The 57,671-nt window shown below is 42.3% G+C and carries 55 protein-coding genes and 3 pseudogenes (1 of these 58 running past the window's edge); 40 read left to right on the forward strand and 18 right to left on the reverse strand.

Annotated features, from left to right (window positions below; all coding sequences use genetic code 11):
- From CLHUN_RS02205 to CLHUN_RS02225, 5 genes are all read left to right on the forward strand, one after another.
- Positions 1-519: the 3' portion of a carbohydrate ABC transporter permease gene (locus tag CLHUN_RS02205; RefSeq protein ID WP_080062929.1), read on the forward strand. It extends 372 nt beyond the left edge of the window; 519 of the gene's 891 nt are visible here — the last part of the coding sequence; its start codon lies off the left edge, out of view; it ends in the stop codon at positions 517-519.
- On the forward strand, positions 509-1,345 hold the full coding sequence (locus tag CLHUN_RS02210) for a carbohydrate ABC transporter permease (protein ID WP_080062930.1): 837 nt from the start codon (positions 509-511) through the stop codon (positions 1,343-1,345). Before CLHUN_RS02205 ends, CLHUN_RS02210 begins: the two co-directional genes overlap by 11 nt.
- 109 nt (positions 1,346-1,454) lie before the next feature.
- Complete coding sequence (locus tag CLHUN_RS02215) at positions 1,455-3,626, forward strand: hypothetical protein (RefSeq protein ID WP_080062931.1); 2,172 nt, start codon at positions 1,455-1,457, stop codon at positions 3,624-3,626.
- Positions 3,627-3,663: 37 nt separating this feature from the next.
- Entirely contained in the window at positions 3,664-4,206 is a 543-nt protein-coding gene (locus CLHUN_RS02220; protein ID WP_080062932.1) for a D-lyxose/D-mannose family sugar isomerase, read from the forward strand.
- Between the two features lie 316 nt (positions 4,207-4,522).
- On the forward strand, positions 4,523-4,885 hold the full coding sequence (locus tag CLHUN_RS02225) for a VOC family protein (protein ID WP_080062933.1): 363 nt from the start codon (positions 4,523-4,525) through the stop codon (positions 4,883-4,885).
- Positions 4,886-5,110: 225 nt separating this feature from the next.
- Here the strand turns inward: CLHUN_RS02225 and CLHUN_RS02230 are convergent, their stop codons facing one another.
- Complete coding sequence (locus CLHUN_RS02230) at positions 5,111-8,005, reverse strand: hybrid sensor histidine kinase/response regulator (RefSeq protein ID WP_080062934.1); 2,895 nt, start codon at positions 8,003-8,005, stop codon at positions 5,111-5,113.
- A 123-nt stretch (positions 8,006-8,128) separates the two neighbouring features.
- Between CLHUN_RS02230 and CLHUN_RS02235 the strand changes: the two genes are divergently transcribed.
- Complete coding sequence (locus CLHUN_RS02235) at positions 8,129-9,226, forward strand: sensor histidine kinase (RefSeq protein ID WP_080062935.1); 1,098 nt, start codon at positions 8,129-8,131, stop codon at positions 9,224-9,226.
- Here CLHUN_RS02235 and CLHUN_RS02240 read toward each other — a convergent pair.
- Complete coding sequence (locus CLHUN_RS02240) at positions 9,223-10,305, reverse strand: response regulator transcription factor (RefSeq protein ID WP_080062936.1); 1,083 nt, start codon at positions 10,303-10,305, stop codon at positions 9,223-9,225. The two genes, CLHUN_RS02235 and CLHUN_RS02240, sit on opposite strands and share 4 nt — an antisense overlap.
- A gap of 276 nt (positions 10,306-10,581) precedes the next feature.
- Here CLHUN_RS02240 and CLHUN_RS02245 point away from each other — a divergent pair, with 276 nt between their 5' ends.
- A complete protein-coding gene (locus CLHUN_RS02245; protein WP_080062937.1) occupies positions 10,582-12,012 on the forward strand; it encodes an NCS2 family permease in 1,431 nt (476 codons plus the stop codon).
- Positions 12,013-12,076: 64 nt separating this feature from the next.
- On the opposite strand, the gene CLHUN_RS02250 is transcribed toward CLHUN_RS02245, so the two are convergent.
- Positions 12,077-13,162 carry a hypothetical protein gene (locus CLHUN_RS02250; RefSeq protein WP_080062938.1) on the reverse strand — a complete coding sequence of 362 codons (1,086 nt, stop codon included), beginning with the start codon at positions 13,160-13,162 and terminating at the stop codon, positions 12,077-12,079.
- 593 nt (positions 13,163-13,755) lie between these two features.
- Between CLHUN_RS02250 and CLHUN_RS02255 the strand changes: the two genes are divergently transcribed.
- The 5 genes from CLHUN_RS02255 (at position 13,756) to CLHUN_RS02270 (ending at position 19,561) form a co-directional block, all read left to right on the forward strand.
- Entirely contained in the window at positions 13,756-15,546 is a 1,791-nt protein-coding gene (locus CLHUN_RS02255) for a phosphoenolpyruvate carboxykinase (GTP) (protein WP_080062939.1), read from the forward strand.
- Positions 15,547-16,055: 509 nt separating this feature from the next.
- Positions 16,056-16,217 (forward strand): symporter small accessory protein, encoded by a 162-nt coding sequence (locus tag CLHUN_RS21995; protein WP_165755630.1) that lies wholly within the window; start codon positions 16,056-16,058, stop codon positions 16,215-16,217.
- A gap of 179 nt (positions 16,218-16,396) precedes the next feature.
- Positions 16,397-18,025 (forward strand): sodium:solute symporter family protein, encoded by a 1,629-nt coding sequence (locus tag CLHUN_RS02260; RefSeq protein ID WP_080062940.1) that lies wholly within the window; start codon positions 16,397-16,399, stop codon positions 18,023-18,025.
- A gap of 197 nt (positions 18,026-18,222) precedes the next feature.
- Entirely contained in the window at positions 18,223-18,891 is a 669-nt protein-coding gene (locus CLHUN_RS02265) for a cytochrome c biogenesis CcdA family protein (protein ID WP_080062941.1), read from the forward strand.
- Between the two features lie 25 nt (positions 18,892-18,916).
- Complete coding sequence (locus tag CLHUN_RS02270; protein ID WP_080062942.1) at positions 18,917-19,561, forward strand: TlpA family protein disulfide reductase; 645 nt, start codon at positions 18,917-18,919, stop codon at positions 19,559-19,561.
- Between the two features lie 1,565 nt (positions 19,562-21,126).
- On the opposite strand, the pseudogene CLHUN_RS22840 reads toward CLHUN_RS02270, so the two are convergent.
- Positions 21,127-21,633: pseudogene (locus CLHUN_RS22840) on the reverse strand (thioredoxin domain-containing protein); the annotation flags it as partial.
- 566 nt (positions 21,634-22,199) lie between these two features.
- On the opposite strand from CLHUN_RS22840, the gene CLHUN_RS02280 reads away from it, so the two are divergent.
- Positions 22,200-22,661 carry a tryptophan-rich sensory protein gene (locus CLHUN_RS02280; protein WP_080062943.1) on the forward strand — a complete coding sequence of 154 codons (462 nt, stop codon included), beginning with the start codon at positions 22,200-22,202 and terminating at the stop codon, positions 22,659-22,661.
- A gap of 418 nt (positions 22,662-23,079) precedes the next feature.
- Here the strand turns inward: CLHUN_RS02280 and CLHUN_RS02285 are convergent.
- A pseudogene (locus CLHUN_RS02285) lies at positions 23,080-23,238 on the reverse strand (DUF255 domain-containing protein); the annotation flags it as partial.
- A 225-nt stretch (positions 23,239-23,463) separates the two neighbouring features.
- On the reverse strand, positions 23,464-23,961 hold the full coding sequence (locus tag CLHUN_RS02290; protein WP_080062945.1) for a hypothetical protein: 498 nt from the start codon (positions 23,959-23,961) through the stop codon (positions 23,464-23,466).
- A gap of 304 nt (positions 23,962-24,265) precedes the next feature.
- On the opposite strand from CLHUN_RS02290, the gene pyrE reads away from it, so the two are divergent.
- The 3 genes from pyrE (at position 24,266) to CLHUN_RS02305 (ending at position 25,990) form a co-directional block, all read left to right on the forward strand.
- A complete protein-coding gene (gene pyrE / locus CLHUN_RS02295; RefSeq protein ID WP_080062946.1) occupies positions 24,266-24,793 on the forward strand; it encodes an orotate phosphoribosyltransferase in 528 nt (175 codons plus the stop codon).
- 54 nt (positions 24,794-24,847) lie between these two features.
- Entirely contained in the window at positions 24,848-25,213 is a 366-nt protein-coding gene (locus CLHUN_RS02300) for an NUDIX domain-containing protein (protein WP_080062947.1), read from the forward strand.
- A 414-nt stretch (positions 25,214-25,627) separates the two neighbouring features.
- Positions 25,628-25,990 carry a hypothetical protein gene (locus tag CLHUN_RS02305; protein ID WP_080062948.1) on the forward strand — a complete coding sequence of 121 codons (363 nt, stop codon included), beginning with the start codon at positions 25,628-25,630 and terminating at the stop codon, positions 25,988-25,990.
- Positions 25,991-26,082: 92 nt separating this feature from the next.
- Here the strand turns inward: CLHUN_RS02305 and CLHUN_RS02310 are convergent.
- Both CLHUN_RS02310 and CLHUN_RS02315 read right to left on the reverse strand, forming a co-directional pair.
- Positions 26,083-26,211: pseudogene (locus tag CLHUN_RS02310) on the reverse strand (DUF255 domain-containing protein); the annotation flags it as partial.
- A gap of 222 nt (positions 26,212-26,433) precedes the next feature.
- Positions 26,434-27,027, reverse strand: a complete 594-nt coding sequence (locus CLHUN_RS02315) for a hypothetical protein (RefSeq protein WP_080062949.1) — start codon at positions 27,025-27,027, stop codon at positions 26,434-26,436.
- Between the two features lie 251 nt (positions 27,028-27,278).
- Here CLHUN_RS02315 and CLHUN_RS22350 point away from each other — a divergent pair, with 251 nt between their 5' ends.
- The 4 genes from CLHUN_RS22350 (at position 27,279) to CLHUN_RS02325 (ending at position 29,317) form a co-directional block, all read left to right on the forward strand.
- Positions 27,279-27,620 carry a helix-turn-helix transcriptional regulator gene (locus CLHUN_RS22350; RefSeq protein ID WP_242656412.1) on the forward strand — a complete coding sequence of 114 codons (342 nt, stop codon included), beginning with the start codon at positions 27,279-27,281 and terminating at the stop codon, positions 27,618-27,620.
- Between the two features lie 109 nt (positions 27,621-27,729).
- The gene (locus tag CLHUN_RS22465) at positions 27,730-27,939 is read left to right on the forward strand and encodes a hypothetical protein (RefSeq protein ID WP_242656413.1); all 210 of its coding nucleotides are present in this window, start codon (positions 27,730-27,732) and stop codon (positions 27,937-27,939) included.
- A gap of 137 nt (positions 27,940-28,076) precedes the next feature.
- Positions 28,077-28,226, forward strand: a complete 150-nt coding sequence (locus CLHUN_RS22000; RefSeq protein WP_165755631.1) for a hypothetical protein — start codon at positions 28,077-28,079, stop codon at positions 28,224-28,226.
- A gap of 158 nt (positions 28,227-28,384) precedes the next feature.
- Positions 28,385-29,317: a M55 family metallopeptidase gene (locus CLHUN_RS02325; protein WP_080062950.1), complete on the forward strand. Its 933-nt coding sequence runs from the start codon at positions 28,385-28,387 to the stop codon at positions 29,315-29,317.
- Positions 29,318-29,608: 291 nt separating this feature from the next.
- Here the strand turns inward: CLHUN_RS02325 and CLHUN_RS02330 are convergent, their stop codons facing one another.
- The 4 genes from CLHUN_RS02330 to CLHUN_RS22005 all read right to left on the reverse strand — a co-directional run bounded on the left by CLHUN_RS02330 (position 29,609) and on the right by CLHUN_RS22005 (position 31,893).
- Complete coding sequence (locus tag CLHUN_RS02330) at positions 29,609-30,679, reverse strand: hypothetical protein (protein ID WP_080062951.1); 1,071 nt, start codon at positions 30,677-30,679, stop codon at positions 29,609-29,611.
- Between the two features lie 184 nt (positions 30,680-30,863).
- The gene (locus CLHUN_RS02335) at positions 30,864-31,196 is read right to left on the reverse strand and encodes a GNAT family N-acetyltransferase (protein ID WP_165755632.1); all 333 of its coding nucleotides are present in this window, start codon (positions 31,194-31,196) and stop codon (positions 30,864-30,866) included.
- Positions 31,197-31,246: 50 nt separating this feature from the next.
- Positions 31,247-31,732, reverse strand: a complete 486-nt coding sequence (locus CLHUN_RS02340) for a putative immunity protein (RefSeq protein ID WP_207559127.1) — start codon at positions 31,730-31,732, stop codon at positions 31,247-31,249.
- Entirely contained in the window at positions 31,729-31,893 is a 165-nt protein-coding gene (locus tag CLHUN_RS22005; protein ID WP_165755633.1) for a hypothetical protein, read from the reverse strand. The genes CLHUN_RS02340 and CLHUN_RS22005 overlap by 4 nt, the downstream gene beginning before the upstream one ends.
- Positions 31,894-32,208: 315 nt before the next feature.
- Here CLHUN_RS22005 and CLHUN_RS02345 point away from each other — a divergent pair, with 315 nt between their 5' ends.
- On the forward strand, positions 32,209-33,021 hold the full coding sequence (locus CLHUN_RS02345) for a class I SAM-dependent methyltransferase (protein WP_165755634.1): 813 nt from the start codon (positions 32,209-32,211) through the stop codon (positions 33,019-33,021).
- 106 nt (positions 33,022-33,127) lie between these two features.
- Here CLHUN_RS02345 and CLHUN_RS02350 read toward each other — a convergent pair whose 3' ends face one another.
- Complete coding sequence (locus CLHUN_RS02350; protein WP_080062954.1) at positions 33,128-33,415, reverse strand: putative quinol monooxygenase; 288 nt, start codon at positions 33,413-33,415, stop codon at positions 33,128-33,130.
- An 11-nt stretch (positions 33,416-33,426) separates the two neighbouring features.
- On the reverse strand, positions 33,427-34,041 hold the full coding sequence (locus CLHUN_RS02355; RefSeq protein ID WP_080062955.1) for a flavodoxin family protein: 615 nt from the start codon (positions 34,039-34,041) through the stop codon (positions 33,427-33,429).
- A 159-nt stretch (positions 34,042-34,200) separates the two neighbouring features.
- On the opposite strand from CLHUN_RS02355, the gene CLHUN_RS02360 reads away from it, so the two are divergent.
- The gene (locus CLHUN_RS02360; RefSeq protein WP_080062956.1) at positions 34,201-34,566 is read left to right on the forward strand and encodes a winged helix-turn-helix transcriptional regulator; all 366 of its coding nucleotides are present in this window, start codon (positions 34,201-34,203) and stop codon (positions 34,564-34,566) included.
- A gap of 67 nt (positions 34,567-34,633) precedes the next feature.
- Here CLHUN_RS02360 and CLHUN_RS02365 read toward each other — a convergent pair whose 3' ends face one another.
- Positions 34,634-35,482 carry a hypothetical protein gene (locus CLHUN_RS02365; protein WP_080062957.1) on the reverse strand — a complete coding sequence of 283 codons (849 nt, stop codon included), beginning with the start codon at positions 35,480-35,482 and terminating at the stop codon, positions 34,634-34,636.
- Between the two features lie 221 nt (positions 35,483-35,703).
- On the opposite strand from CLHUN_RS02365, the gene CLHUN_RS02370 reads away from it, so the two are divergent.
- The 5 genes from CLHUN_RS02370 to panD all read left to right on the forward strand — a co-directional run bounded on the left by CLHUN_RS02370 (position 35,704) and on the right by panD (position 39,911).
- Positions 35,704-36,606, forward strand: a complete 903-nt coding sequence (locus CLHUN_RS02370) for an alpha-hydroxy acid oxidase (protein WP_080062958.1) — start codon at positions 35,704-35,706, stop codon at positions 36,604-36,606.
- Between the two features lie 250 nt (positions 36,607-36,856).
- Complete coding sequence (locus CLHUN_RS02375) at positions 36,857-37,726, forward strand: Rossmann-like and DUF2520 domain-containing protein (protein ID WP_080062959.1); 870 nt, start codon at positions 36,857-36,859, stop codon at positions 37,724-37,726.
- Positions 37,701-38,528 (forward strand): 3-methyl-2-oxobutanoate hydroxymethyltransferase, encoded by an 828-nt coding sequence (panB, locus tag CLHUN_RS02380; protein WP_080062960.1) that lies wholly within the window; start codon positions 37,701-37,703, stop codon positions 38,526-38,528. The genes CLHUN_RS02375 and panB overlap by 26 nt, the downstream gene beginning before the upstream one ends.
- Before the next feature lie 84 nt (positions 38,529-38,612).
- On the forward strand, positions 38,613-39,482 hold the full coding sequence (panC, locus tag CLHUN_RS02385; RefSeq protein WP_080062961.1) for a pantoate--beta-alanine ligase: 870 nt from the start codon (positions 38,613-38,615) through the stop codon (positions 39,480-39,482).
- Between the two features lie 45 nt (positions 39,483-39,527).
- Positions 39,528-39,911, forward strand: coding sequence for an aspartate 1-decarboxylase (gene panD / locus CLHUN_RS02390; RefSeq protein WP_080062962.1), 384 nt, complete (start codon positions 39,528-39,530; stop codon positions 39,909-39,911).
- A 74-nt stretch (positions 39,912-39,985) separates the two neighbouring features.
- Here panD and CLHUN_RS02395 read toward each other — a convergent pair whose 3' ends face one another.
- Positions 39,986-41,464, reverse strand: a complete 1,479-nt coding sequence (locus CLHUN_RS02395) for an Lsa family ABC-F type ribosomal protection protein (RefSeq protein ID WP_080062963.1) — start codon at positions 41,462-41,464, stop codon at positions 39,986-39,988.
- A gap of 494 nt (positions 41,465-41,958) precedes the next feature.
- Here CLHUN_RS02395 and CLHUN_RS02405 point away from each other — a divergent pair, with 494 nt between their 5' ends.
- The 8 genes from CLHUN_RS02405 to CLHUN_RS02440 all read left to right on the forward strand — a co-directional run bounded on the left by CLHUN_RS02405 (position 41,959) and on the right by CLHUN_RS02440 (position 50,778).
- A complete protein-coding gene (locus tag CLHUN_RS02405; RefSeq protein WP_080062965.1) occupies positions 41,959-42,504 on the forward strand; it encodes a glutathione peroxidase in 546 nt (181 codons plus the stop codon).
- Between the two features lie 107 nt (positions 42,505-42,611).
- The gene (locus CLHUN_RS02410; protein ID WP_080062966.1) at positions 42,612-43,385 is read left to right on the forward strand and encodes an EFR1 family ferrodoxin; all 774 of its coding nucleotides are present in this window, start codon (positions 42,612-42,614) and stop codon (positions 43,383-43,385) included.
- Between the two features lie 359 nt (positions 43,386-43,744).
- Positions 43,745-45,517: an ABC transporter ATP-binding protein gene (locus tag CLHUN_RS02415; protein WP_242656415.1), complete on the forward strand. Its 1,773-nt coding sequence runs from the start codon at positions 43,745-43,747 to the stop codon at positions 45,515-45,517.
- Positions 45,517-47,298 (forward strand): ABC transporter ATP-binding protein, encoded by a 1,782-nt coding sequence (locus CLHUN_RS02420; RefSeq protein ID WP_080062967.1) that lies wholly within the window; start codon positions 45,517-45,519, stop codon positions 47,296-47,298. The genes CLHUN_RS02415 and CLHUN_RS02420 overlap by 1 nt, the downstream gene beginning before the upstream one ends.
- A gap of 139 nt (positions 47,299-47,437) precedes the next feature.
- The gene (locus CLHUN_RS02425; RefSeq protein ID WP_165755635.1) at positions 47,438-47,866 is read left to right on the forward strand and encodes a CoA-binding protein; all 429 of its coding nucleotides are present in this window, start codon (positions 47,438-47,440) and stop codon (positions 47,864-47,866) included.
- Positions 47,866-49,641: an RnfABCDGE type electron transport complex subunit D gene (locus tag CLHUN_RS02430; RefSeq protein WP_165755636.1), complete on the forward strand. Its 1,776-nt coding sequence runs from the start codon at positions 47,866-47,868 to the stop codon at positions 49,639-49,641. The genes CLHUN_RS02425 and CLHUN_RS02430 overlap by 1 nt, the downstream gene beginning before the upstream one ends.
- Positions 49,642-49,837: 196 nt before the next feature.
- Positions 49,838-50,185, forward strand: a complete 348-nt coding sequence (locus tag CLHUN_RS02435; protein ID WP_080062970.1) for a PadR family transcriptional regulator — start codon at positions 49,838-49,840, stop codon at positions 50,183-50,185.
- Positions 50,161-50,778 (forward strand): permease prefix domain 1-containing protein, encoded by a 618-nt coding sequence (locus CLHUN_RS02440; protein ID WP_080062971.1) that lies wholly within the window; start codon positions 50,161-50,163, stop codon positions 50,776-50,778. The genes CLHUN_RS02435 and CLHUN_RS02440 overlap by 25 nt, the downstream gene beginning before the upstream one ends.
- A 42-nt stretch (positions 50,779-50,820) precedes the next feature.
- On the opposite strand, the gene CLHUN_RS02445 is transcribed toward CLHUN_RS02440, so the two are convergent.
- Both CLHUN_RS02445 and CLHUN_RS02450 read right to left on the reverse strand, forming a co-directional pair.
- Positions 50,821-51,819, reverse strand: a complete 999-nt coding sequence (locus CLHUN_RS02445; RefSeq protein WP_080062972.1) for an alpha/beta hydrolase — start codon at positions 51,817-51,819, stop codon at positions 50,821-50,823.
- Between the two features lie 140 nt (positions 51,820-51,959).
- Positions 51,960-52,853, reverse strand: coding sequence for a LysR family transcriptional regulator (locus CLHUN_RS02450; protein ID WP_080062973.1), 894 nt, complete (start codon positions 52,851-52,853; stop codon positions 51,960-51,962).
- A 132-nt stretch (positions 52,854-52,985) separates the two neighbouring features.
- Between CLHUN_RS02450 and gap the strand changes: the two genes are divergently transcribed.
- From gap to CLHUN_RS02475, 5 genes are all read left to right on the forward strand, one after another.
- Positions 52,986-54,005, forward strand: a complete 1,020-nt coding sequence (gene gap / locus CLHUN_RS02455; RefSeq protein WP_080062974.1) for a type I glyceraldehyde-3-phosphate dehydrogenase — start codon at positions 52,986-52,988, stop codon at positions 54,003-54,005.
- 195 nt (positions 54,006-54,200) lie between these two features.
- Entirely contained in the window at positions 54,201-54,995 is a 795-nt protein-coding gene (locus tag CLHUN_RS02460; RefSeq protein ID WP_080062975.1) for a polysaccharide deacetylase family protein, read from the forward strand.
- Between the two features lie 288 nt (positions 54,996-55,283).
- Positions 55,284-56,534, forward strand: a complete 1,251-nt coding sequence (locus tag CLHUN_RS02465) for an endo-1,4-beta-xylanase (RefSeq protein WP_207559128.1) — start codon at positions 55,284-55,286, stop codon at positions 56,532-56,534.
- Between the two features lie 167 nt (positions 56,535-56,701).
- On the forward strand, positions 56,702-57,346 hold the full coding sequence (locus tag CLHUN_RS02470; protein ID WP_080062976.1) for a TetR/AcrR family transcriptional regulator: 645 nt from the start codon (positions 56,702-56,704) through the stop codon (positions 57,344-57,346).
- Positions 57,347-57,431: 85 nt separating this feature from the next.
- Positions 57,432-57,665, forward strand: a complete 234-nt coding sequence (locus CLHUN_RS02475) for a zinc ribbon domain-containing protein (protein ID WP_080062977.1) — start codon at positions 57,432-57,434, stop codon at positions 57,663-57,665.
- Positions 57,666-57,671 lie beyond the last annotated feature (6 nt).

Here is a 57,671-nt window from a genome sequence, read left to right on the forward strand (position 1 = left end):
TGGACAATGATATACAATAAGGACTTCGGACTGCTGAATTTTTTAATGAAGGCGTTGGGGATGGAATCTCTGATTATTCCATGGCTGGACAATCCCAAGTATGTCATTATTTCTGTAAGCATGCCTATTATATGGCAGTATATAGGCTTTTATCTTGTAATATTCCTGGCAGCCATACAGAGTATACCCGGTGAAATATATGAAAGCGCGGATATTGACGGTGCAGTGGGGATAAAAAGGTCCCTGTATATTACAATTCCGCTGATGTCCGATACTCTGAAGGTTGCCGTCATGTTGTGCATTGCCGGAAACATGAAAATTTTCGACCATATATATGTCATGACCGGCGGAGGTCCGGGAACCAGCTCAATGGTCATGGCGCAATATGCCTATATAAACTCTTTCGTAATGTTCAAGCTGGGATATGGAAGTGCTATTTCCATTGGAATTCTTGTCCTCAGCCTTTCGCTGATTCTTTTGAGCAGAAAACTATGGGGAGGGAAAAAAGATGAAGCATAAAATATTAAAATTAGTTACTCAAGCAATAATAAATTTATTCATGATATTATTCTCAATCACCTGCATTTTCCCTTTGATATGGATGCTTTACTCTTCCTTGAAGACCCAGCAGGAATTCAGTCTGGATATAATTTCCCTGCCCAAAGTATTGCATTTTGACAATTTCATTGCGGCAATAAAAATCGGCAAGATGCATATGTTTTTTGGAAACAGCCTGTTTAACAGCGTTGTCTCGGTTATACTCATAATAATCATAGGCTTTGTAGTTGCTTATTTCCTTTCAAGGTATAACTTTAAATTGAGGAACTTCATATATATAGTATTCCTTTTCGGTATGCTGGTTCCGGTACATAGCCTGCTGATACCGCTGTTTATACAATTCAAGGTCCTGTGGCTGCTGGACAAGCGTTTTACTCTGATACTGCCCTATGTTGCATTCGGACTGCCTATGGCAATATTTTTGTTTGAAAGCTTTATAAAATCTACGCCTGTAGAAATAGAAGAAGCAGCGTATCTGGACGGCGGCAGTACAAGCACCATTATTTTCAAGATTGTCTTTCCTGTGTGCAGGCCGGTAATTTCCACAATACTTATTCTATCCTTTTTAAATGCGTGGAATGAGTTCCCGTTCGCACTTATTCTGCTTAGAAAGCAAAGCCTTAAAACCCTGCCTATTGGGTTGTCCAACTTTAACGGGGCATATACCGTAAATTACCCTCAATTGATGGCAGCTATGGTTATAGCCGTACTCCCTGTCATAATAATATATTTACTGTCCTCAAAAAGAATTATTGAAGGTATGACGGCCGGATCTGTTAAAGGCTAGAGTATACCCGCTTTAATCAAGAAGCAGCATTTCGTGATCTCTGTCTTTGAATATAAATAGACGAAAAAAACCAATTTGATAATAAATACATAATAAGGAAGGTGCCTAAATGGAAAGAGGAATATATTTTGACGGCTGGTACAAGAACAATCACTGCTATCATCCCAGCCTGCCCTTAAGAAGCATGCAGATGATCGAAGACCTTGAAAGGTACCATGGTACTATGCTGATCTGGTCTGCACTGGGGGGAGGGGTCATATCGCTGCCGTATCTCGAACATGAGGCTTTTGGAGATGTGGACCCCAGACTGCGCTTTTATGGATATATGAACGACTCGGAATTTATCGCAGAGTGCAACAAGCGCGGCATAAAGGTATTCGGAATAGTTTTTGAAGTTCAGGGCTGGGAATTTCCGGCCATCTACAGTGATGATAAAAAATCCTTTAAAGAGCTGAATGTTATTAAGGATAATAAGGAACATGAATGGTATGGCTTGCGTGAGTTTACAAAGGACCAGAACTATGGGGTTTTCGGAAAGAAGTTTTCCGACTATTTCCCGGGTGGGCTTTATAACAGCGATGGTGAAGAAGTGACAAATATCTGGGAGGAATGCTGCACCAGGGATTTTAACGGAGTCCCCTGCCATGCCGAATGGGTGGAGGTCAAGAACCACAAGCACATAGCCTATTCCATGTGCAGAAATAATCCTGTCTGGAGAGAATATCTGAAGCAAATAATAAAGATTCAGATAAAGGCAGGTGTTGCAGGAATACAATTGGATGAGTGTGAGCTCCCAATGACCTCCATAAGGTATGGCGGCTGCTTCTGCAAGGATTGTATGAAGCAGTTTAATGACTATCTTAAGGGATTGGCTGCAAAAGGACAAATGCCGGAAGAGCTGAAGGAAGTCGATTTGGATACCTTCAATTACGGTGAATACCTGAAGGGCAGAAACGTAGTATATCCGGGAAATATTGAAGAACTGCCCCTGTTCAGATACTATTGGGAATTCCAGCTCCGTGCCATTAAGAAATACTTCAGGGAACTGGCCGATTTTGCAAAGGAATACGGAAGGCAGCAGGGAAGGGAAGTGCTCGTTTCGGGTAATTTCTTTGATATAATGCCCTCCTACTATCCTATGGAGCCAAGTGCCGACGTTATAATCACCGAAATGAAGCAGAGTATTTTGAAACAGGCGCACTGGTACAGGTATGTGGCAGGTTTTGCAGGTGAAAAGCCTGTTGTTGTAGCGGAAAATCCGTACGGAAGCGCGGTTTATGAGCTGGTGGACCTGCTGAACGAAGGCAAGGGCTATGATTTGTACAGGCTTCTGCTTATAGAGGCCTCGGCATATGGCTGCAACATGTCGGTGCCTTATGGAGCATGGATGGGGAATACCGTCAAGGATGCTTTCTGGCCTCCTCGTAATGTAACTGGTGAAGTACAGGATTTCTTGCTTAATAATGAAAGGCTGTATTCAAAAAAATCCGGTTCAAACGTACTTTTATTATACAGCTTCCCAAGCAACTACTGGAATGAGGCAATAGCAGGTTATTCCAGCAGTGTGCTGGACGGAGAAGAGGAAGGGACCCTGTCCTACAGCGTGATTGATCCCGATGATCCAAACGGTGTGAGAATGCCGTTCTGGGAGGTTGCAAGATATCTGTCCAGAGAACAGGTGAACTATGACGTGAAATTTATGGCGGATGGGGATTTAAGAGAGGATACCTTCAGCATGCAGGATATGGAAAAGTATGACCTGGTTATTTTACCTGCCTGCAATACTCTTACTGAAAATCAGGCTGCAGCCGTTGAAAGCTATGCCGGTAACGGTGGAAAGGTGCTTTTATTCGGAGATGCTGCCGAGAATCTTGACGGATGGCTTGAAAAAATAAAGGAGACGGAAAATGTCATATATTGCTTGAATGACAGCTACAAGCCAAAAGCACTTCAAGAGTTTGATAATGCCTTCCAAACCGTATATGCCAGCCTGTGGAAGGTCAAAGCGGACAATGCCTCCATAGGAATCCAGACCCATGCCCTTGAAGACGGAATGGCCGTACATCTGGTAAACTACAGGTATTCAAAGGAAAATGACAAAGTTGAAACAATAGCTGAAGTCAATATAAAAGTTAGTACCAAAGACAAAAAATATACTGATGTGAAGATCCATACACTTGATGGAAAAGCTTTGAAGTTCTCCTGCAATTCAAAAGGCGATTTTACGAATATTAATATTAATGAATTACCCCTTTATGCAGTAGTAGAATTAAACGGTTGATGAAGAGGAAACCATAATAAAAAGGAGATGATGTTTCTTGCTGAACAGACAGGAGTATCAGAAGGCTGTAAAAGATGCTTTGTCTTATTTTGAGAAGGCAGCAATAGTCCTCACTGAGGAGGAAAAGAGCAAGATAGAGGTTGCTGATTTTGGCCTGAACGATATAAAGCAGACCGGGCTTCAACTGGTTACCTATATAAATACGGACAGAGTGTGTTCAAAGGAAATGGTTCTTTTTCCAAAACAGACATGTCCTGAGCACAGGCATCCCCAAAGAGGCGGAACTCCCGGCAAGGAAGAAACCTTCCGCTGCCGGAGGGGAAAGGTATATCTGTATGTTGAGGGTGACAGGACTGAGAACCCCCATTGCAGGCCGCCGGTTGGCAGTGAGAAATACTATACCGCTTGGAAGGAAATTGAACTGAACCCGGGAGAGCAGTACACGCTGTATCCAAATACTCTGCACTGGTTCCAGGCGGGAGAAGAGGGCGCCGTCATATCGGAGTTCTCTACAAATTCAGAGGATTCTTCCGATATTTTTACAGATGACAGGATAAAAAGGGCTCCTGAAGTTCTATAGTATACGTATATTCCATTGCAAAATATCAGAATCTAATGTTAAATTAACCTGTAGTGCTAGTTAATAAAGTCTTTAAGAGACAAGTTTGCTCACGCGAGGACGACTTTAAAGAAACGTGCAGTATGATTAAAAGCTTTTTGCTGAAATTGTATTTCCAAGTGTAAGCTTACACTTGGAAGTACAATTTCGCCAAAAGCGTTATATACAAGCATTTATTTGAAGCTCGTCCGGGAGTGAGTGGCATTTTCTGACTGCTACCACATTTTAATTAGCACAACGAGTTAAGTTAAATTACATTAATAAGAGGGAAATGACTATGAAATTTTGTTGGACTACCATCAGGGTAAAAAATATGGAGGAGTCTCTTAAATTCTATCAGGAGATTTGCGGCTTGTCTGTTACAAGCCATATTACCTTAAATCCTGATACACAAATAGCCTTTTTGGGAGACGGGGAAACAAAGCTTGAAATTATAAGCAATGCCGGCTCAGAGCAGGTGGACCTTGGAAAAGATATATCAATAGGATTTGAAGTCAAAGTTTTGGACGAGCATATGGCCCTTGTCAAGGAAAAGGGAATAGCCGTTCATAGCGGGCCTTTCCAGCCCAATCCTTATGTCAGGTTCTTTTATGTTATTGATCCCAACGGATTAAAAGTACAATTTGTTGAAAACCTGTAACAAAATCTCCGGGTATTCTTTTTCTTTAATAAGCTAAAAATAGTTACACAATGAAAAATGGAGGTAACAAAGATGGCGAGAAAAGAGCAGCCCGATCAGAGGAAGGCAAGAGTTAAATCCGGTGAAGGTCAGGTTCCAAATCCGGGACAGAAGGTTAATGACAAGACTGACCATTCACATAAAAAATCCTGAATAGCAGGTGAAGCACATGAAAAGCAGCAAGGCTCAGCGGGCCTTGCTGCCTTTCATGGCCTCAGCCAGAGAAACGGCATGTTTCCAGTCCATTTTAGCTATGGCCTCACCCAGAATTTTAACCTGCTCAGGCTCATAAAAAGCCATTAGAGAGACTCTTGCATTTTTAAATCTTTCAAAGGCTTCAAAATCATTTCTTTCAGCAAGGGAAATCAAATCCTCCAGTTCATCTCTGCCGGGTGTGCTCACGGAGTTAACTGCCGGCCCGGTGGCTTCAGCCAGCGAGGCTGCGGTTTCATATACTTTTCCGAATTCTTCCGACAAAGAGGCAAGTATTCTGTCAGAGAGACCTGAACCGGCAGCAGCCCGGAGTTCATTTACTGCGGCGCCGGCTGCCTGGTATAGGGAGTTTGCGCCTATATTGCCCGCCAGTCCTTTCATGGTGTGGCAAATCAGCGCCGCCTCGGTGTAAGCTTTTTTTTCAAGTGCGGACTGTAAATTTTCCATGAAACTGCCGTTATTTTCCACGAACATTTCCAGGAGGTCCAGATAGGTATCATAGTTGCCGGTGAGTCTTTTGAGCACGGCAGGTATATCCAGGTGATGAACCTTTCTTATTGAACCCCACTTGTGGATTATTGCAGAAAGCCTTTCGGGCTCGAAGGGTTTTGTCAGATAGTCATCAAACCAGGTATTCAGAGCCTTGTTTTTTATGCTTTCATCAATATCCGCAGTAAGCGCAATTATGACCGGTCTTGCTGAAAGCTGAAGCTCCCTGATTTTACCGGAGGTTTCAAGTCCGTCCATAACAGGCATGTGAAGGTCCATAAAAATAATGTCATAGGCCTGATGCTTCAGCTTGTCCAGGGCTTCCTGACCGCTGAAGGCCCTGTCCGTCCGGTGGCCTGCATTTTTAATACACTCTTCTGCCACCATAAGGTTTATTTCATTGTCATCAACCACCAGGATATTTTGTGAAGCTTCTGAGCCGGTGGTATGAGCCATTGGTTCAGGGCCTGTCATTATACTGTACAACTGGGTAAGGCCAAAGGGATAAATCAATTGCAGCAAATCCTGGTGGTGGGTTTCAAAAGTACCTACGGCTATTGCCTTTGCAGGTGAGCAGGACATTTGCAGCAATGGCGAATCATATTCAGTGCCCGATTGGTAGAATAAAAAATCAGGTGTGCAGGTTTCATCAACAGCAGCCATAGTTTCAACCGTATCATGTATGCCAAGCATGGACAAAAGCCTTTTAACATGCATTTGCATACCCCGGTCTTTTAAAAGCAGGACGGCTGTGGCTCCTGACAGGGAGGCCCCGGTATTTGTATCCTGCAAATTATCCGCCTGCCTGAGCCTGATTGTAAAGGTAAAGCTGCTGCCCTCTCCCGGACGGCTTTCAAGGCCTATGCTTCCACCCATTTTTTCAACAAGATTCTTGCTTATGACAAGCCCCAACCCTGTTCCGCCGAAGGTTCTTGCTATGCCGGGATCTCCCTGTGAAAAGGGCTGGAAAAGCCGGGACATTTGCTCCGGAGATATTCCGATTCCAGTGTCTTCTATTACAAACTGAAGTAAGGCATCCTGTTCTGAGCTTTCAATAAGGGCTGCACTTAAGCAGATGGAGCCCTTCTCGGTAAACTTGACAGCATTTCCAAGAAGATTCATAAGTACTTGTGTTATCCGGCCGGGATCACCGGAATAAAAGAGCGGCAGCTCAGTACTCAGGTTAATATCAAAGCGCAGACCTTTGGATTTGATGCTGTTGAAAAGTATTCCGGAGGTTTTATTAATCAGCTCATATAGATCGAACCGGGCTTCCTGGAGTACGAGCCTGTTAGCATCAGAGCTGGAGAAGTCAAGGATGTCATTAACGATATTCAGCAGGTTTTCCGCCGAATATTGAATCTTCTGGAGATAATCGTACTGCTTTGAATTGACGCCCGAATGGAGCAAAATCCCGCCCAGTCCCAGGATGGCATTTAAAGGTGTGCGTATTTCATGGCTCATATTTGCAATGAATTCGCTTTTAGCCTGACTTGATGCTTCAGCGGATATTTTTGCACGCATAAGCGTTTCCTGGGATTTTTTCTCATTTGTAAAATTCCTCAGATAGCCCGCAACCTTCAGCACCTTTCCTTCCTTATCCTTCTCCACTGCCAGTCCGATTATCATCATCCACTGCCACCCGATTTTTTTCGTGTCAATCCTGCACAATATATCGAATACATTTCTTTTACCTTCAAAGTATTCCTTGAAAGCTGCCTGCACAATTCTTAAATCTTCGGGGTGCACCAGCTTTTGAAAATCTCCGGCAGACAGGTGGTTTGGATATTCTATTCCATTATAATTGTAGACAACGGATGCCTCGCCTGTGACTGAGTCATAATCCCACAGGCCGATTTGCCCAGCCATGGCGGCAAATCTGAACCTTTCCTCACTTTTTTTTAAAGCCAGCTCGGCTTCTTTTCTGGCCGTAATGTCTCTCACAAGTACGATGAAGCAGGTATTTCCCAGGTGTTGAGAGGCTTTCACGGACATGGATATTTCAAACCAGCGGATTTTCCCTGCCGGATAAGTTATAGGAAAGGACTCACCCGTTTTGGTTCCGTATTTTAAAGTATCCTCCATCATGCTTTTGGCCAGTTGCAATACTTCGGAAGATAACACTTCACTTATATTCCTTCCTGTAAAGGAGCTGGAATGGATGCAAATATCAGCATTGGAGGGAGCTTTGTAATCAATGCAGTTTCCCAGTGCATCAATTTCAAACAGCATATCCGGAAGGGCATTTAAAGTGGCGTTGAGATGGGCGGTTTTTTCGGCCAGCACTTTTTTAATATGCAGATTTACAATAAGTGAAGCTACCAGCAATATACTGAGGATAATAATTACATGAAAAAAAACCATACCGGCTAAACTCATACTTTCCTCCAATCTCCATTTATTCTGATTTGATTTAACAAAATGCAATAACCCTGTTTGTGGGTTATAATAGTATTATACTAGAAAATATTTACATTATATAGTTGTCGGGAGGCGGATTGCTTGAATCATATAAACAAGAGTCCTGAAATACTGATTATTGATGATACCCCTGAGCACATTCATTTTGTTGCCTCCATCATCAGGAGAAGGAAATACAGGGTCAGGGCAGTCACGGGAGCTTTGCAGGCCTTTGCTGCATTGGAAAAGGGAATCCCGGACCTTATCCTGCTGGATGTGCTTATGCCCGGTATGAACGGCTTTGAGCTATGCACATTAATAAAGGCGGACCGGCTGTACAGCTCAATTCCCATAATTTTTCTCACATCCGTCAACGACAGCGAAAATATTGTAAGAGGTTTTGAGGCCGGGGCCCAGGATTATGTGTCCAAGCCGGTAAATGCCAGGGAACTGCTGGCCAGGATAGAAACCCACTTAAACCTTAAAAAACGGACGGACAGGCTTCTTGAGGCATACAGGGACATAGACAATTTCAATCATGTGATATCCCATGATCTCAAAACGCCTGTTTGTTCCATATATAAACTGGCAGGCTTCCTTAGAGCGGCAGTAGAAAGCGGTGATACAAAAGAGATTTGTGAAATATCGGACATTCTCATGGAAAAAGCCGCAGGAACGGTAGAACTTGTGGATAAGTATACAAGACTGGTAAAGCTTTCCTCTGCTGCAGTTAATACATGTGAAGTGAATATGGACTGTCTTGCCTTGAAGGTTATGGAGGAAATTAAAAAAACACATCCCGGACAGAGGATAGTATTTGAAAAAAAACCTTTGCCTGTTGTGCATGGGGACAGCCTGCTCCTGGAACAGGTGCTGGTCAATATTTTTTCCAACGCCGCAAAATATTCCAGAAAGAGGGCGGAAACTGTGATACATATGAGCTGCAGCAGGAAGGATTGTGAGTATACTTTTTCTGTTAAAGATAACGGTGTGGGTTTTGAAATGAAGTATGCGGAAAACATTTTTAATCTGTTTGTGAGGCTTCATGAGCAAAATGAATATGAGGGCACAGGAATCGGATTGTCCACAGTAAAGAAAATAATATGCCTCCACGGAGGGAAGGTATGGATTACTGCTGAGGCTGACAAGGGGGCGGAGGTGTGCTTTACCTTGCCGGTGGAGATAGAGGCGGAAGCCTAACGGGAGGCTCGCTTGGTTTCAAGGGGAGTATGTCCGTAGTGCTCCTTGAACAGGCGGGTGAAATAGTCGGTATTTTTGTAGCCCAGTATTTCACTTACTTCATAGGTTTTATATTTCCCTGACAGAATCAAACATCTGGCTCGTTCCATCTTTATTTTTGTAATATAGTTGACAATACTTTCACCGGTTACTTCTTTAAAGACCTTTCCCAAATACTTGCTGTTGTAATTGAGTACTTTTGCAGCTTCTTCAAGTGTAGTCCTGCCCTCCACATTCTTTATAAAATATTCGCATAACAGCTTTATTAAAGGGTATGTACCGCTGATATGCATATTGCCTATAAAATCAGACAGTTCCTTTATGCTGCAGGTAAAGGCGGCAACAATCGATCCGGTATCGGCAGAAGGGCTTATTGAAAGCTCCGGGCCCTTGAATTGGAGAGTACCCAGCCAGGGCATCTCCGACAGAAGCATTCTGCATAAATTTTTATAGGAGTTTTCAAGGATTATGGAAAGCTTGAAGGTGTCTCCCTCATAGAAGTTTGCCAGCCTGACGGCCAGAGCTTCTGAAAATATCACGGACTTTCCGCTGTTTTCTTTTATAAGGTGGAAAAGGTCCGCTTCGTCCTGCACGGAATATGGCAATTTAAGGCTCTCGGCAAGCTGGCGGCTTGTGTTTTCAGCCAGCGTCCGGTGTTCCACTTTTTTTTCCAAAAACAGCCGGGCGTTATATAACAACTCGTTCAGTTCTCCGGGATTGATGGGTTTCAGCAGGTAGTCGAAAGCTCCCAGCCTGATGGCCTGGCGTGTAAAAGCATAGTCCCCCGAACCGCTGATGATTACCACGCACAAATCATTACCGCTATGGCGCAGCTCCCGGATAAACTGAATTCCGTCAATTCTTGGCATCCGTACATCCACCAGGGCAATGTCGTATTCCTCGGCTCTGACCTTTTCCAGAGCTTCTTTTCCGTCACTGGCTTCACCTGTGACCAAAAATTTATTTTTCCCGAAAACAGGTGACTTTTTTAATTCATACCGGATTGCTCTGTCATCATCAACTATTAATGCCCTGTACATTCATGCCCTCCGTTGCAGTATTGCTGTTACTATTATGATACTTCAAAAAAGGCATTTTTTAAAGAAGTGTTTTTTACAGTCAAATAATGCTTATTTATGGGGAACATTCTATTTAATAACAGCCACTTGCCTTTGCGACAAAATGTGATAAAATAGTCCTGTGTTTTAAGACATTCAGTAGTCTCCGCTCTCTTTATTTACCTTTTGGATGCTGAATAATCAAATTTTGAATGGTTAATATAAAAGTGGGGATTAAGTACAGGAGGAGAAGCTATTATGAGTTTTTTTGAAAAACAGTTCCGGTTAAGGGATAACGGAACTAATGTAAGGACTGAGTTTGTAGCCGGTTTGACAACTTTCTTTACAATGGCGTATATCATCTTTGTAAATCCTTCCATATTGGGACAGACAGGTATGCCAAAGGGCGGAGTATATGTAGCCACAATACTTGCAGCAGTAATCGGTACTCTTGTAATGGGGTTGTTTGCCAATGTTCCCTATGCTCAGGCACCTGGAATGGGGTTGAACGCCTTCTTTACCTACACGGTATGCTTTGCGCTGGGATACGACTGGCGTCAGGCACTGGCAATGGTATTCATCTGCGGTATAATCAATATTGTCATAACAATTACCCAGGTGAGAAAATCAATTATCAAGGCAATTCCCGAATCACTCCAATTGGCAATCAGCGGAGGTATTGGACTCTTTATAGCTTACATAGGCTTTAAGGATGCAGGCTTTTTGAAGTTTACATCTGAAGCCAAGCCGGGTGCACCGTTAATCATACTCGGGGAAAAAGCCGATTCGGCTACGGTTATTGCCGGGGGTGCAAATGTTGTTCCCGCTTTTGTAAACTTTACAAGCCCCTACGCACAGCTTGCACTCATTGGACTTATTATAACTGTGGTGCTTATGCTTTTAAAAGTTAAAGGTGCCATGCTTATAGGAATACTTTCAAGCACCGTTATAGGTATTCCCATGCATGTAACCAGCCTGTCGCTGGAAACACCCTATAAGGTATCGGACATAACGCAGACAGCTTTTGCACTTGACTTTGCAGGTCTCTTCAGTGATCCGAAGAAAATAGCGGTAGTTATTGTAACAATACTGGCTTTCAGCTTGTCGGATACCTTTGATACAATAGGAACCTTCATAGGTACGGGAAGAAAGAGCGGTATCTTTGATGACAAGGATGAAGCCGAGCTGTTTGCGGGACAAGGCTTCAAATCAAAAATGGACAAGGCTCTTTTTGCAGATGCTACTGCTACATCAATCGGTGCGCTGCTGGGAACCTCAAACACCACAACATATGTTGAGAGCGCATCAGGTATCGGAGTGGGCGGCAGAACAGGATTGACCTCCGTATTCACAGCCATTTTCTTTGCCATCTGTCTTGTGTTTGCCCCATTTGCAGGAATTATTCCCGGAGCTGCCACCGCCCCTGCATTGATAATAGTGGGTGTTCTGATGATGAGTTCCTTTGCAAAAATAAAGTGGGAGGAATTTGACGAAGCTCTTCCCGCATTTTTTGCCACAGTGGTGATGCCCTTTTCCTACAGCATATCAAACGGTATAGCTGCCGGATTCATATTCTATATTGCTGTTAAAATATGCAAGGGCAGGCCAAAAGAGGTGCATCCCATTATGTATGTGGTCACCGGACTGTTTATAGTGAACTTTATAGTGGGAGCAGTTATGAAACTATAAATATTTCAGATTTGAAACTGAAGCCACAGGTTCAATGCCAGGTGCAGAACCTGTGGCTTTATATTTACAGGGAGTTCAGCTTATCTATCAGAGATTTGTAGGCCTTGTCTATTTCCTCTTGATTTATCTTTTCTCCGATAATGGCTTTTATCTGGTTTTCCAGCTCTTTTGCCTTGGAGAGAAAAGAAATTCCCAGACTTATGGCGTCTTTATAGCTGCTTATTATGGAGCCCAGGTCATCCCTGTATTTTTCATCCGTTCCGGGTGCAATGGCCAACTGGTATAAATCTATAACCTCGTCATTGACTCCGGTGGGAGAATATTCGTGGGGATAAGTACTGTCAAAAACGGCAAAATCAAGCTCCCTGACAATCACCATATCTATGCTCCGGGGGTCAAGAACACAATGGTATATTTCAACATCAAACCCCTTCTCATGTGCGGCATCGGCTATTTTCCTCAGCAGTGTGGACTTTCCTGAGCCGGGCCTGCCTTTGATAAAATATCTTTTGCCAAGGTCTCTGGTCAGATCTGCTACAAAGTCAATAGAGCCTTTGTAGGTTAATCCTCCAAAGAAACGGTTCTTGATAATTCCCTCTTTTTTCAGGTTCATATCACTTAGAAACTTCTTGATGGCATTGTCGGCTATTACATCCAATTTGGAGAAGTCGATGCCGTTTAAGTAAATCTTTTCCCACTCATCGTGAATGCCCAGTGCTTTTTGAAGCTGTTCATATGCTTTTTTATAGTATTCCTGAATCTTGCCTCTCGACTGGGATATAATGCTTTCGTCCGGTTGGGAGGCCCGGGAAGCAGCCGGAGATTCCAGGTTTATTATCTCACCTGCCGCACCGCATGCCCTGGTCTTTGCTATATATCCTATTTCCCCGTCAACCACGGCCAGCTTCAGGGCGGGTATAATCATGGCCTCAACTTCAATTTCATCGGAAGCGCAATGAATGTATTCGATATCATAACCCTTAAGGTACCAATTGATTCCAAGCCTTTTCATAAGTGCGGATTTGAATTCCCCCGAACCGCCTTTAAGTATGTAGAACCTGTCAACCTCTGTGACATTGTCCTCAAAAAAGCTTACAAAACCATGCGCCGTATTGGCACTGGCATAATAATTGTAAATCCTAGCAGCCAAAAATATTCCACCTTTCAAAATATAACACTTCAATATAGTGTATGCAGGAGGCCACAATAATGCTAAGAAATGGCGTGTGCAATTTTATGCCGCTCACAATTCGTTTTTTTAATTTATTGATTTATTGTACTAAAATAAGGACAAACTTCATCAGGCAAAAAAACCTGTAAGGTTAATGTCTGGAATGCAAATATGCCAGCTTGGTAAAGACTGTATTAAAGTAAAAACATGAAATTCCAATAGTTTAAAATTGCATATTTTAATAAAAAATTTACAAATAGTATCAAAACAAATGTTGAAATTTATGGTTTACTATGTTAAGATTGTTAGTGAAAAAATTAACTAAATCTATTGCTTTATTAAACTGGTTCAAAAGACGGTGATATTTTCCGGGAATACGTGGGATGGATCGGTTATACTGAATAGTAAATTGTTCATGGCTTGATGATTTATGACAATTAATAATTTAAGATATAGTAGTGCAGAATAGTGGAGTAAGTGTTTTTTTTTGCATGGAAATCTTAATTTCAAGACATTACAAGAATACTACTCATTTACAGCAGTATATTTTATAAATCGAAGGGAGAATTATAATGACTACGAACAAGAAATTGCAAGCGTGGGTAAAAGAAGTGGCTGAGTTGACACAGCCAGATCAGATTTACTGGTGTGATGGTTCTCAGGAAGAAAACGACAGGCTTATTCAGGAATTGGTAGCTGCCGGTTTGGCTAAGCCTTTAAATGCAGAAAAGCGTCCAGGTTGCTATGCTTTCAATAGTGATCCATCAGACGTTGCCCGTGTTGAAGACAGAACATATATTGCTTCAAAGACTAAAGAAGAAGCAGGCCCTACAAACAACTGGGTAGACCCCAATGAATTGAAAGAAACCATGAAAGGTCTCTACAAGGGTTGTATGAAGGGAAGAACCATGTATGTTATTCCTTTCTCCATGGGTCCTATAGGTTCTGAAATATCAAAGATCGGCGTTGAAATTTCAGACAGTGCCTATGTTGTTATCAACATGCGTATAATGACCCGTATCGGTACAAAGGTACTTGAGACATTGGGTGACGGAGAATTCGTTCCATGCCTGCATTCAGTCGGTGCTCCTTTGGCTGAAGGCGAAAAGGATACCAAATGGCCATGTGCTCCAATCGAAAAGAAGTACATCAGCCATTTCCCAGAAGAAAGAACAATCTGGTCCTATGGTTCAGGTTACGGCGGAAACGCATTGCTCGGAAAGAAATGTTTTGCTCTCCGTATAGCTTCAGCTATAGCTCGTGAAGAAGGCTGGCTGGCTGAGCACATGTTAATCTTGAAACTCACTAGCCCTAAGGGTGAAGTAAAATATATCTGCGGTGCTTTCCCTAGTGCTTGCGGAAAAACAAACCTGGCTATGCTTGTTCCAACTATCCCAGGCTGGAAAGTTGAAACTATCGGTGACGATATAGCTTGGATGAAGTACAAGGCAGACGGCAGACTCTACGCTATCAACCCTGAAGCAGGTTTCTTCGGAGTTGCTCCCGGAACTTCAATGGATTCGAATCCAAATGCCATGCACAGCATAGAAAAGAACACTATATTCACTAACGTTGGTTTGACTGACGATGGAGATGTATGGTGGGAAGGCATGGGAGTTGCAGCACCGGCTCACTTGATTGACTGGAAGAATAAGGATTGGGCTCCTGGTTCAGAAACTCCTGCTGCTCATCCAAATGCCCGTTTCACAGCACCGGCTGAACAGTGCCCTGCAATAGCTCCCGAATGGCAGGATCCTGCAGGAGTGCCAATCTCAGCTATACTTATCGGTGGACGTCGTCCAAGCACTATTCCATTGGTACATGAAAGCTTTGACTGGAAGCACGGTGTATTCCTCGGTTCTATCATGGGTTCAGAAATCACTGCTGCTGCTATATCAGACAAGATTGGTCAAGTTCGTCGTGACCCATTTGCAATGCTTCCATTTATCGGCTACAACGTTTGCGATTACTTGCAGCACTGGTTGGATGTTGGAGCCGCTTCAACTGAAGATAAGCTGCCTAAGCTATTCTATGTAAACTGGTTCCGTAAGGACAAGGACGGCAAGTGGCTGTGGCCTGGTTACGGTGAAAACAGCCGTGTTCTCAAGTGGATATTTGAAAGAGTATCAGGAGAAGGAAAAGCTGTTAAGACTGAAATCGGTTATATGCCGACTGAAGATGCCATCGACACTGCAGGTCTTGATGTGTCAGCAGCAGATATGGCTGAACTTCTCAAGGTTAACAAGGCTGAATGGCTGCAGGAAGTTGAATCAATTAAGGAGCACTATGCTAAATACGGCAGCAAGCTCCCAACTGAATTGGCTAATCAGTTAGCAGCTTTGGAAGCTAGATTGAAGGCATAACAATTTGTAATGCTGAAACCAGTAAAATTTTATAAAGCATTTAAACCCCATCGGCAAGCCGATGGGGTTAATTTTATCCATGCATGAACTGCATTTTTCTGCTTGTTTTCTTCAGCAAAGCAGAATTTATTCCAGGTATGTAAATTTTCATATTGTTTATATGTATTTTTTATTATACAATATCAACGTAGAATGGTAATATGGTAGAATAAAGGCATATATGGAAATTGGATCAGTCTGATAGCCGGTGTTGAGTTCTGCTTTTTAGCATACTCTACACCGTTTTTTATTGTACGGCAAGAGGCAGCTTGATTAAATTCTGCAGGCCCGGTTGGCTTATGCAGAATATGTCGGCAAGGCAACTGCCGGGTCATAAGGTCAATTGGTATTGACCTTTAAAATTATTAATTTATTCCAAGGATTGCAGGTCCATATTCTCAAAGGTTTGCAGGTGCAAGTTTGTGTGAAAAGCCGGTAATCAGCAGAAGAAAGGGATGGGAGGGGATAGAATGTTTGGCATACCTGATTTGACTATTGTAGCGGTTTATTTACTGTGCATATCCAGTGCACTGCTCTGTGCAGTATACGGCCTGGTGAACTGGAACAAGGGGGGAGAACTTGAAAGTCAGCAAATAGAGGAAGAAGCAGAGTGGGAATTAGGGGAGCATTAAGCAATCCGGTCTGCAATAAAAAAAATTCAGCAAAGTTTCTTACATAATTTCCAATAAAAGCAGTTTCATATACAAGAGTATGTAGTTTAGAATATAAGAGCGGGTCGAATATTCTGGTGATAACTTACTCTTTAGAATTGTAATTTTTTAATTTCACAAATTCTAAGGAGGATTTTTGCATGGTTTTCTATTCGATAATTGTTGTTATCGTATTTCTCTTAATTACTATTTTCTTAGGGTATCTTGGCTATAAAAATACAAAATCGTCTCAGGATTTTCTTCTGGCAGGAAGGAAAACGCATCCTTTAATTATGGCATTATCCTATGGGGCGACGTTTATCAGTACTTCAGCTATTGTAGGCTTTGGCGGGCTGGCCGCAAACATGGGCATGGGCTTGCTCTGGCTTACTTTCTTCAATGTTTTCATAGGTATATTCATAGCATTTGTTCTATTTGGCAAAAAGACCAGAAGGATGGGTCACAGGCTGAATGCCCACACATTTCCGGAGCTTTTGGGTAAAAGATTTGAGTCCAAATTTATTCAAGGATTTGCTGCGGCACTTATATTCCTGTTCATGCCGATTTACGCTGCCAGTGTCATAAAAGGAGGGGCAAATTTTGTCCAGACCTATTTTGGAATACCATATGGCATTTCTCTTCTGGCTTTTGTTCTGATAGTAGCAGCCTATGTATGGATGGGCGGAATGAAGGCAGTAATGTATACCGATGCTTTCCAGGCCTGTATCATGTTTGTGGCAATGATGGTGTTGCTTATAACGGCTTATGTAAACCTTGGAGGTTTTACAGCGGCTCACCAGAAGCTTACTGATCTCTTTTCAAACCCGGCTATTCAAGAAGACATAGCTAAATCGGTTTCAACAGGCTTTCAGGGCTGGACCTCAATGCCAAAGGGAGGATCGCCCATGTGGTGGAGCCTGGTTTCAACCATTGTACTTGGAGTTGGAATCGGTGTATTGGCTCAACCGCAGCTTGTAGTGCGCTTCATGACGGTTAAAAGCGACAGGGAGCTGAACAGAGCCGTATTTTCAGGAGGTATTTTCATATTGGCCATGACCGGTGTTGCCTTTGTTGTAGGAGCACTTTCAAATGTGCTTCTGTTCGAGAAGACAGGAAAAATTGCAATAATGGCGGCGGATAAGGTAAATGACAATATAATTCCGCTGTTTATAAAATCTTTCCTGCCTGAGTGGTTTGCCGCCATATTCCTTGTGTCAATGCTTGCAGCAGCCATGTCCACCCTGAGCTCGCAGTTTCATACCATGGGAACCGCAGCGGGCAGGGACTTATACGAGAAGAGCTTTGGCAAGAAGGGCAATACCCTGACTATGACAAAGACGGCTACGCTTGTGGTTATTGTATTGAGCACCGCAATAGCCTGGTCATCAAATGGACTTCCCATAGCAGACGGTATAATAGCAAAGTTCACTACAATGTTCTTTGAATTGACAACAGCGGCATTTTTACCTGTCTATGTGGGAGCACTGTATTTCAAAAGCCTTCCCAAAGCTGCGGCAAAGTGGGGGATGATTTCGGGGTCGGCTGCCTGGTTTGTGTGGACCTTCTTTGTTCATTCAAATGCATCCTATATGCAGATATGCAAGCTTCTGACAGGCAAAACCTCCATTGTGCTGGGAACTTCTCTGGAAAAGCTTTCAATGGTAGGAACCACCTTCATAGCGCTTCCTGTGGCCATTGTGGTTTTGGCGGCGGTTTGGCTGGCAAAAGGCAGGTCGGGAAAGCTTGATATTGATGAAAAGGTTATAGACAAATGCTTCGCTAATGTATAGATAAAAAAACATTTAAATTATCTATCCCTGTAAACGTGGTATAATGTAATAAAATTAATGGAGGCTTTAAAAGGGGCTGTAGAGAAAATATCCAATAGAACTTGGTGTATAGTCTGCATATTTTTGATACGCTCCTTTGCCTTTTTATGGATTTTGCCGGAGGCAGGAGCCGGAACGGCGGTAATGGAGGAGCTCGATTGCAATACCTTATTCTGTTTCTTGAGGGAATTATAACTTTTATTTCACCGTGCATGCTGCCCATGCTGCCCATTTATGTCCTGTACTTTGCAGGTACCGTGGAGGAGGGGAAAGGTCTGAGGGCCTTCATAAATTCCCTGGGGTTTGTCCTTGGCTTTACAGCAGTATTTGTTCTGCTGGGGGCCTTTGCCGGAGCGGTGGGTGGATTTCTGAAGGAATATAATACAATATTGAACCTTGTTTCCGGGTTGATAGTGATTTTGCTGGGACTTGGATTTTTAAACCTGATAAGATTGCCTTTTATGGGGCAGGTGGGCAAAATCACTGCCAGGGTGGAAAGGCTCAGGTTCATGTCGGCTTTTTTGTTCGGAATTATTTTTTCCATAAGCTGGACGCCATGCGTGGGGGCTTTTCTGGGTTCTGCCCTCATGCAGGCGGGGCAGCAGGGAGAAATGGTAAAAGGAATTATAATGCTGTTGTTTTATTCTTTGGGACTGGGAGTGCCTTTTGTGATATGCGCAGTGCTCATAGACAGGCTGAAGGGTGCCTTTGATGCAGTGAAAAGACATTATAAAAGCATAAATATCATCTCAGGAGTATTTTTGATTCTAGTCGGAATACTTATGATGACAGGCCGTTTAGGATATCTGCTGCTGCTTTTGTCATAAAATACCGTCTGGAAAGGGAGGCTGTATGAGCAGGAAACTTAAAACATTGATAGGAATACTGGCGTTTATAATTTTAATGGGTGGGGCGTATATTGGCTATAATATTTTGAGTGCACAGTACAGCCCTGGAAGAGGCCAGATTTCTGAGGGTAATAATGCCAGGCCGTCCGGGAACAGCACTGCAGATGGTACAGGCAGTGCGGCACGAAGCCAGGGACAAGGCGCTGAACAAAGCGGGGCAAGTGATGAAGACGGGGTAAAAGCACCGGATTTTTCAGTAGTTGACGGTGAAGGCAATACGGTAAAACTGACGGATTTTGAAGGAAAGCCGCTGGTGGTGAATTTCTGGGCATCCTGGTGCCCCCCCTGCAAGGAGGAGATGCCTCATTTTGATAAGGCATACAAGGATTACGGGGAGCAGGTCAATTTTATGATGGTGGACCTTACCGACGGACAGCGGGAAACAGTGGAAAAGGGACAGAGCTACGTTGAAGGACAGGGCTTTGAGTTTCCGGTGTACTTTGACACCCGGCAGGAGGCTGCCTATACTTACATGATAAGGTCTATTCCAACAACGCTTTTTATTGACAGTGACGGCTACCTGGTTGACCTGGCCCAGGGTTCCATGGATGAAAAAACTCTGAGAGGTTATATAGAGAGCATAAAGTAATGCTGCAATAAGGAACTTGGTTATCTTGCAGAGGACAGCCTGCTGATAAGCTCAGAAGGCTCAGTTACAGGAGACGAACAGGCAAAATTTCTGCAGACATAAGCCGCGTTTTTATTGTCAAGTCCCTTGTACTCCTCTATAAAAGGAACGAGTTCTGCAAGCTCGGGGGTTATGTTGGCAACAGCTATGGAAAACGGACTGTAAATACTGTTATAGGCATTGGACATATGGCTGCCGGCATTACCTGTCATTACCACTTCGGAGGCATTTTCGGAAATGGAGTACATATAGGCGCAGAGCATATAACTGTGGCCGGTTGGAGCGGATTCCACCTCATCGCTGAAATAGTCCATAATGCTTTTTGCCCTTTCCTCAAGTTCATGCTGCCCGGTCAGCCTGGCTAATCTTATGAGATTCATGGCAGCCGCTGAATTTCCTGAAGGCATGGCACCGTCATAGCCTTCCCTGGGACGGGTAATGAGCTCTTCAGAATCCTTGCCGTAAAGAAAGAGGCCTTTTGAGTTTTCATCCGTAAAGAGCTCCAGCATTTGCCCGTTTAATTTCAGGGCATATTTCAAATATTCTGCCTTGTAGGTTGCCTCATATAGCTCCAGCAGTCCCCATACCAGAAAGGCGTAATCCTCCAGAAAGGCATTTATAGCAGCCTCTCCCGCCCTGTATCTGGCAAGGAGTCTTCCTTCCGGGCTTAAGAGCTTTTCAAGTATAAAGCCGGCGCACTTTTCCGCGGCGGAAATAAACCTGCTTTGTTTAAAAATTCTGCCGCAATAGGCAAAGGCGGCCAGCATCAGACCATTCCAGCCGGTGAGGATTTTATCATCCTTGTATGGGTGCAGCCTGTTCTCTCTGCGGTTGAACAGCTTTATACGGCACTTCTCGGCAAACTCCAGCTTATCTTCGGTTAAGGAGCCTGTCTCAATAAGATTGGGAATGTTTTTATCCTCAAAATTGCCCGATTCTGTAATGTCATAGAGCCTGCAGTATTCCTCCGCGTCACTGGGGCCCAGTACTTCTGATATTTCCTCGGGTGTCCACACGTAGAATTTTCCTTCCACACCCTCGGAATCCGCATCCTCCGCAGAGTAAAAGCCGCCTTCAGAAGAGGTCATGTCTCTTAAAACATATTCAAGTATCTGGCATGCAGCAGCAGAATATTCTTTTTTTCCTGTGGCGCTGAAGGCTTCACCATAGGCCAGTGCCAAAAGCGCATTGTCGTACAGCATTTTTTCGAAGTGGGGAACAAGCCACTTCCTGTCTGTGGAGTACCTGCTGAAGCCAAACCCGATATGATCGAATATTCCTCCGGTTTTCATGGATACAAGTGTCTTTTCAACGATTTCAAGAGCATAGGGTTCCTTGAAGTCATACCAATATCTGAGAAGGAACAGGAGATTGTGAGGGGAGGGAAATTTGGGGGCTCTGCCAAAGCCGCCGTAACTGCTGTCAAAGCTGTACTTGAGGTGGGAAAAGGCGTCTTGAATTGCAGCCCTGGTCAATTCACCGCCGCTTGGGCCTTTCTCAGCGCTCTGATAGGCTATGATCTCACGGGCAGAGTCCAACAGAGCTTTTCTATTGTTTTCCCATGCATCCCGGATGGCTTGGAGGAGACTCAGCAAACCCATGGTTCCCCGGCTGTCATCCTTGGGATAATAGGTTCCTGCGAAAAACGGCTGCCTGCCGGGAGTGAGAAACACAGTCAGCGGCCAGCCTCCATACCCTGTAAGTGCCTGGCACACTGACATGTAAATGCTGTCTATATCAGGCCGTTCCTCACGGTCTACCTTGATGCATACGAAATATTTATTGAGCAGTTGTGCCACTTCCAGGTCTTCGAAGGATTCCCGCTCCATTACGTGGCACCAATGGCATGTAAACCCATTTATTTCCAACCACTAGGAATACCCAATAGAAAGGAAGATAGGCTTATCTTCTTGCGCAGCTTTTTCAAAAGCTTGGCAACTCCATGGAAACCAGTTTACAGGATTATATGCATGTTGCAGTAAATATGGCGATTTCTCATGGATTAATCTATTGGGTTCTCTACTGTTAGTCATAGGGCATCAACTCCTTTCTATGTTTAAGATATACTTAGCATACCCAAGAAGCAACAAATGATACCGTTTGACATATCTCAACAAGCCAGATTGCGACACATATTACACTGTCAAGAATGCAAGGCACAACCCAGTGTTAATGCTATAAATCTCGCAGAATGATTACAGCCCGATCACTTTAAGGGTGTGAACGGGCTGTAATATGTATGGTATATTTATTAGGTATAGATATGATAAAGTGTTTAGTGTACGGTGTTATGCTTATTAGCTAAAGGTTCAATTATCACCTAAAATAGTTTTAATAGTTTCTTCAATTGCTCCAGTAAGCCTATTAACTTGTGAAAGCCAATAAAAAGAAACGGCTTCATTTGTCAAGGGGTCAAAAGGATTTTTTGTAATTTAACGATGGGATTACCTTTCCGATTACCTTTATCAAAAAGAAAAAGCATAGCAATCCGCGCCGGATTGTGCTATTCTGTTAAATGAGCCGTACTGTACCATTCTTTTCTACATAAACGGGAGGAACAGGCATAGAACGGCAGTATTTATATTTTGTGAGGTGTGCTATGGGTTTTAACGTAATAGCATTTTTATACACGTTGGGTTGTTGCCTGATATCAATTTTTATTGCCGGTAAATCCCAGACCAAGGATTATCAGGAATGGTTTGACAGCCTGAAGCACCCGGATAATGCATTGCTGTCGAGAATAATGCGTTATTTAGGTGTTATTGTCTATCTGATGTTTGGCTTTATTTTATACAATGTTATTGTGAACAACGATATTGTTTCCATAGTCCTGACGGTTGTTGTTATCCTACTGTTGGGCTTATCCCCTTTATTACTCCAAAAAACAAAAAATTTGAAAGTGTTTTTCTATGCCATGCTCATATTCCCTGTTATTTTGCCGGTATTGGCATTCTTTTTACTGCAAACCAACCTTGTCTTTGCAATACTGGTCACAGCATACTTTTTATGGATATTATACGAGATGTCATACTTTTACCGTCTTATGAAGCTGAACAAGTAAGTTTTAGAACGCACATTATAAGCATTTCTCACCCTCACCCCGGCAAAACGCCAATCCCCGATTAACGAGATTATCTACCTTATTCAAAAAGAATACCGGCGGGGAAAGAAGAATCAACCCATTTCCCCGCCGGTTAGGATTTTAGGAAGCCGCTTCCGATATTGCTCAGTCGCACGATTGGCTGAATATCTCTTAATGTTAAATGTATGTTCATGCGTCCTACCTTTAACATTAAGACTTAGGTTCTTAATTTCATCTTCGATGGTTAGCTTTTTTTGTTCAGACATTATTTTCTCCGCCTCCCAAAATATAAATATACTTTACACATTATATCATTTTAATTAATCAATTCAACCTAAAATCATATGGGTGCAGTAACTTGATTGCCACCAGTGGCAACATCTTTGAATACAGGTCAGCTATAGCCAATAGATAGAAAGACAGGTTTATCTTCCTGCATTGCCTTATCAAAGGCTTCCTGACTCCATGGATACCATTCAACAGGGTTGTAAGCATGTTGCAAAAGGTATGGGGATTTTTCAGTAATCAGTCTATTGGCTTTCTTATTAGTTGACATGTGGGCATCACCTTCCTTTCATTTTAAAATATTTACATATAGACTTTGTTAATCCTATATAGTTTATTATTTACCACTAAAGTATTATTTGAAATAAAACAAATATGTATTCAAATAAAAAAGAGCAGGTGGGAGCATTCCACCATGCCCTAAATTATTTTCTGCATAATAATAAAAAGAACAATATCATTTTTTCCAGTATCTTCATTCTCAGTACCTGCTGGATTAGTTGGAATTTACATCCTTATCCATTCTGTTAATGGTAGTGCCTTGAAAGTGGATTATATCAGCTTCTTTTAGTGGATATCTTGATAGTAGAATAGCTGTGTTATTACCTCTGGATAGCCTTGCCCTTCCAACAGCCTGTAACAACTCACTTTCAAGGTTGTAGGATTGTACCATCTTTAATAGTGGGTCATTGAATGTTCCATATCTCAATCTAAATTCATTTACTTCCTGTTTTTCATGTGTAATAAACTCACTATTGAGGTCAATTTTATCTCCAAATAACATTATACCAACCATTTTATAAGTTATTTCTGGAACATTTGGTGTACCTATCAGGACAATGTTTTTACCTTTCAAGTGGTCTTGCCCAATGGCTTTACCATAGTAGGTTTTTTTATCAACTGAAATATTCCTTGCTTCCAAGGCTTCTACTAATGTTTTAGAGGTTGTACCCTTGTAAGTCAATGCAGTAAAGTTATACTTGCCATCCTCCAACACTCCACCATTTTCAAGAAGGATTTAACCTTGTACAACTTAAAGTTAATTGTTATGCTTTCATCAATACCCTGTGAAAGGCTCATAATAAGATGGTTGTATATACCTTAATGTACACAGTCTACAGCAAGCAGAGCAGTAAGGAAGTTAAAAAAGAAGTTGGCAAGATAAAGGAAGCCTTTAGTGTCAGTTTAGGAGGGCTTCTTTTGTTTTTATTTCAATTAAATTTTAATTTGTAGACTTGGTTTTATTTAGAAGGAAATGGTATAATGAATAAAATTTAATTTTATATGGGGTGGTCAATTTGGATAAAAATATTTTAGCCAAGGAAATTTATAATATTTCTCATCTGACAGGTACATTCAAGTTAAGGTCAGGTCAGATATCAAGAGAGTATTTTGATAAATACCTTTTTGAGTCAAATCCTCAAGTCTTGATTTCAATAGTTGAATATATGTCAAAACTCATTCCTCAAAACACAGAAGTTTTAGCAGGTCTTGAAATGGGAGGTATTCCTATTGCAACTGCATTATCTATCAAAACTGGCATTCCTGCTGTTTTTGTTAGAAAAAAAGCTAAGGATTATGGTACTTGCAAATTAGCAGAAGGTATGGACATTTCTGGAAAGAATGTGTGCATTATTGAAGATGTTGTTACTACTGGTGGGCAGATTATTCTGAGTGCAGATGACTTAAAAAAATTTAATGCCAAAGTTAATAATGTATTATGTGTCATCCTTAGAAATGAAGAAGGCAGAGATAAATTGAGAAATGCTGGACTTCATTTAATGGAACTGTTTACTATGAGTGACTTAAATCCCAATAAATTATAATAAAGGATGGTCAAGAATGGATTTTGAGAAGAAGATTTTTTTGCAGTTAAGGCATTGATACTTCATGAGGGTAAGTTTTTAGCTATGCATAAAAGTGAAATTAAAGAAAACTGGCTGGAGCTTCCAGGAGGTAGAATGGAGTTTGGAGAAAGTGCAGAAGAAACTGTAATAAGGGAAGTGTCAGAGGAAACTGGGCTTACTATAAAACCTGTTAAACTTTTGGATACATGGAACTCAGTTAAGGAAGATTATCAGATAACAGGTATAATTTATTCTTGCATTATTGAAAAAGGTGAAGTAAGACTATCAGCTGAACATGACAGATATGAGTGGTTAAATGCTGATGCCACAGAAATTGATAAATTGCATAAAGTGTTTAGAGAGAAAATGGTAAATTGGGATTGGAATAAACTTTTATAAATTTCTAAAATGCCATTCCTGTTATTTATATTGACTCAAAAAGAAATGCACCCACTTTGAGGAATGTATTGGTGTTTTTGTATTGTGATAAAGGTTTGTGAGTCTGTATAACTTTAGGTATCTCAAAAAATAAAAGGGAAGGTTTTATTCCAAAATTCTGAAAAGAATCTAAATTGGGTCTGTGATAATCTTTGCCAGTTCCTATGGAAATGTACCCCCCCCCTTTTTCAGAAATATACTGGAACATAAACAAGTTTTAGTAACAAAGTATTTGTTGTAATTATTTGCAGTTTTTATCAGAAGAAAGAAGTTTACAATAATAGTACTAGTTTATTTGGTTGAAGCTGTTTATATATTGATGAAAAAAAGAAAATTAATAAGCAATTAGATAACCTTATAGATATGCAGCTTGCTATGGGTGTTAATCAGAGGCTTATTGATACAGGAAATAAGTTAAACTATAGACTACAGAAAATTGAGGAAGAACTTCAAAGCATTGATGTTGATACAGATAGAAATGAGTTTTTTGAAAAACTGGTTGAACTTCACAAAGACTTTTTAAACCAACCTTACAACTGGCAAAGTGAGGATAGTGAACTAAGGAATTTAACTCTCAAAAAATACATTGATAAAATTGTGTATACAAGGGATGTTAGTAATCCCAATAAACCTAAACTTGAAATCCATTATACAGATGTAGTTAAACAAGGAATAGAACTGAAAGAGCAAGCAAGAGAAATGAGTAAAATATCAACAAAAACTTGGACTTTTGATTAATAAGACACAATATGGGATGGGTGAAAATTGCCTATCCTTTTTTTATGTTGTATGATGTAGATAAGCTATATTGGCAAGATGTAGCAATATGTATTCTCACCGGCTGCTCTTGCAAAGGCTTCAGGGCCCCACGGATACCAGTCCACGGGGTTGTGGGCGTGCTGCAGGAGGTAGGGGGATTTTTCACTTATCAACCTATTCGTATATTTATAATCTATCATTATTTCAACTCCAATCAATTAGTTTTCTTCATTATTACCCAATTTAACAAAACAAATAATTCTTATGACAGTTTGGGTTCGATACTTATAACGAGGTAATATTGATAGTAATAAGTTTAAATTATATGGCGCATTGCATTGGGAAATGAGAATAACAACAATATGATTATCATAAAGGTGTCCGCCTTTTCTTTCAAAAAATACGAGGAGAATATTAATTAACTATTTATATCTGAATGTCTTGATAATTTCTAAAGCAGTATCTTCCTGTACAAACCCTGTAAAAAATTTGATATCATAAACTTCTTTGGTACCAAAGTTCAGCTTTTCATTACTACTTGTTAAGGGTAAATAGAAATGTAATTCTTCAGTAATTGTGTCATCATTGGCAGCAGCAGGCAAACTTCTTGCAAGTTTAACCATCAGAACATCTGTAGAAAATCCTTGCAGATGCTTTTCATATAGCAGTTCATAATGGTTTCCATAGGTTAAATAACCATATCTGGCTACTTCTCCAACCTTTTTATCACCAATATAGAATTCTGTTTCAATTCCATCTGTTTTAACTTTCCATTTACTTGGTACTGTAATAGAATATGCTTTTATTTCAACTTTTTGGTTCAAATCCGATAGTTTATAGGTTGTACTATCCAAAGACCCCTCTTGGGGCTTCTCAGGCTCAAAATATGCTCCTTCATCTGAGTTATCTACATTAATATTGGTTGGTATAGAACTGGCATAACAAGGTAAGCTATTTATGGCAAAACAAGCAATTAAGCTGAATGAAATTAATCTGATTTTATTTAGCAAAAGCATTCACTCTCCCTTTAAAGTTTTAAATATATTCTTAATGTCTATAATCAACAATACAAATTTATATATACAACCTAATTTTATAAAAAAAGAGAGGTTTTTTAACCTCCTCACATTATGAGGGATTATTTAATGAAGTATGACGAAAGTAATGATACAATCAATTTAATATCGCAACACAGGAAATGTTTATACCCACTCCCAATGCTAAACTTAAGTTACCGTACGGAAAGGTAATCAAAAGGAAAACAACAATGACCACAAGTGAACTGCTACAGAAGTCAATTGACTACATTGGGGAAAATTTAAAGTGTGAACTTTCCTTGTCTGAACTTGCAGAGATTGCAGGATTTTCGACTTATCACTTTTGCCATATTTTTTGTGACTTTGTAGGTATGCCTGTTACAGCTTTTATCACGAAATGCAGGCTTCATCATGCAATCTATGATGTTCAAAATGGCAGCAAATTAGTTGATACTGCTCTATTGTATGGTTTTGATACCCACGCAGGATTTTTCAAAGCATTCAGGCGGGAATTTGGTTGCTCTCCGACAAAGTTTTTAAAAATTAATACTGCAATTAAACGGATTTATTGATTTTGTTATCAGCGAACGGAACGTAAGAGTTTTTGACCCTTGCTATTGTGCTACAGGAATTTTATCGGAAGCTGGTGAAGTCGATGGTGGTTTTGAAAAAGGGGGTGAGATGCTAAAAGGAATAATTTACGGATATGATGATATTTGTAAATTGACAGACATTGAAAAGAAGTCAATCCCATATGTGATTTATTCTATTCAAATGATTTTCATTGCTTGGTTGATTGAACACGAAGCATATAAAAATTGTGCTATGCAAAACAGAAAAATGCTTATTTGGATTTGGGAAAACAAAGATAAATGCTTTGGAGTATTGTGAGTTATAATTTAAACTTAATCTTGATATTAATTTCTTTACGTGGATGTACATGTAATCAGCATGATAATTCAGTTAAGTATAGTACGGAACTTCAAGATAGAATATGCAAAGGCGAGCAAAGGAGTTGAAAATTCAATATGGATTATGAAAATTATATGGAGCTATACGAAGCAGTATATTTTTTCAATAGAATTAATTGTTGTGTTGATAATAAATTACCACAACTAATAAACAAGGAAGAAATTAAAAGATTAGGAATAAATGAAAGCATATATAAGGGTACATAGGGTTCTTACCCTCTATTGTGAACATGTACATAATTCATTGGTCTACATAAACAGATTCGTCAATAATAGTTTGACCTAATAAGAAATAATTGATATTATTGGAACATATTTATAATTCCATAAAAATAACTTTATAAAATATATTAGGAGAACTATTTATGAGGGTTTTGATTTGTTGTGATATAGAAGGTGCATCAAGTGTAAATGACTATCGGCAAATAGCTCCTTTTTGGGGAAACAAGGGATATGAGGACTGCATTCGGGCAATAACAAGTGATGTTAATTCTGCTATCAGAGGACTAAAAAGGGCCGGTGCAATTTCAATAGATATATTTGATGGGCATGGAGATGGTGGAAACCTAAGACAGGATATGATTGAAGGGGATGCAGTTATTATAAGTAAGGATGTACCGAGTCTGGCAAAGTGCAAATATGATGCAGTCCTTTTGATAGGGCAACATGCTTGCGCTGGAACCGCAGATGGCTTTTTGAGCCATACAGGGGGTACTGACTATACATTGAATGTAAATGGTAAATATATTGGTGAAGTAGCTAATGGTGCTTGGTTGTTTGGCTCGTATAACACTCCAGCTATCATGGTAACGGGTGATGATGCCGCAATTAGAGAAGCAAAAGCCTTACTTCCAGGAATAGAAGGCGTAATAGTTAAAAAGTCTTTAAATCGAATGGAAACTATGTGCCTTCCAATAGAGGAAACCAGCAAAGATATAGAAGAGAAGGCTTTTAACTCATTGAAAAGACTGAATAATTTGAAACCATTTATCATAGAGCCACCTATAAAATTGGAAATAGAGTTTATAAATCCAGGTATGGCGCAAATGATGCAATTCTATGTGCCAAAATGTAATTATAAAGAAGACAATGTTGTATCATACATAGCTGATGAATATGAAGACATTTTTAAGGCTACCATGATGGCTAATTTGATTGCTTCTACATTTTTTACACAGTCTATTATGGGTGAGGCATATCAGATTAACGGAGTTGCAGAATTTCTTCAGAATAAATTAATAGAAAGATTGGAAAATTGGGCTATAAAAAAGTCTCCATTTCCAATTGTAAAATATTAACCAGACTTGTTTGTTATAAGCGTGTTGTAACAGATAAGGAGACTTTTCCTGTAACAGCCTATTGGGCATTCTGTTATTTGTTATCAGGGGATCACCTCCTTAGCCATTCACGTTTGAGCTATTCGATTGTTATACGATTGAATTCGTACTAAAATGGGAAATAAAAAGCCCCAACGACATTTACCGTTAAAGCTTTGATATAACTGAATTATATGAATTTAAAGAAGGGAAAAAACACTCAAATTCCTGCATTTAGCCCAATATAATACCGGGTCTCATTATTGCAATATTTTAGAGTAAACCTGCTGACTTTTTGATTTTCAGCATCCAAAACGTGGACTCGAGTTCCCTGGAGATATTTACCTTACGGTTTTCGCCAAGTCCCATGTGTGCTGCACTTACCCAGTAGCCTTCTTTTTCTGGAAGATATGGCTTAGGGAAGGCATATGTACCTCTTTCTGTTCGGAATGTCTCAAGGTGTTTAATAGCATCAATAAACCAGGGATAATCAGCAGCATAGGGAAAACGAGCTATTAACTCCATGCGCTGTATCAATAAAGCACCTCCGGCAAAAGCTCCCTCATCTATTCCAAAGTATCCCGGAAGTCTAGCATCCCAGCCCATGGAATAGCATTTCCTATTAGCTGAGACCAAAACGCCGTACTTATGAACAACAACATTATGATAGTCAGGAGTGAGGATATAGCCAACAACATCTTTAATCTTAGCCACCGTATCCTTATCACCCTGGTTTATCAATGCAGATAAGCCATATAAATCATAAATCAAAGGAAATCTGTAGTTTCCATTTTCATAGAGTTCAGGCTTAATAATAGGGGATTTGGAAAATGACTTTGGAACACCTTGATATTTGCTTGCATCGTCATATATGTTGTACTCATGCTTACTTGTAAATTCATGCAATACTTCAAGTCGGTTCGTCAAGAATGTCCTTATAGAATTATCAGTATAACCTGCCATTCCCAGAAATGAGGCAACAATTGCGAAACTAAATACTCCCCACACTTCCCTCGTATTAATATTTTCAGTCAACCAGGTTCTATAAGGCAACGTTGCCTCATCTAACTCAGGTATTCCTGCATGTATCCCAAGCTGAACCAACTTACTCATCGCATTCTCATAAAAGTGATTATAGCTACCATGAAGTGTCATATGGCTGACTCCATTCATGGGTTTTAGATAATTAAGCCAGGTGATAACCTCTTGACTCTCAGCTACTGCTCTTTCCATCATCTTAATGTCAATGCCGGTATTTGATTCCATTAACTCTGTGGAAGTACGATATCGGATTGTGGGACCTCCATTTTCAAACAGCCATTGTTTTATTTCCTGTGTATTCAATACATTCACTCCTCATTCAAACATAGCCGTATTATATCATATAGATAAGGGCACCGGCCCACGGGGCTGTGGGCGTGTTGCAGGAGGCAGAGGATTTTTCATTAATCAGTCTATCAGCTTTTTTTGCTTGTTAACAGGACTTTAAGTATAATAACCTTAAGGAGATAATACTTTGACTTTAATATTAAACAATATTGATAGAATAAACAGGATATTCTTCTACCTTTTCAAAACCCAATTTATCAGCAACTTTTTGGGAAGGCATATTATCAACAGTAGTTTCCCATATTGGCAAGTAGCCTTTTTTTAGTTGATCAATAATTAAATAATAAGAAATAAGTGTTCCATATCCTTTGTTTCTTTCGCAGTTGTTAAAAGTATAAAGGTCTATAAAATACTGATTTTCATGAATAAATCCATTGTTTACACATTGGGAAACTATTTCACCATTCTTCCTCAAAGCCATGCCAAAGACCTCATTGTCTAACTTATCATGTGCATAATAATTATTGTACACTTCCGGAACAACAGGCAATATGCTGAACAGTGCAGCCAGGCCGGACGCTTTTAAACACTCTTCATTAATTCTATTTGTATTTTTCTTTCTTTTCGTACTTCCTCTAAATTTTTAGGAAACATTAAATTTATTAAAGTTATTGCATAGTCTGATGCAATCAAGGCATGTCGCTTTACATGAGGCGTAGCGGCAACCTGTCCCATGACCCTTAAGACTTTTACCTTTATGGGGTCTTTTTCTTCCCGGGCTAGGGTATGTATCTTAAAGGCTACATTTCTTGCCTCCTGGAACCTTGCTTTTCCTTCCTGCCATTTCCTGTTGATATCAAAGCATTCATTAATTGCATCACAGGGTCGTATACCGGTTAAATCCAAAATATGCTGTGCCAAGAGCAGACTATAGCATGAAATAGCTTTATGGCTATGGCTTTTACTATCAAAGGCTGCAATGAGTTCATCCTTCAACTCAGGTATATCGTCAATTTTTCTGATTATTCCCACATCGCCCATATAACTGTCTTTTTTGCCGCCCCTCATAATTCCACCTCTTCATAATTTGGCTTTTCAGCTTCATCTGCAACTTTGCAGCAATGTTCAGCAATCTCTTTATAGCCGTGGTACTCTAAAAACTTATAAGCATCTTTTTCTATCTTTTGGGTAAATGTTATATTCTTAATTAAATCTGATAGTATATCCATCTCAGTACCCCGCAAACAAAATTACCTGTTATTTTTATAAATCAGAAAAGCTTTCCTGAAACTGCAGCAGGTCTATCTTCATTCTTTCTGACATTATAGCATTAATATCCGGTGGGCCAACCTCAGATAGAGAAATTTTGTTCATATAACATCTTAAAAAAATATTCCTTCTTTGGGTATTTATAGTATAATCTGAATAACGGTGTAATTTATACGCGGGAGGTGGTCTTTTCATGTCAAACCAATCAGAGCAGCCCCAATGTGAAATAGAAGGTCAACAGGGTTTTTCAAAAATAAGTCATGAAAGGCGGCCTTATGATAAATTCAGATGAAAGAGCAAAATCTATTATTGATTATTATAACAATTTTAATGAAAAGGACAGGCTGAAATCAACCTATGGTAAACTTGAGTTTTCACATATGACAGAGCTGCTTGCCCGCTATTTTCCACAAACCCCGGCAAAAATATGTGACATTGGAGGTGCAGCCGGCGAGTATGCCTTCCATTTTGCCAAGCTTGGCTATGACGCACATCTCTTGGATATCGTACCAAAGCATATTGAGCAGGCAAAGGAGCGGGCAATTGCAGAGAACGGTGTAAATGCTGACAATTTCATAGTGGGGGATGCTTTAAAGCTGCCTTACTCAGCCAACAGTTTTGATGCCGTATTCCTCAGCGGACCATTATACCATTTGCCCCAGAAAGCCGAGCGTATTAAAGCCTTAAGTGAAGCCCGGAGAGTTTTGAAACCCGGAGGAATAATTGCTGCATATGCCATTGGCAGGTATGCCACCATGTTTTATGGAATCAGTACAGGGTTGATATATGATAAGGATTTTATGGAGAAGCTAAAAAGAGAAGTTCATACCGGCCTGCGATATAAGTATGCTGAAGGTGTTCTTGATAATGCATATTTTCACTGTTCGGATGAACTGAGGGAAGAAACAGCAGAAGCCGGCCTTGAGTTTATAGCCTGTCATGGGGTGATAGGGCCGGGGTGGATGGCCCCTGACTTTGATGAGGCATGGAACATAGAAGAACATAGGAATGCAATTTTGGATATTGCCAGAATGTCCGAAAGTATTCCGGATTCCTGCTCTAAAATATTTATCGTTGCTAAAAAGTGATTGAAAGTTTAATTTAATAGCTTTACCCCGTTTCTGAGATGGATTCTCCATAACAGAGCCGGGGTAAAGCCGCTGATAAAAGGCCTTGTTCATTATACTGCTCTTCTTATGCAATTATTTCAAAAACCGTGCCCTGCATCTCGCCATCCAGCAATTCTTCCATAGCGGGGAAAAGAGCTGTGAAATGAGGTGTTTTCATATGGGCATCAAGAACCTCCCGGCTCTCCCATCTCTCCATGAATGCAAAAACGGCAGGATCTCCGGTATCCCTTATCAATTCATAGCTTATATTACCTTTTTCCTTTATGGTTTCTGCGACCAGTTGCTTTGCAATACTGATGAACTTTTCCTGGTTATGTCCGGGCACCTTGCATCTTGCATATACCGCTATCATATTAACATCTCCTATCGTATAAAGTTGGTTGCCGTACGTGCTTCTCTTTCAGGATAAGGATACTGGGAGCCGGCAGTGGTCTTTAGCATCCACGCCATATTGTTTCCCAGGGTACGCATTGTCTGAAGCCCTTCAAGATCTTTTCTTACATCGTCGGGAGTAGAGCCATGTACGGAATTCCAGTATTGTGAGGTCACTACCGGCATCTGATTGATTGTGAAATACTTGTTCAGCCTGTCAAAGGACGCGCTTGCTCCGCCTCTTCTGCAGCTTACTACAGCCGCTGCAGGTTTATTTGTCAGAAGTGAGCCTGAGGAATAGAATATCCTGTCCAGCAAGGCGCAAAGCGACCCGTTGGGACCTGCATAATACACAGGGGAGCCCACTACAATTCCATCAACTTCTTTTATCCTTTCTATAAATTCATTGTACTGCTCATCCTTAAAAACGCAGCTTCCAAGCTTGTAACAGGCCTTACAGGCTGTACAGCCCTGCACCGGCTTTTTTCCTATATGAAACATGACCGTTTCAATACCGTTTTTTTCAAGGGCGCCTGCCACCTCCTGCAAGGCAGTGTAGGTACAGCCCTCTTTGTTGGGACTTCCATTTACCAATAATACCTTCATAAAATATATTCTCCTTATAGTTTGACAGTTATGGGGTCTTGTGCCACCACAAAATTAAGCTTGCTTATTTACAATAGCCTGCTATGCGATTACAATTATTTTAGCAGTAAGGAACATTATTTCAAGTACGCACATATTTGTGCCTTAAAGGAGCTGCTGATGAATAACGGAAAAACAAGTGAAAAACCTGTATACTGCAATAAATGTGCAGTTACTCATGCTCTGGAAATAATAGGGGGAAAGTGGAGGCTGCCGATTATATGGGAACTCTCCGCCAGGGAAAGTCTCCGGTACAATGAACTGAAACGTCGGCTGACAGGAATCACAAACATTATGCTGACACGTTCCCTTCAGGGGCTGGAGGAGCATGGTCTCGTTGACAGGATGGAATTGAGCAGTATACCTCCCCATGTGGAATATTCATTGACAGAACGCTGCAAAGAACTGCTTCCCGCACTGGATATTATCAACCAATGGGGAGAGGAACAAATGCTGAACCCATGTAATGGCAAGTCTGCAAAATAGTTCAGGGGATTTTTTGATTTCCTTCCACGGGGCGGAAGCGATATTTACCGGAATTAGTATATGTTTGTCAGTTTTCGCTTTTGTAGAGATAATCCATAAGGACTATTGAAAAATATGCACCGAAAATCAGCGAGGTTGTGAAAAACAGATACCACCATATATTGTAAAAGTATATAATGTGCAGACAGCCTAAAATGTAGGTGATTATATAAAAAAGTGTGATGACTATGGCCTTGGCGTATATTTTCCACTTCCTGAAATACATTATCATCAGGCTGATAAAAATCGGGGTCGTATATAAATCTGACACCAGATAAGGGCTGGAAATGGGATTTTTACCCAGGGACCGGCTGAAATTCTGCCTGCCGGTAAGAATGAATCCCCAGCAAATTGTGATAACCACCAATGTTATCAGTGAAAAGTATATGTTGAGGTAGTGCAGCAGCTTGCTGGATTTTTTGATGCTTACGGAATAAATTTTTTTCACCAGCCAAAAAAGTGCGGACATTCCCAATGGCGTCATCCATGTACGATACCAGTTATGGCTGTATACACCCAGAGCCAGAAATAATTCTTCAATCAGCCCGTAGGCGACCGCAAATATAAATATCCAGTAGGAGCTCAGGTTGAAAATTGGAACAAGCAGTGCTGTTGCTGATGCTGAGAACTGTGAAAAGAGATTTCCTGTCAGTTCATCATCGTAATAGGAGGAGGGTATTATTTTGGGGTAATAGTCATATGCGCTAAAAACAAAAAACAGGGTTATTTCCGCGGCAAGCGTGAGTCCTGTTACAGTCAGATAAAATGCAAGTGTGAACTTGACATTTTTTGTTTTACGGAATATGATTATCAATTCAAATATCGTTATAAGTCCAAGCAATGCATACCAAACCGTATTTGTCCAAAAATATTCCACGTGAGTAATCTCCAAACTTTATAATTATGTGGAGGTTATTTTAACCGGATTAACAAAAAAAATTCTAAACGCTTATATAAGACTCTTCACCGTACAAATTTTCTCCGTCAAATCCGCTTCGTACAGGGAGGAGAGCAAGGTAATAGACATAATAACAATAAAGGAGTAAACTACAACTATAAAAATATTAATGGGAATATGAACCGGCAGGAGGGAACCCAATGAAACAGGATACATCGCACAAGCATAGGGCAGGAGATTCCAATCAAATAACCCGTGAATACTTTGATTCACTTATGATAGAAATGCGGCATTTTGATTCGGTGCTGCCAGCCACGGGATTTGAACTATATGGAGAAAGCTTCTCAACACCTGTTATGACTGCGGCACTGTCACATCTTAATGGAAGCAGGCCCAACGGTATGGCCGAAATGGCGAAGGGCGCACATGCCGCCAACGCAGTAATGTGGACGGGCATGGGGGAGGAGTCTGAGCTTGAGGCAATTACCGCAACCGGAGCCAGGACAATTAAAATAATCAAGCCCCATGCGGATAATAATGTAATATATAAAAAAATTGAGCACGCTGAAAAATGCGGGGTTTTAGCCGTGGGAATGGATATTGACCATGCATTTGACGGCAGCGGCCAGTATGACAGTGTTATGGGACTTCCCATGTCCGGCAAGACACTTGATGAAATAAAAGGTTTTGTAAATGCTACGAAGCTGCCTTTTATCATAAAAGGGGTGTTAAGCGGGCAAGACACCTATAAGTGCCTTGAGGCAGGGGTAAAGGGAATTGTTGTATCCCATCACCATGGAATAATGGATTATGCGGCGCCGCCTTTGATGCTTCTGCCTGAAATCGTTAAGATAACCGGCAACAGCATACCTGTTTTTGTGGACTGTGGTGTTATGAACGGCTATGACGCATTTAAGGCTATGGCTCTGGGTGCTTCGGCAGTTTCGGTGGGACGTGCCCTGATGACTCCTCTGGCTGAGGAAGGTGCGGAAGGAGTAGAAAAAAAGCTGAAGGCCATTACCCGGGAACTGGCGGGTGTCATGGCACGTACCTGCTCTGCCGATATCGGACATATAGACCCGGCTTTAATCAGAAGGAGATAGAAAAATACGCAGGAAGCTGCATACCCGGCATTTTGGCTCATATATCCAAAGCCTTTACAATGCCGGGTAAAAAGTGTTATATTAAACTGAATGGGTAGTATTCCAAAAGTCAAATACAGTCATTTCCCAATGATTGATTGACATGAAACTACATCAGGAGAATTTTATTTTATTTTTGAAAGGCGGCTCATATCCAATATGGAATGGGACCGGAAGAGTTTCACCCCTCAGCTTTTGGGAGGTGATATTTATGAAAATTGGATTTATAGGGGCAGGAAAAGTAGGATTTTCCCTGGGTAAATACTTCTGTGAGCACAATATGGAAGTATCGGGGTATTACAGTAAAAATCCGCATTCTGCGTTGATGGCGGCGGAATTTACAGGCACAAACGTTTTTAATGACGTTGACGGCATTGTAGAGGCAAGTGATACTCTTTTTCTCACTGTTCCAGATGGAGCAATCGGAGAAGTATGGGATTACATTGGAAGTCTGCCTATCAGAAATAAAATAATATGTCACTGTAGTGGTTCTTTATCATCATTAATATTTTCAAATATTGATAATCATGATGCATTTGGTTATTCTATCCATCCGGTTTTAGGAATCAGCGACAAGTTTAATTCTTACAAACAACTAAATAGTGCATTTTTTACCCTGGAGGGCACTCCTGAGAAGCTGGGCGAAATGGAAACCCTCATAAGACAGTTGGGCAACCCGTTACAGGTCATTTCACCTGAAAATAAAGGGGCCTATCATAGTGCTGCCGTGTTTGCGGGAAATTTCATGCTTGCGCTGCTGCAAACGGGAATTGATTTGCTTAAAAGCTGCGGCTTTAATGAAGAAAGTGCCAGCCTTGCCTTGAAGCCTTTAATGGAAGGCACAATGCGAAATGTTGCCGGGCAGGGGAGGGTACAAGCCTTGACAGGCCCTGTTGAGCGCTGCGATATAGAAACGGTGGAGCGCAATATGGCCTGCCTGAGTGAAAAGGACAGGCAGCTATATGTGCTGCTTTCGCAAAAATTGCTGGTTATGGCAAAAGAAAAGAGGCCGGAGAACAATTATTCCGGATTGGAGAGGACGTTGGAAGAAGCCTATGAAAAATACAGTCGTCACATTTAAAGAAGCAAAACGAGATAAGATAAAACTGAGCATGCTCACTGCATATGATTATTCCACTGCAAAGCTCATGGACCAGGCGGGAATAAATGCAATCCTGGTTGGGGATTCACTGGGTATGGTGGTACTGGGGTACAAGGATACGCTGCAGGTTACAATGGAGGATATGCTGCACCATACAAAGGCTGTTGCCAGGGGTGTACAGAATGCGCTGGTTGTAAGCGACATGCCTTTTATGTCCTATCAGGCCTCGGTGTATGATGCCGTATGCAATGCAGGCAGACTCATAAAAGAAGGACAGGCAAATGCGGTCAAGCTGGAGGGCGGAAGCACGTTTTGCCCGCACATCCGCGCCATAGTAGAGGCATCAATACCGGTAATGGCACATATAGGCCTGACTCCGCAGTCGGTAAATGCATTTGGAGGTTTCAGGGTGCAGGGCAGAGAAATGGAAGAGGCCCGAAAGCTTATAGAAGAGGCGAAAGCCGTGGAAGCGGCAGGGGCGTTTGCCGTTGTGCTGGAATGTATTCCCGCCAGGCTTGCAAAGCTCATATCGGAAAGCATTTCCATACCTACCATCGGAATAGGTGCCGGAAACGGCTGCGACGGGCAGGTACTTGTATATCAGGACATGCTGGGGGTATTCACTGATTTTACCCCGAAGTTTGTAAAGCGATTTTCAGATCTGGGTTCACAGATGAAAGCCGCCTTTCAAAGGTATGCGGACGAGGTGGGAAATGGAGAGTTCCCGGCTGCCGAGCACAGTTTTGAAATATCTGATTCCATCATAGAAAAACTGTATTGAGCAGCGGTACATTTAAGACAACTGCCTGCAGTACGGCATTGTCCGCAAAACCAAAGGCAGTTTTTTTACAAAAGGAGCTATATAATGGAGATTATAAAGACTATAAATGAGGTACGCCTGATAATAGCAGCATGGAAGAAAGAAGGCCTGAGTATTGGTTTTGTACCAACAATGGGTTATCTGCACGAAGGGCATCAGAGTCTGATAGAGCGTGCGGCGGCAGAGAATGACCGGGTGGTGGCAAGTGTATTTGTAAATCCACTGCAGTTTGGGCCAACCGAAGATTTCAGCAGTTATCCCAGGGATCTGAAACGGGACATGGAAGTTTGCAGAAATTCAGGGGCACACATGATTTTTCACCCCGAGGCCGATGAAATGTATTTCCCGGATTTTTGCACCCACGTTGACATGGATTCTCTTACTGCGGGGTTGTGCGGCAAAAGCAGACCTGGACATTTCCGGGGTGTTTGCACGGTTGTGTGCAAGCTTTTTAACATTGTTGGGGCGGATCGCGCCTACTTTGGAGAGAAGGATGCACAGCAGCTTGCCGTTATCAGACGTATGGTCCGTGACCTGAATATGGCTGTGGAGATAATAGGCTGTCCCATTATACGTGAAAAGGACGGATTGGCCAAAAGCTCCAGGAACACGTATTTAAGTCCCCTGGAAAGAGAGGCGGCCCTCATACTGAAAAAGTCTCTTGATTCAGGCCGGAAGCTGGCAGATGAGGGGGAAAGAAATGCCCGGATAATAGTGGACACCATAACGGAAAACTTTGTGACCGAACCTCTGGCGAGGCTTGACTACGTTGAGCTGGTAGATGCGTTTTCCATGGAAAAGGTGGATGCGGTTGACAGGCCGGTATTGGTTGCTGTGGCGGCATATATCGGCAAGACAAGGCTCATTGACAATTTCTTTTTTGAACCGGCATCAGGCTTAAAAACACAGCAATAGAAAAAAGAAACAATGCCTGGCATTTGGCATATATGGAGGGTTACAATGAATATTACAATGCTCAAAAGTAAGATACATCGTGCAACGGTTGTGCAGGCCGAACTGTCTTATGTGGGGAGTATCACTGTGGACGAGGAACTGCTGGAGGCTGCAGGAATCTGCGAATACGAAAAAGTTCATGTGGTGGATATTAATAACGGCAATCGCCTTGAAACCTATTGCATTGCAGGAGAGAGAGGCTCCGGAATCATATGCCTGAACGGTGCGGCGGCACGATGCGTTCAGGTGGGAGATCTGATAATCATAATGTCGTATTGCACAATGGATGCCCAGGAGGCCGCAACGCATAAGCCTGCGGTAGTATTTGTGGATGAATTAAACAGGATAAACCGCATAACAAGCTATGAAAAGCATGGTGCGCTGGCTTAGTTTCCACCCTCTCCGGGTTTTGAACCGGCGGTTTGCCTGCCCGGAGAGGGTGGAGGGTGTACAGGCGGTAAAACTTACAGTTCAACTATCTTGGTAGCAATATTTTTACGGAATGCAAGGTCATGCTCTACAAACAGAATGGTGGGTGAGTATTCCAGGAGCAGTTCTTCAATCTGCATACGGGAAATGACATCAATAAAATTCAGAGGTTCATCCCAGATATGCAGGTGTGCCTTTTCGCAAAGGCTCCTGGCAATGAGCACCTTCTTTTTCTGACCGCCGCTGTAGTCACTCATGTCCTTTTCAAACTGAATCCTTGAAAAGTCCAGTTTTCTTAAAATAGCCTTAAACAGGCTTTCGTCAAGGTTGTTTTCCAAGGCATAGCCGGACAGGCTGCCGTTTAAATGGGAGGTGTCCTGTGATACATAGGATATTTTCAGTTGGCTGGCCCGCCTTAAGGTTCCGGTATATGTGAGGTTTTCCCCGCAGATCAGCTTTATGATACTGGATTTGCCGGAACCGTTCCTGCCGCTTAAGGCTATTCTGTCTCCCTTATCAATACAAAAGCTCACCTCTCCCGCTGCGCGCTTTTCACCATAATATACAGCTATGGCTGAAAGCTCCGCGAGACGGTCGGTATGGAGCTCAAGCTGCGAAAGCTTCAGCTTTTCAGAGTTCTCAATATTCCGGAGCAGCTTTGATTTTTCCTCTATTGCAGTCTGCTGCCTGTTTTCAAGGGACTTTGACCGCTTCATCATTTTGGCGGCCTTATGTCCCACATAGCCTCTGTCTATGTCTGAACCTGAATTGGTAGTGCCCAGCTTGGTCTTTTCTACCTTGTCCGACCAGTCGGAGGTTCGCCTTGCAGCCATTGTCAGACGGCTGATGTCCTTTTTCAATTTTTCATTTTCGGCCAGCTCAAAACCGTCCTGCATTTCCTTGTTTTGCAACCAGGTGGAAAAGTTTCCTTTCTGTACCTCGATGTTGGTTTTATTTATTGACAGTATGTGGTCAACACAGTTGTCGAGAAAGGCCCTGTCATGTGATACCAGAATAAAGCCCCGTTTGGAGCGGAGATAATCGCTTACCATTTTTCTTGCATTCATATCCAGATGGTTTGTGGGCTCGTCTATTAAAAGAAAGCTGTCTTCCTTGAGAAACATGGCAGCAAGCAGTACCTTTGTCTGCTCGCCGTTTGACAAGGTATTAAAGGGCCGGTACAGAACGTCATCTGAAACCTCCAGAAGGGAAAGCTCCCGCATCACCTCCCAGTGAACGTAGTCCGGGCAGATTTCTTCAATTACATCAATGGTATTGCTGTCCATGTTTTTTACTTCAAACGGGAAATATTCAAAGGCGGTTTTTGATGAAATCCTGCCGCGGTATTCAAATTTCCCAAGCAGAAGGTTCAAAAATGTAGTTTTGCCCCTGCCGTTCCTGCCTGTAAAGCCAAGCTTCCAATCAGTATCAATCTGAAAGCTCACAGCCTCAAAAATATTGTCATAACTGCCGTCATACGCAAAAGTCAGATCAGTTACATTTATTATAGACATAAAAAATTCCTCCTGTTCCCGGGCTGGTACGCCAACGCTTTCTTATAAGCGTAAGACAGGCAGCAGCCTGTTTACGGCAATATAATAGCTGCAGGGAAGCAAATTCCTGCAGCTCAAAATATAGCATACCAAGCCCCATTTGGTCATGGGAGGATATATAAAGGCTGAGTTGAAAGAATTTGTATTTTTCCTGCATGGCATAATAGAAACAAGCGCAACAAACCCGTCTTGTCTTATCAGCAATAAACTCTGCAAGAAAAATTACTTCATCTTTTCAACTCCAATCGTTTGTTTTGTAAAAACAATATAACACACCGGCCTGCAAAATTCAAGGAGCATTATGTGTAATATGCTGCAAATACTGTAAAAGGCGTATAAAATTAAATTGGAGACATATATTGACTTTATGAAAGATACTGCATATAATTATTTTATACAATAAAATTTTAAACAATTATATTTTATATAATACAATTGGAATTGGAGGACTGCATATGAACATATATGATTTTAAGGCAAAAACAATTGACGGCAGAGAAATTTCTCTGGATAAATATAAAGATAAGGTTGTCATAATAGTGAACACCGCCAGCAAATGCGGTTTTACCCCTCAATATGAGGATTTGCAGAAGCTGTACGACAAGTACAGGGACAGGGGAGTTGAAATATTGGGTTTTCCCTCAAACCAGTTTGCCGGGCAGGAGCCGGGAAGCGATGAAGATATTAACAATTTCTGTACCTTGAATTACGGGGTGGATTTCCAGATGTTTTCAAAGCTTGAGGTGAGAGGGCCAAATGCCCACCCGCTTTTTGAATATCTCACCGGGCAGGCTCCCTTCAAGGGCTTTGATATGACCCATTCCCTGGGAAAAAAATTGAAAGGTCTCCTGGAGGAGAAATTTTCCGAAACACTCTCCGGTGACTCCATAAAGTGGAATTTTACAAAGTTTTTAATTGACAGGAACGGAAATGTTGCAGGCAGGTACGAGCCCACCACATCTCCCCTGGACATGGAGGGCGAAATTGAGAAGCTCTTATAAGATATACGGCAGAATAAATTGGTAGTAAAATTATAAATAATTAGGTAGAATATATCTATAGTTTTATTTATATAGTTTAATTGGTTCGCTTATTTGGGGGGAAAGCTATGATATTCTACTTTACCGGTACGGGAAATTCTCTGCAGGCAGCCGGGAATATTGCTGATTACAATTCTGAGAGTTTAATATCTGTTTCAGAGAGAATCAACAGCGGAGAACAGCTATTTGAATATACCTTAAAGGATGATGAAATTATTGGGTTCGTTTTTCCTGTATATGCCTGGGGGCCTCCGGGTATGGTTCTGGAGTTTGTTGACAGGCTCAGGCTTGTTAATTACAGCAGCCAGTATGTATTTTCCGTGGCAACCTGCGGTGAAAACATAGGAAATACCATGAAGCTTTTGGAGAAAAAATTGAACAGCAGGGGAATCAGTCTTTCAGCCGGGTTTTCCTTAAAAATGCCCAACAATTATATTATTCTTGGAAATGTGGATTCAAAGGAAGTTGAGAAAGAAAAGCTGGAAGCAGCAGGGAAGACCTTGCTGGACATTAACAGAACCATAGAAAAAAGAGAGGTGGGAGTGTTCAGGACTGCAAAAGGTATTTTGCCGGGCTTGCTTACCGGCCTGGTCAACCCTCTTTTCAGCAAGTATGCTCTGGATACCCGCAAATTTCAAGCAGACCAACGCTGTACAGGCTGCGGAATATGTGAAAAGGTCTGCAATACAAAAACCATAAAAGTTGACAAAAGACCCCAATGGGGTGACAAGTGTACCCAGTGCCTGGCCTGTATTAGTTACTGTCCTGTCCAGGCTATCCAATACGGTAAGGGAACGGAGAAAAAAGGCAGGTACACAAATCCTGATGTGAGACCCTATTAGTTAATATTCGCAAGTGGTAACGCCCGCTGTTTTGGAACAGCGGGTTTTTATTTTTTACGTGAATTTTTCCCATGCCGGACTGAAGCAGGAGATGATTGTAAAGCAAAAAAATAAGATAGTCCATTTTATTAATGGGTTTTTAGCGGTATAATTCAAAATTAGTGGTATGTAACACCTAAAAGTCCCATATTGCCGACGGTTAAATTCTGCGCAGAATTTCGTTGTCGTTCTTGCCAATACATACAGTATTGCCTTCGTCCTCCGCTTTATCCTGCAAAAATTTTCCACGCCGGCAATATACGTTTTAGATGTTACAGACCACTAGTAATATTTATTATGTTTGAATTGGTGGGATGCAAATGAAAGATACCGCTTCGATTAAAGGCAAGCAACTGCTGCTGGCTTTTATCAAGGAGCACATATGGAGCTATGCGGCGGGTATCTGTATTCTTTTATTCTCTTCCTTTTGTGCCATGCTTATTCCAAAAATACTGGGAATAATAACCGATGGTCTGGATAAGAGGAATATGGAAAAGGAGCAGGTTTACAAATATGTGCTGCTGATGCTTGGAGTAATAATACTGGTATTTATATTGAAATACATCTGGAGATATCTTCTGATAGGTAACTGCAGAACTGTAGAATGCTACCTGAGGGATAATCTTTTCAGACATCTGCAGACTCTTTCAGTGGATTTTTACAGCCAGCACAAGACAGGAGATCTGGTGGCCTATGCAATAAATGATATCCAGGCAGTGAGATTTATGTTTGGAGGAGGCTTTGTACAGGCACTTGACGGGATAGCCATCAGTATTGTCTCAATAGTCTTCATGGCCAAAACCATAAATCCGATTCTGACAATTATGGCACTGGCTCCCATTCCGGCAGCAGCCTTTATTATGATCAGGACGGGTAAACTCATCCGGGAAAGATTTAAAAAGGTTCAGGAGGCCTTTGCCAATATATCTGACAAGGTTCAGGAGAATCTTTCCGGCATCAGGGTCATAAAAGCCTTCGCCCAGGAAGAGGCAGAGGTTGAGAATTTTGTAAACTTCAGCAGGGAGAGGGTGGACACTCAGATGAAGCTGACGCGGGCATCGGCCGTAATGGGGCCGGCTGCGCAGATATGCTTCGGATTGAGCTTCATGTTTTTTATTGCCTATGGAAGCAGGCTTGTTATGGACAGTACGATTTCCCTGGGGGATTATGTGGCCTTTAATACATATATGCTTACCGTAATGGGCCCTGTAATGAACATCAGCAAGATTGTGGAAACCTGGCAGAGAGGCATAGCCTCTTACCGCCGTCTCAATGAAATATTCCGTATACCGCCTGCCATAGAGGATTTTCCGACTGTTGCGGATATTTGTCATATAAAAGGACGGATTGAAATAAAGAATCTGGGCTTTTCCTATCCCCAGGCCCGCAAAAGAGCATTGAAGGACATCAATATCAGCCTTGACTGCGGAAAGACGCTGGGTATTATCGGAAGAACCGGAAGCGGAAAAACTACTCTTGTCAATTTGCTTCTCAGGTTGTTTGAGGTAGGGGACGGGCATATCTTCATAGACGGCAATGATATAAATAAAATTCCTGTTGATATTCTCAGAGAGTGTATAGGATATGTGCCTCAGGATAATTTCCTTTTTTCCACTACCATAAAGAACAATATCGAATTCTTCAAATCAACCCATACTGACGACCAAATCCAGGAAGCCCTCAGGCTCTCCGCCATATATGAAAATATAATGGAACTCCAGGACGGATATGATACGGTCGTAGGAGAAAGAGGAGCCACACTGTCGGGGGGACAGAAGCAGAGGGTATCCATAGCCCGGGCTCTGATAAAAGATCCCTCCATCCTGATACTTGACGACAGTTTGTCCGCCGTTGATTCCAAAACCGAAGAAGTAATTATAAGCAATATCAGAGAAGTTTTAAAGAGTAAAACAGGGATAATAATCTCACACAGGATTTCAACAGTAATGCATGCAGATGAAATCCTTTACATGGAAAACGGGAAAATAGCAGAACGGGGGACGCATGCACAGCTAATGGAAATGAAGGGAAGCTACTTTAGGCTGTATAAATCGCAGACAAACCAGTCGGACACTTTTGGGGAGGTGGGTTGATGTCAGTTGCCGGACAAAAATATAAAATGGGGGAGAACAGCAGCAAATTTCAGTTTCTCAGGCTCATGGGCTATTACAGGCCCCATCTCCCTCTGCTGTTTCTGAGCCTTATACTTGTCATAGTAATTAATGCAGTCGTCCTGATAAAGCCATATATCATCAAGCATGTTATAGATAATTATATTGTCAGGGATATAAATAACAGCAGTATATTATGGGAAATGGGCAGCATCTATTTTGCACTGGTTGTGATAGGTGCGGTTTTTACATATGCTCAGAACTATCTTCTCACCTATATCGGACAGAAAATAATGTTCAATATAAGAAACAGTCTGTTTGGGCATATACAGAATATGTCCATGTCCTTCTTTGATAAGAACTCCACCGGGAGGATTCTCACCAGGGTTACAAATGATGTAGAGGCCTTGAATGACCTTTTTTCAGGAGTTCTGGTCAATATTTTCAGGGATTCGGTAATGGTGGCGGGTATAGTTTTTGCAATGGCGCTTCTGGATGTGAGGCTGATGCTCATAAGTATAAGCTGCATACCTCTGATTGTTCTTGCTACCGTAATCTACAGAATAGCAGCAAGAAAAAACTTTGTTAAAATGAAGGGTATGATTGCAAGGATCAACGGATTTCTGGCTGAAAATATCCAGGGTATGAAGCTGGTTCAGATATTTCACCGGGAAAAGGAGAAATACAGGGAGCTGGAGGAACTGGACAGGGAGTATTTCAGGTTCAGCTTCAGGGAAATAATCCTCAATAGCTTCAGCAGGCCGCTGGTGGATATAATAAACAACCTGACAATTGCAGTGCTTATCTATTTCTGCACCGGAAGGATTATAGAAAATACGCTGCAAATTGGGCTGCTTTACGCTTTTATAACCTATATAAAACAGTTCTTTGACCCCATAAGCACCATCTCCGAGCAGTACACCACGATACAGTCTGCCGTGGTATCTTCAGGCAGGATTTTTGAGATACTTGACAACGCCGCAATGCAGGAGGATATCCGGCAAGGACGGACTCTTGAGGAAGTCAGAGGGGAAATAGAGTTTAAAAACGTATGGTTTGCCTATGACAATGAGAACTGGATACTGAAGGATTTGAGCTTTAAAATCGCCCCGAGGGAAACGGTAGCTTTTGTAGGTGCCACCGGATCGGGAAAATCCACAATAATAAGCCTGCTTACCAGGTTCTACGATATCCAGAAAGGTGAAATACTGCTGGATGGTGTCAATATCAAGGAGTATAAGCTTTCCTCGCTCAGAAGGCAGATAGCAGTGGTGCTTCAGGATGTATTCCTTTTTTCGGGGGACATACTTTCAAACATAAGGCTCAACAACGGTGAAATAAGTGAAGAGGATATAGAAGCTGCCGCGAAGTACGTCAATGCCGCCGGTTTCATTGAGCAACTGCCCGGAAAATACAGTGAAAAGGTAAAAGAGAGGGGCTGCACTTTTTCTGCAGGTCAAAGGCAGCTCATATCCTTTGCAAGAGCTGTTGCCTTCAAGCCTTCCATACTTGTTCTGGATGAGGCTACCGCAAATATTGATACGGAAACAGAGCTTGTCATACAGAGTGCTCTTGCCAGAATCACCAGGGACAGAACCTCTATAATTATTGCACACAGGCTTTCTACCATAAGAAATGCTCATAAGATAATTGTAATCCATAAGGGAAGGATCAGAGAAATGGGTACACATGCCGGGCTGATGGAAGCAGAAGGCCTGTACAGCCGTTTGTACAGACTGCAGTCATCCAGAGGAGCTCTATAAAGGGCTCAATTTTTGCGGCGGTGAAATGTAAATTATGCCAATTATTATTAAAGCTAGGAGACTTTATCATAAAAACCACGTATTAATTATATGGAATGTCAAATTAGTTGAAGCCAATATCAGGCAAACGGAGGTTCATATGATAAAAATAGACAAGGATTTTTATGAAAACGGCCAAGTACTGTTTATAGGCTACTCTGGAGGAAAAAACAGGCCTTTCAGCAAAATGGTATATCAAGCGTTTACCAACAACGGAATAAAGGTATATGCGCTGAATAACAAGGCTGAAGGCGATTATGACATAAAGGTGTATGGAAGCCTGGGGGAATTGGCTGAAGTGCCCACAACAGCATATGTGCTTCTGAAAAAGGAGAATGTACCGGGGATATTGAAGGAGCTGGGTGCAAGAGGGATAAAGAGGATACAGTTTCAGAGCAGCAGAAGTGCAGATGCTTCGGTACTGGAGGCTTGTGCGCAAAAGGGTATCGAAACTGCAGTGGCATGTCCTCTGATGAAATTCGGCTCGGGCCTGCACAGACTTCACGGATTTTTTGCGGGAGTGAGATAATGAATACTTTTTCCTTGATAAGAACCCGGTGGAGCAATGAAAAAGTAATGACCGCAGTGTTCGGAGTTCTTGCAATGTACCTGCTGCCCTCATGGATACGCCAACCCGAAAGCATACCCGCTTTTCTGGCTGTTGTGGCAGCGGCACTTTTGACGGATAGTGTCCTGAACCTGATAAGATACAGATGTCCGGTATGCGGTGTATCTGCCGCTGTCACTGCGGGAGTATTTTATATACTGACTCCCGGGACGGCTCTGTGGGTCCGCATTGCGGGAGTTGCTGCCGCGCTGCTGGCAGGGAAGCATTTGTGGGGAGGAACGGGAAAGAACCCCATCAATCCTGCTTTGGCAGGAGTATTGGCAATAGGGCTTGTTTTACCTATGAACGCTCCTGATTTCACCCCTCAACTTTCCATGCTTCCGGCTTTGCTGCTTTCAATACCGTTTATCAGGTTCAGACCGTATGCGGCAGCAGGCTTTATGGCTGGTATGGCTGCTGCAATGGTTTTCCGGCAGAACTTCGGGTTTGACAGTTATCTGGAATATGGTGCCATATTCTGGGGCTGCCTTGTACTTACCGACCCGGTCACCGTATCGCCAAGGCCGGTGCTCGGCGCTGCAGGCGGTGCTTTCACCGGAGCTGTATCCATGCTGCTGTCCGGATCAACCGTGGTAATGGCAGGCAGCATACTTATATTCAATGTTATTTGCTTTATAGCTGACAGATATCTGGAGCTGCCTTCCGGCAATATGAGAAGGGGAAAGCCGGTTGACGGGGTAATTGCCCGAAACAGTGAGGTGCTTTTCTTTGATCTCTCCCAATCAAAGGAGGAGATAAGGCAGGGGGCTGAGGAAAAAGCTGCGGTCCCGGAATTTTCTTCCCAGGAGATTCTGCAGAGGCTTGAGCGGAATGGAGTGGTGGGAATGGGCGGAGCCGCTTTTCCCACTGCTGAAAAAATCAGAAGTGTAATGAGGGCCCGGGAAGAAAAAAAGTATTTCATAATAAATGCAGTGGAATGTGATCCCGGCTTGATTCATGACGGCTGGCTGATGGACCGCTGTATGGAGGAAATATGTGCCGGAATAAAACTGATGCAGCAATGCGTTGCTTTTGAAGTTGTGGTTATGGCTGTTAAGGAGACGAAAACAATAAAGGCCTGTAATGTAAATGTGGCCAAGGTGCCGGATTATTATCCTGCTGGTGCGGAAAAGGAGTTAATCAGGCTGGTTCTTGGAAGAGAGCTTTCTGTGGGAGATATACCGGCAGAGAAGGGTATACTGGTTCTGAACGTTCAGACTGTATTTGCCATATTTGAAGCTGTTGTAAGAAATAAAAGGGCCCTTACAAAATTTATTACTGTTGCGGATATGAATACTAAAACTGCCTATGTGGTAAAAACAAAGCTCGGGGCGGATATAAGAGCTGTAGCGGACAAGCTTCCGCTGACCCCCGGAAATATTTTTGCAGGCGGGGGAGCAATGCAGTGCGGAAATGTATATGCAAATGACGTGGTGGACAAGCATGTAAATTTCATAGCGGTTTCAAGATTTCCCGGGTACAAGGAGTCGGTTTTGTGTTCCCGGTGCGGCTTTTGTGACAAAAATTGCCCAATGGGTCTGGGGGTAAGCCGCATTTCACAGTTCGTAGAACAGGGCAAGCTGGAAAAGGCAAAAAAATACCGGCCTGAAAGCTGTCTGCAATGCGGCAATTGCAGCAGAGTATGCCTTGCAGGCAGAAATCTTGCGGCGAGGGTCAGGGCTGCGAAAGCAGGGTAACGTCAACAAAACCGGGTGACTGGGATATGGTCGCCCGGTTTTTTATTTTTTAAAAAAAGCAAAATATAAAATGCAAAATACCTTGCAATACGATGTATAATGTATTACTATATATTTAGCAAAATATGTATAATGAAATCTTTACAATTAAATACGCAGTTAAAAATATCAAGTGACGGAAAAGGAGGTTTGTTCAATGAACAGGGAAATGCTCAAGGGAAGTACGGATATCCTGCTGTTGTCCTTAATTCAGAGGGAAGATTTGTACGGCTATGAAATTGCCAAAAGGCTGAAGGAAAAAAGCAATCAGCTTTATACTATGGGGGAAGGTACCTTGTACCCTGCTCTTCAGAGGCTGGAGAGACAGAATTTAATAAGGTCCTACTGGGGTGAAGCAGATGGAGGAGGACGGCGAAAATATTACAGTATCACTGAAAACGGTAAGGGAGAGCTGGCTGAAAGACTGAAGGAATGGGATGCTCTCAGTAATTTGATAAAAACCTGCAGGGAGGGATTTTCGTGGACCGCATCAATGAATATATAAAGAGTATTGTCGGGAAACTGGAAGCGGATGAAAAGCTGAGAAACGACATGGAGGACGAATTCAGGGATCATTTGAATCTTATTAAAAAGTCCTTGCAGCAGGAAGGCCTGTCCGAAGAGGAGGCAACTGCGGAGGCAATCCGGCAATTCGGAGACAGCCGGCAGCTTTCAAGACGGCTTGCAAAAAATATAAAGGGCTTCCGGAACATATTTAATAGCATCGCCGGCATAGTTCTGAGTATATTGCTGTATGTGGGCGGTACAAAAATACCTGTACCCTTTATGAGAAGTTGGGATCAAATAGGAAACTCACGGCTTTTAATAAATGTATTTTTAGTTCTGGGGCCCTTGCTTTTATTCATGCCTGCGGGCTACTTTCTCCCCATAATTTTCAAGAGGGCAGGTAAAGTGGTGACTGTAGCTGCTGCAACTCTGGTGCTTGGTCTGGCAAGGGGCATGATGACCGGCGGGCTGTATGCCCATATTATAATAACCAGCGTTGTGGGAGGTGTTGCCGGGGGTATCCTGGGATTTTTAATCCTGAAGCTGGTAAGTAAAACACGTGTAAAACTAAAGAGCCTTATGGAGGCATAATATTGAAAACAGCCTGAGGTATTTCCGATATACCTCAGGCTGTTAATTTACGTATTTTTCTGTAAATTCCCTTATTTTATTCTTATAGCCGGATACATCCGTCTCAAAAGCTGCTCCGTGGCCGGCACCCTGTACGATATATATGTCCTTCGGACAGGTAGAAGCGTCATATAGCTCATAGACCATGCTAGATGGCACGAACATATCGGAATCGCCGTGAATAAAGAGAGTAGGAGTGCTGCTTTTTTTAACCTGCTCCAGGGCGGAGGCTTCTTTAAAGGAGTAGCCTGCTCTTAACCTGGTCAAAAGACTGGTTGTATCCAAGACAGGGAAGGCCGGCAGCTTAAATAACCTGTCTAGCTGGTATTCCAATTCAGCCTGTACAGAAGTATAGGCACAATCTGAAACCACAGCCCTGACAGCAGAGGGAAGCTCTTCGCCGCTGGTCATCAAAACCGCGGCTCCTCCCATTGAAACACCATGCAGCACAATCTGCGCGTCCTGTCCGGTCTGGGAAATAATAAAATCAATCCATTTAAGGAAATCCTTCCGGTCTGTCCAGCCAAAACCGATATAGTTGCCCTCGCTCTTTCCGTGCCCCCTGCTGTCCGGCAGCAGTACATTATAGCCCATATCATAATATATCTTTGCATAGGAGCCCATGTAAGTGCCCTGGGAGGAATAGCCATGAGCCATGATGACAGTTTTGTCGGTTGGCTGTTCCGCGCTCAGGTAATATCCCACCAGCCTGAGACCGTCATCGGAGGTTATGGAAACTTCTTTATAGAGCTGGTTGTTAAACCAGTCAAGCTCGACAGTATCCTCCTGCTTTACGCTGTATAATTTGGCACTTACCGCAACATCCGCAGACGTAGTGCTGATGCTTTCTGCTGTCACTGTGCTTCTCAGGGCACTGTCATTTGCAAGAAAATCCTTTTTGGTTCGCGCCACCGAAAGATTATAGAAATAAAAGCTGGAAGCGATATCTGTAACCAGAATCAATAAAAGTAAAATAATAATAATTTTTGTGACCACTTTCATGACAACCCCCTGATAGAGGGGAATAGGACCCCGTTAATACTATCAATTATACTATGCACAGCCGTCATAAGCAATAAAACAGGGGGTGCCAGTTTATTCCTGCAGGGGTAAGGGAGCAACCTTCCTTTTCATTGCCTTTGCTAGAATTCCGAGGTTTCCAGGTAGTCGAGGTTGCTTATCAATACCTTTGCAGCCGCCGGCAGCGGAACATTTTTCAGCCAGGTGACTCCCATATGCCGGGAAGGTATTTTTTCAGCAGGTTTAATTTCGTACAGATTTCCTTTTTGAAGCTCATCCTGTATAAAGTTTTTTATTACGCAAGCAATACCGAAATCATATTTTGCAAACTGTACCAGCAGGTCGATATTGTCCAGCTCAAAATCCGGTTCAACCGTCAAGGAATGGGAACGGAAGTAATCGTCAATAAAAAGCCTTGAGTTGCTGGTCTTTTCAAGCAAAAGGAGGGGATGCCGCACTATTTTGTGTAAAGGCTGAACCTGCTTGCTCAGGGCGGCATACTTCTCACCTGCCACAAAACAGTCCTGAACTGCAATTATATTTTGAAAATGGAGCTGCTCATCCTCATAGGGCAGATTAATTATTCCGAAATCAATTCTTCCGCTTTTCAGCAGTGCGATTATGCCCGGGGTAGCGGGGCATATGACGTGTACTTTTATATTGGGGTGCAGTGTCTTGAAAAGTTTTAAATACGGGATGAGGTAGTATTTGCAGATGGTATCGCTTACTCCTATTCTGACCTCTCCCGTCAATAGATTATTTACATCTCTGATTTTATTTTCACCGGCCTCAATAAAGTTAAAAGCCTGTTCCACGTATTTGAAAAGGATTTCTCCTTCGGCTGTGAGCTTTACTCCCTTTGAGGTTCGGAAGAAAAGGGTGCATTTCAGCGAAGCCTCCAATTGCCTGATGGACCTGCTGACTGCCGGCTGTGTTATGAAAAGCTGCTCTGAGGCCCTGGATATATTTCCGTATCTGACGGTATAGAAAAATGCCTTATACTGCTCAAGGTTCATAGCTATAACCTACCTTTATATCTGATATGACTAATATGCATTTCATTTATATTATAACAGTTATTATAATTGAATTGTGGAAAACAAACAAGCAGCCGAAAATAATGATTTATGAGAAAGGGGAAAGGGAATATGAGTATAAAGGTTGGTATTAATGGGTTTGGCAGAATAGGCAGAAATACCTTCAAGGTATTGTGTGAAAAGTATAAGGACCGGTTGGAGGTAGTGGCGGTAAATGATCTGACAGATGCTGACACCCTGGCACATCTGCTGAAGTATGATTCTGTTTTTGGAAGGTTTGGCGGAACTGTTGCCGTAGAGGATAATTATCTCCTGGTGGATGGCAAAAAAATAGAGATATTGTCCGAGAGGGACCCGGGAAATATTGACTGGAAATCACGGGGAGTTGAGATAGTCATGGAGTCCACAGGCCTGTTCACCAAAAGGGAAAAGGCGGAGCTCCATATTACGAGGGGCGGTGCCCGGAAGGTGCTGATATCGGCTCCGGCCACAGGTGAGGATATTACAATGGTATTGGGGGTTAATGATGAAAAGTATTTGCCGGAGCTTCACAATATTGTTTCAAATGCTTCCTGCACGACAAATTGCCTGGCTCCGGTTGCAAAGGTGCTCAATGACAGCTTTGGTGTGGTAAAGGGACTTATGACCACGGTTCATTCCTATACCAACGATCAGAATATTCTGGATTTGCCCCATAGTGACATAAGAAGGGCAAGGGCCGCAGGCATGTCCATTATTCCCACAAAATCAGGAGCCGCCAAGGCAATCGGCCTGGTAATTCCCCAACTGGATGGACGACTGAACGGTTTTGCCTATCGGGTTCCAACACCTGATGTATCGGTGGTAGACCTGGTAGTAGAGGTTGAAAAACCTGTTACGAAGGCGGAGGTTAACAGGGCGCTGAGGACAGCAGCAGGAACAGACCGCATGAAAGGAATTCTGGAATACACCGAGGAACCGCTGGTTTCAATAGACTACAAGGGAAATCCGGCCTCTTCCATTGTAGATGCTCCGTCAACCATGGTCATAGAAGGCAATATGGTTAAGGTTGTGGCCTGGTACGACAATGAATGGGGGTTTTCAAACCGATACGCAGATCTGGCTGCCTTTGTTGCAGAAAAAGGACTGTAAACTAAAAACCGGGGCTGCAGACAGACCGGTCAAACCATATTCGTGCTTGACTGCACATGTAATACGGAATTATTATTATGTTATATTTAAATTAACATGGTCGTGCTGGTTTGACATGTGGCAAACCTCCGGCTCACCAGGTTAAAATCCAAAAGTGGCTGATACTCCATAAACAGTATTGAGAAAGGATTTAACATGAGCTATAAGACGTATTACCCCGGTGGAAGAAAAAAAGCTTTGACCTTTAGCTACGATGACGGACAGATATTTGACCGCAGGCTGGTTGAAATATTTAACAAATATAATATGAAAGGCACTTTCCATCTCAATTCCGGCACTCTTGGAAAGGGAGGCTATGTAACAGAGCAGGAAGTAAAGGAACTGTATCAGGGGCATGAGGTTTCCTGCCACAGTGTCACCCACCCGTACTTCAACCAGCTTTCCCAGGGACAGCTCAACCAGGAAATATGGGAAGACAGGCGAGCCCTTGAAAGGCTTGCCGGCTATATAATGCGCGGGATGTCCTATCCCTTCGGCGTATATGACGAAAGAAGCATCAAAACCTTGAAACTGCTGGGAATCCAATACTGCAGAACCGTTAATGCAACTCAGGGCTTTAACCTGCCGGGTGACTTCCTCCAGTGGCATCCGACCTGCCATCACAACGATGATTTGATGAAAAAGCTTGAAAACTTTGAAAATCAGCCTGCCTGGTATAACATGCCTCTGTTCTATATATGGGGACACAGCTACGAGTTTGACAGGCAGAATAACTGGGAGGTTATAGAGAATTTCTGTAAGGCTGCTGCAGGAAACGGTGATGTGTGGTATGCGACCAATATAGAAATCATGGATTATATAAATGCTCTCAGGGGCCTGCTTTTCAACGTGGATCTGACCCAGGTCTGCAACCCCTCGTCCATTCCGGTGTGGTTGGGGCGTGACAACGATATATATGAAATCAAACCTGGTCAGATATTGAATTTTTAAAGCGGTGAAAGCGGGCATATTGAATTAAAAGTTTCAGACAGTTGTTAAAAAGGCGGAAATCCCCAATGAAAAACGGGCTTCTGCCTTTTTGCCGTCTGTGCTATTTTGACGGTCATATTTCCAGGACTGTATATTGTTTTCAAGGGAAAAACGGAGCAATGGTACAGGAAAGTGCATTTATTGTATAGAATAATACATTGTTGCAGAGGAATATACTGTGATAGATTAATACGTATAAAGCAATACACATGATAATATATATACTAATTATTTGCGCAGGAGATTAATATGCATTTGAATAATTTAACCGGAAATATGAACAAACTTAAACACAGGATGGGTACAAGGGAAATAAAACTGTTGAGCACCGGCGGAAACCCTATACAAAACAAGGAAGTAAAGGTTGCACAGACAAAACATAAGTTCCTCTTCGGGTGTTCCGAATTCAGCTCGCTTTCATACAGGAACAATGAGCTGGAAGGTGAGGCCAGGGAAAAGGCAGAAGAGAGGTTTGAAAAGTTTTTCCAATTATTCAACTTTGCTACTCTTCCCTTTTACTGGCATAACTTTGAACGTACAAAGGGCAGCCCCGACACAAAAAGACTAAGGCAGGCAGCCCAGTGGATGACTTCAAAAGGGGTTAAACTAAAGGGGCATCCTCTTTGCTGGCATACCCTTGCAGCGCCCTGGCTTATGGAAATGAACAATGCGGATATCCTCAAGGCCCAACTGGAGCGTATCCACAGAGAGGTCACAGGCTTTAAAGGCTTGATAGATACCTGGGATGTTATTAACGAAGTAGTCATTATGCCCATTTTTGACAAGTATGATAACGGAATAACCCGGATTTGCAAGGAAATGGGAAGGATAAAGCTTGTCCGGGAGGTATTTGAGGCGGCAAAGCAAGCAAATCCGGAGGCCACGCTCCTGATTAACGACTTTAATACGTCCGAATCCTATGACATATTGATAGAAGGGCTGTTGGAGGCGGGCATACCCATAGATGCAATTGGTATCCAGTCCCACATGCACCAGGGATACTGGGGAGTGGAAAAGACCCTGGAGGTGCTGGAAAGATTCTATCGCTTCAAGTTGCCTATTCATTTCACAGAGAATACTATTGTTTCGGGACATATAATGCCTCCTGAAATTGATGACCTCAATGATTACAAGATTGCCCAATGGCCTACCACACCTGAAGGTGAAGCACGACAGGCAGAAGAAACCGTCCTGCACTATACCACGCTTTTTTCCCATCCCAGTGTTGAGTCAATAACCTGGTGGGACTTTGTTGACGGGCTTTGGCTGGGGGCACCCTCAGGTTTTATTACAAGGGATAACAGAGCCAAGCCGGTTTATGATGAAATCCGCAAGCTGATAAAGGGAGATTGGTGGACAGGGGAAGTTACCGCTGTATCGGATGAAACAGGCTCCTTGCATGTCACAGGCTTTATGGGTGACTATGAGCTGGAATATCAGGGTAAAAAGCTGGTTTTTGCCATTGACAGGCAAAATGAACCGCTGACATTTGAGATTTAGTGAAAATTATATTCATAAATCTACTCCGAAAAATAAAAGGGAGTGCTGCTATATGCAGCAGCCCTTTTATTTTTTTAGTGTTGACACATAGTAATACGGTGATATAATGAGTATATACTCAATGAGTAATGACTTAATTAAAAAATGAAGGAAATGGAGATTTACAAATGTCACCTGCCGGGTCAGCTCACGAAAGGACGGAAGCAGATACTAAGCAACAGGCACAGACAAATGAAAACAGAAGGCAAATGCAGAAGCGGCAGACCCGGACCAGGATTATTGAAACTGCTTTGAAGCTTTTTGCCCAAAATGGTTTTGCAAGGACCTCCACACTTGCCGTCGCAAAAGAGTCCGAGGTGTCACACGGAACCATATTCGCACATTTTAAAACACAGGATGAACTGATTATAGCCGTTATCGGAGAGTTCGGTGACAGGATAAATAAGAGGCTTCATGAGCTGGCTGGCGGCAGGAGCAGGTTAAGGGAGGTTCTGAAGTCCCACCTGGATGGTCTGGCAGAGTTTGAGGACTTTTATATAAGACTGGTTACAGAGATAAGGCTGCTGCCGGTTGAAGTGAGAAACACCTTTACCATGATTCAATCAACAGTTTCCTTTCATATAAGCCAGGCTTATGAACGTGAAGAGGGCCATCTCAAAAAGCTTCCGGTACATATGGTGTTTAACGGCTGGATGGGCTTGATTCATTACTACCTGGGGAACAATGATTTGTTTTCTCCCGGACAGTCGGTGCTCGGACGCTATGGTGAGGAATTGGCGGAGTATTATATAAATCTGATTTCCCGGGACTAGCGGTCTGTGGCAATATACGTTTTGATGTCACAGACCACCAGGCTGCCGGAAATCTTAACCGTATTAAAGAAAGGGAGGATGTTTTATGAAAACTTGTATTGCATGCGGTATGCCCATGGAAAATGCATCAGATTATGCCATGGGAGATGTTAAAAAAGATTATTGCAGATTTTGTGCCCGGCCGGATGGTTCAATGCAATCCTATGAAGAAAAACTCAGCAGCTTGACGGATTTCATCATAAAGACCCAGGGGTTGGACCGGCAGGTGGCTGGGAGTACTGCAAAGGCCATGCTGGCAAAGCTTCCGGCCTGGTCCTGAGAAAAT

The organism is Ruminiclostridium hungatei (assembly GCF_002051585.1).
GTDB lineage: Bacteria > Bacillota > Clostridia > Acetivibrionales > DSM-1351 > Ruminiclostridium > Ruminiclostridium hungatei.

Coding starts and splice junctions, on each gene's coding strand:
- CLHUN_RS02210 (WP_080062930.1), top strand. CDS start 509: ATGAAGCATAAAATATTAAAATTAGTTACTCAAGCAATAATAAATTTA.
- CLHUN_RS02215 (WP_080062931.1), top strand. CDS start 1,455: ATGGAAAGAGGAATATATTTTGACGGCTGGTACAAGAACAATCACTGC.
- CLHUN_RS02225 (WP_080062933.1), top strand. CDS start 4,523: ATGAAATTTTGTTGGACTACCATCAGGGTAAAAAATATGGAGGAGTCT.
- CLHUN_RS02230 (WP_080062934.1), bottom strand. CDS start 8,005: ATGAGTTTAGCCGGTATGGTTTTTTTTCATGTAATTATTATCCTCAGT.
- CLHUN_RS02240 (WP_080062936.1), bottom strand. CDS start 10,305: ATGTACAGGGCATTAATAGTTGATGATGACAGAGCAATCCGGTATGAA.
- CLHUN_RS02245 (WP_080062937.1), top strand. CDS start 10,582: ATGAGTTTTTTTGAAAAACAGTTCCGGTTAAGGGATAACGGAACTAAT.
- CLHUN_RS02255 (WP_080062939.1), top strand. CDS start 13,756: ATGACTACGAACAAGAAATTGCAAGCGTGGGTAAAAGAAGTGGCTGAG.
- CLHUN_RS21995 (WP_165755630.1), top strand. CDS start 16,056: ATGTTTGGCATACCTGATTTGACTATTGTAGCGGTTTATTTACTGTGC.
- CLHUN_RS02260 (WP_080062940.1), top strand. CDS start 16,397: ATGGTTTTCTATTCGATAATTGTTGTTATCGTATTTCTCTTAATTACT.
- CLHUN_RS02270 (WP_080062942.1), top strand. CDS start 18,917: ATGAGCAGGAAACTTAAAACATTGATAGGAATACTGGCGTTTATAATT.
- CLHUN_RS02280 (WP_080062943.1), top strand. CDS start 22,200: ATGGGTTTTAACGTAATAGCATTTTTATACACGTTGGGTTGTTGCCTG.
- CLHUN_RS02305 (WP_080062948.1), top strand. CDS start 25,628: ATGGGTGTTAATCAGAGGCTTATTGATACAGGAAATAAGTTAAACTAT.
- CLHUN_RS02315 (WP_080062949.1), bottom strand. CDS start 27,027: ATGCTTTTGCTAAATAAAATCAGATTAATTTCATTCAGCTTAATTGCT.
- CLHUN_RS22350 (WP_242656412.1), top strand. CDS start 27,279: ATGACCACAAGTGAACTGCTACAGAAGTCAATTGACTACATTGGGGAA.
- CLHUN_RS22465 (WP_242656413.1), top strand. CDS start 27,730: ATGCTAAAAGGAATAATTTACGGATATGATGATATTTGTAAATTGACA.
- CLHUN_RS22000 (WP_165755631.1), top strand. CDS start 28,077: ATGGATTATGAAAATTATATGGAGCTATACGAAGCAGTATATTTTTTC.
- CLHUN_RS02325 (WP_080062950.1), top strand. CDS start 28,385: ATGAGGGTTTTGATTTGTTGTGATATAGAAGGTGCATCAAGTGTAAAT.
- CLHUN_RS02340 (WP_207559127.1), bottom strand. CDS start 31,732: ATGAGGGGCGGCAAAAAAGACAGTTATATGGGCGATGTGGGAATAATC.
- CLHUN_RS22005 (WP_165755633.1), bottom strand. CDS start 31,893: ATGGATATACTATCAGATTTAATTAAGAATATAACATTTACCCAAAAG.
- CLHUN_RS02345 (WP_165755634.1), top strand. CDS start 32,209: ATGATAAATTCAGATGAAAGAGCAAAATCTATTATTGATTATTATAAC.
- CLHUN_RS02350 (WP_080062954.1), bottom strand. CDS start 33,415: ATGATAGCGGTATATGCAAGATGCAAGGTGCCCGGACATAACCAGGAA.
- CLHUN_RS02355 (WP_080062955.1), bottom strand. CDS start 34,041: ATGAAGGTATTATTGGTAAATGGAAGTCCCAACAAAGAGGGCTGTACC.
- CLHUN_RS02360 (WP_080062956.1), top strand. CDS start 34,201: ATGAATAACGGAAAAACAAGTGAAAAACCTGTATACTGCAATAAATGT.
- CLHUN_RS02370 (WP_080062958.1), top strand. CDS start 35,704: ATGAAACAGGATACATCGCACAAGCATAGGGCAGGAGATTCCAATCAA.
- CLHUN_RS02375 (WP_080062959.1), top strand. CDS start 36,857: ATGAAAATTGGATTTATAGGGGCAGGAAAAGTAGGATTTTCCCTGGGT.
- panB (WP_080062960.1), top strand. CDS start 37,701: ATGAAAAATACAGTCGTCACATTTAAAGAAGCAAAACGAGATAAGATA.
- panC (WP_080062961.1), top strand. CDS start 38,613: ATGGAGATTATAAAGACTATAAATGAGGTACGCCTGATAATAGCAGCA.
- panD (WP_080062962.1), top strand. CDS start 39,528: ATGAATATTACAATGCTCAAAAGTAAGATACATCGTGCAACGGTTGTG.
- CLHUN_RS02395 (WP_080062963.1), bottom strand. CDS start 41,464: ATGTCTATAATAAATGTAACTGATCTGACTTTTGCGTATGACGGCAGT.
- CLHUN_RS02405 (WP_080062965.1), top strand. CDS start 41,959: ATGAACATATATGATTTTAAGGCAAAAACAATTGACGGCAGAGAAATT.
- CLHUN_RS02410 (WP_080062966.1), top strand. CDS start 42,612: ATGATATTCTACTTTACCGGTACGGGAAATTCTCTGCAGGCAGCCGGG.
- CLHUN_RS02415 (WP_242656415.1), top strand. CDS start 43,745: ATGAAAGATACCGCTTCGATTAAAGGCAAGCAACTGCTGCTGGCTTTT.
- CLHUN_RS02420 (WP_080062967.1), top strand. CDS start 45,517: ATGTCAGTTGCCGGACAAAAATATAAAATGGGGGAGAACAGCAGCAAA.
- CLHUN_RS02425 (WP_165755635.1), top strand. CDS start 47,438: ATGATAAAAATAGACAAGGATTTTTATGAAAACGGCCAAGTACTGTTT.
- CLHUN_RS02430 (WP_165755636.1), top strand. CDS start 47,866: ATGAATACTTTTTCCTTGATAAGAACCCGGTGGAGCAATGAAAAAGTA.
- CLHUN_RS02435 (WP_080062970.1), top strand. CDS start 49,838: ATGAACAGGGAAATGCTCAAGGGAAGTACGGATATCCTGCTGTTGTCC.
- CLHUN_RS02445 (WP_080062972.1), bottom strand. CDS start 51,819: ATGAAAGTGGTCACAAAAATTATTATTATTTTACTTTTATTGATTCTG.
- CLHUN_RS02450 (WP_080062973.1), bottom strand. CDS start 52,853: ATGAACCTTGAGCAGTATAAGGCATTTTTCTATACCGTCAGATACGGA.
- gap (WP_080062974.1), top strand. CDS start 52,986: ATGAGTATAAAGGTTGGTATTAATGGGTTTGGCAGAATAGGCAGAAAT.
- CLHUN_RS02460 (WP_080062975.1), top strand. CDS start 54,201: ATGAGCTATAAGACGTATTACCCCGGTGGAAGAAAAAAAGCTTTGACC.
- CLHUN_RS02465 (WP_207559128.1), top strand. CDS start 55,284: ATGCATTTGAATAATTTAACCGGAAATATGAACAAACTTAAACACAGG.
- CLHUN_RS02470 (WP_080062976.1), top strand. CDS start 56,702: ATGTCACCTGCCGGGTCAGCTCACGAAAGGACGGAAGCAGATACTAAG.
- CLHUN_RS02475 (WP_080062977.1), top strand. CDS start 57,432: ATGAAAACTTGTATTGCATGCGGTATGCCCATGGAAAATGCATCAGAT.